This is a genomic window from Ignatzschineria sp. PL_is040, from assembly GCF_055813795.1.
On sequence record NZ_JBVPGU010000001.1, the window covers coordinates 403700 to 461370 of the forward strand.

The window sequence follows — 57671 nt, forward strand, 5'->3', positions numbered from 1 at the left end:
ATTAAAACTTTCGAAAGTGCAACACGTGAAGAGATTGTTTCGGCAATCGGCGTTGCGGATCAAGCGTTTCAAAACTGGAAAAAACTTCCGGTCTCTGAGCGCGTTGTCTATCTTCAAAAAGCGGCTGATCTTCTTCGTAAAAATGCAGATGAGTATGCGAAAGTGATCACTCTTGAGATGGGTAAAATCTTTGCTGAAGCAAAAGGTGAAGTGGAACTTTCTGCACAAATTTTAGAGTACTATGTGCGTCACGCAGAAGAGCAACTTCAACCAAGAAAACTTCCTGTTATGGACCCTGCAGAAGGTGATGCAGAATTAGTATATGAGCCATTAGGTGTTCTTCTTGCTATCGAGCCTTGGAACTTCCCTTTCTATCAAGTTGCGCGTATTCTTGCACCGCAACTCTCTGCGGGTAATACGCTTATCCTCAAACATGCATCGAATATTCCACAATGTGCTTTAGCATTTGAACAATTGATGAAAGATGCTGGTCTTCCTGAAGGTGTTTTCCAAAATCTCTTTATCGAGCATGATGACGTTGAGCTTGTATTAGCAGATCCTCGCGTTTGTGGTGTTGCTTTAACCGGTTCTGAATTTGCAGGTTCTGCAGTGGCTCAAGTTGCCGGCAAACATCTTAAAAAAGCGATTATGGAATTAGGTGGCGCTGATGCATTTGTAGTATTAGATGATGCGGATATCGATAAAACAGTTGCTTGGGGTGTATTTGGTCGTCACTGGAATGCAGGCCAAGTTTGTGTCTCTTCAAAACGTATGATTCTTGATGCAAAAATCTATGATGAGTATTTAGAGAAATATACTGCCGGCGTTGCAGCATTAAAAGCTGGTGATCCGATGGATCCTGAAACTCAACTTGCACCACTCTCTTCACAACGCGCGAAAGATGGTCTTTTAAAACAGATCGAAGAAGCTGTAAAACATGGCGCAATTGCAACAGAAGTGGGTCCAAAAGTACCTGAACAAGGCTGTTTCGTTCAACCTACAATCTTGACAAATGTAACACCTGATAACCCTGCATACTACCAAGAGTTCTTTGGCCCTGTATCGATGATCATCAAAGCAGAAGATGAAGCTGATGCAATCCGCATCGCGAATGACTCACCATTTGGTTTAGGTGGATCAGTCTTCACTTCAGATAATGAGCGTGGCCGTCGTGTTGCAAATCAAATTTCAACAGGAATGGTTTTCGTCAACCATCCAACAATGGTTAAAGCAGACCTCCCATTCGGTGGTATTCGCCGTTCAGGTTATGGCCGCGAATTGATCGACTTAGGTCTTAAAGAGTTTGTTAATATCAAACTCGTTGACGTTGTCGATATCGACGCTCCATTCTAATCAAGCATTAATCATTTTAATTACTAATTAAGACTTGATCTCTGATAAAAAATATCAGATTAAACCTAAAGAGAAGGCCGTTATATTAGCGGCCTTTTTCTATCTGCCCTAACCTGTTTTTAGGTAACAATTTAAAAGATAATTCCCCACTGTTTTTTAAAGTTGTAAAGGGAATTCATGATTTCTAAGCTGCCTATACGGCGGTTAACATAGTAAAGAACTCAAATAAGTGATCGGTCAATTTCTAAGCCGCCTGTGCGGCGGTTAACGAATTAATTACATTTAACCATAAAGTGCTAACTTTCTAAGTCGCCTGTGCGGCGGTTAACAGAGCGTGAAACGCCAATTTTGGGTCCTTGAATTTCTAAGCCGCCTATACGGCGGTTAACTTATGAATTATGCAAACGCTGGGGCAATTGATTTTCTAAGCCGCCTATGCGGCGGTTAACGGTGGAAGTTGTACCCCCTATTAGAATACGGGTTTCTAAGCCGCCTATGCGGCGGTTAACGAGCTAAATTCATTGATTCCATTATTGCTGAATTTCTAAGCCGCCTATGCGGCGGTTAACCAATCGTAATGATGATGTTAACGGGGATCGCATTTCTAAGCCGCCTATGCGGCGGTTAACCACCCCCTCAGGGGGTGCGTTAGCGGGGTTTTCTAAGCCGCCTGTGCGGCGGTTAACGCCTTTAATATCATATATTTACGCCATGATAATTTCTAAGCCGCCTGTGCGGCGGTTAACCGATCCACTGACTTAAGAACTGAATTATGAAATTTCTAAGCCGCCTGTGCGGCGGTTAACTATTGATCTCAACAAACTTCTTGGCCGTGGATTTTCTAAGCCGCCTGTGCGGCGGTTAACAGAGGTAACGGCTTCAACATACTGGACTATTCTTTCTAAGCCGCCTGTGCGGCGGTTAACGAAGTGCAACCGCTTCATCTGCTTATCGTTCATTTCTAAGCCGCCTATGCGGCGGTTAACAGGTAGATAGGCTTAGATTTATGTCAACTGGATTTCTAAGCCGCCTATGCGGCGGTTAACCTTGTCTCATAACAAAAAACTCCTGCAAAAAATTTCTAAGCCGCCTATGCGGCGGTTAACTTATTGATGTTAGTGAGTCTGATGTTGCTGAATTTCTAAGCCGCCTATGCGGCGGTTAACATGCCTCACTATATTGCTCTTCTTGACCTTCATTTCTAAGCCGCCTATGCGGCGGTTAACAAGAGCTGAAAGTAAGTACAAAAGATGTTGCCTTTCTAAGCCGCCTATGCGGCGGTTAACTTGTCTTTTGGGAAGTGCCTTATCATTTGAAATTTCTAAGCCGCCTATGCGGCGGTTAACATGTGGTCGAGATCCAAGCGCGTAATTCAAGATTTCTAAGCCGCCTATGCGGCGGTTAACATGTGGTCGAGATCCAAGCGCGTAATTCAAGATTTCTAAGCCGCCTATGCGGCGGTTAACTTTTGGTCTGCGGATCTCTCAGCGCAACATACTTTCTAAGCCGCCTATGCGGCGGTTAACAGTATTTATCTTCACTCTCAGTCCACGACAATTTTCTAAGCCGCCTATGCGGCGGTTAACAAGATGCACCATTGCCCCAAATTTTCGCCTCTTTTCTAAGCCGCCTATGCGGCGGTTAACACGCGCATACTCATTTTGTTGAAGCCACCATTTTTCTAAGCCGCCTATGCGGCGGTTAACGTTTTAGTTGATAATGATTATGTTTCTTATGATTTCTAAGCCGCCTATGCGGCGGTTAACTTCTTTTAAGAAGATCTGCCCACGTTTCACCATTTCTAAGCCGCCTATGCGGCGGTTAACCTTGGATACCCGCAAGCGATGTTTACCCCAAATTTCTAAGCCGCCTATGCGGCGGTTAACAGAGGCTGGTCCACGACAATTTTGGTCTGCTTTCTAAGCCGCCTATGCGGCGGTTAACCGGATTAATCAGTTTTAGCTTAGAGAGTGGGATTTCTAAGCCGCCTGTCCGGCGGTTAACTTTTTGCTTTGATCGTGAGAGCAATTTCAGGATTTCTAAGCCGCCTGTCCGGCGGTTAACTACAGAAGCAATCGTGGCTAGATAAAAATCTATTTCTAAGCCGCCTGTCCGGCGGTTAACTTTTCTTTCATAATCCTCCCTTTTTGAAAGTATTTCTAAGCCGCCTGTCCGGCGGTTAACCTTTTAAAGGGAGATCTGCTTTATGAAAGTAATTTCTAAGCCGCCTGTCCGGCGGTTAACAAATCTACTGATGAACTGGCTAAGCTATGGAATTTCTAAGCCGCCTGTCCGGCGGTTAACGCAGCAAGATGGCATCTTTCTTCCATTCAATTTTTCTAAGCCGCCTGTCCGGCGGTTAACAATGGTGTCAAAGGTTTTATAAAATGGATACATTTCTAAGCCGCCTGTCCGGCGGTTAACATCTTGCGATGTATTTGAATACAAAGCAAGGATTTCTAAGCCGCCTGTCCGGCGGTTAACGTGTAACCACATAAGGTTACACGGAGAGTTAATTTCTAAGCCGCCTGTCCGGCGGTTAACGGGAATCCCTAAAACAAAAGTATAAAAAAATAGTTTCTAAGCCGCCTGTCCGGCGGTTAACAAAGAATCAGATCAATTTTAACAATCACACAATTTCTAAGCCGCCTGTCCGGCGGTTAACGGCTTAAAAATCGAATTTAAGCCTTTTTTTATTTTCTAAGCCGCCTGTCCGGCGGTTAACGGGTTCGATCAATTTATGGTTGAAAAAATAGATTTCTAAGCCGCCTGTCCGGCGGTTAACGTATGATCTCTTCTAAAGACCACGCCGGGAATTTTCTAAGCCGCCTGTCCGGCGGTTAACGGAAAACGCTTGCAACCGTATTACCACCAAGCTTTCTAAGCCGCCTGTCCGGCGGTTAACTTATTGCTTACATTGCGCCGAAAAGACAGAACTTTCTAAGCCGCCTGTCCGGCGGTTAACACAATCTGGCGAAATGCAGACTAAAACAGAGTTTTCTAAGCCGCCTGTCCGGCGGTTAACTTTGAGGCTAAAAACTACTATGAGCACCTAAATTTCTAAGCCGCCTGTCCGGCGGTTAACTCAACCACTGGTTAAGAGATAATCTTTGGAAATTTCTAAGCCGCCTGTCCGGCGGTTAACACACGAAGCAGAAAGAAGAAGTGAAGTATCTCTTTCTAAGCCGCCTGTCCGGCGGTTAACAAGAGCTGATTAGAGGCGAATTTGCTGATCTTTTTCTAAGCCGCCTGTCCGGCGGTTAACAAAGATGGTTCATAGGGTTGTAATGGCTGAATTTTCTAAGCCGCCTGTCCGGCGGTTAACAGGGGGCTTTTTGTCAGGTCATCTTTTGATTGTTTCTAAGCCGCCTGTCCGGCGGTTAACTGAAATTCCCGTCTGTTGCAAGGTGGAGAAAATTTCTAAGCCGCCTGTCCGGCGGTTAACTGTCTTCAAAAGAAATACCAGAATAATTACTGTTTCTAAGCCGCCTGTCCGGCGGTTAACGCAGGGGGGCATAAGGAACGTTGCCCCCCTCTTTTCTAAGCCGCCTGTCCGGCGGTTAACACACCGATACCGTTAGTCGGGGTAAGGTTACATTTCTAAGCCGCCTGTCCGGCGGTTAACCAATCAATTAGCAGCACAAGAAGCAGCACAAATTTCTAAGCCGCCTGTCCGGCGGTTAACGGCGGTTTCTCTGGAAGCAGAAGAATACCACATTTCTAAGCCGCCTGTCCGGCGGTTAACTAGCAGAAGATCCTGTAGATTGAGATACTGCGTTTCTAAGCCGCCTGTCCGGCGGTTAACACACGGCATCGACAGGCTTAATCTACGGTAAATTTCTAAGCCGCCTGTCCGGCGGTTAACTTCGCTATCAACTCTATATTGACGTTCCTGAATTTCTAAGCCGCCTGTCCGGCGGTTAACGGCGCTAGCGCCACTAATTTTTTAATTTAAAATTTCTAAGCCGCCTGTCCGGCGGTTAACTTAAAGCGCTTTTTTAAAATCAAACGGTAAAATTTCTAAGCCGCCTGTCCGGCGGTTAACGGTTTTAGCCATGCCCTCTGCCACCCGGCGAGTTTCTAAGCCGCCTGTCCGGCGGTTAACTAGAGATAAATCTTCTAGAACGCTCATTATATCCAAATTGTTAAAGAACGGGGATAAAAAACCCTAATTTTTCTAGAGCACTTTTCATGATTAAAAATCAATAAGTTACATCTTAACGAAAAATTAGGGTTATTATCTAATCAAAAAGGGTATTCTTTTTATTAAAAAATAGGGACTGCAGCTGTTTTACTTAAACCGTAACTATCAAATAGACCGTAACGTTGATTGTGCTTATCCCATGAATGACGTTTCACCCAGATTGTAAAAGTCTGCCCTGTACTTCCACTTTTCACTTTAAAGTGCGGAATGCCAAAAGGTAAAGAACGCTCAGTTAAAACATATTCACAAACAGCATCACTCCACTTTTCAGGATGACGCTTTTGATAACGTCTCACTTGGCTTTTACTAATTGTTTGGGGGCGCCATCTTGAAAAGATGACATAATCATCCACCTCATCTGGAACTCTTTTTATGGAAGTTACCAAAGCATAATCACGAATAAGATGATTTTGACGGATATATTGATCAAATTGCTGAAGCACTTCTGTACTTGCAAAAAGACGTATAATCCCACCTAATCGCTTATTCAAATTATAGTTAGGAAACCCTACTCCAACCTTTCCTTTTAGACCACTTGAGATTAACAAGTTATGAATCGCCATCATCAATTCACTAATAATGAGATCTTCCGTCATCTCTTCTTGTGGTATTGCCTTTAAATCTAAGTAATCTGTAATAATCATACGACCTCCTTAAGATTTACCACCAAAAACTCCACCACGAATTAAGTTAGCTATCACAAAATGCTTCTCATCGAGGGAAATCTCTTTATCTTTTACAATCCACTCTTCAAAGTATTTATAAAAATGATTCTTTGATCTAAAAGCCTCTCCCATCGTAGAAACTGTACCAAAAGGCTCTACAGCAATGGGAAATTGTGCATCATCCATATACCAAGTATCAATTGTACGGATTGCATTACCTACTTTTTGTGAATGCATCCCCGCCGTATTGTTGGTGCTATAAAGGACTTTGCTCTTTGCCCCTTTAGCAGAACTGGCATCTTGTACAAATTCCTGTGATGGGTAGACTTCATGTCCCTCACCAATATATGCGGTTGCAACCACTTTTAGATTTACAAATTGTTCACCTTTTAAGCCTTCGGCAATCACTTTAGATAAACGTTCGACATTCTCATCTTTTGAAAACTGTAGTAATGGATAAATCTTTACATCTTCAACAGTGATAAATGGATCTGATTCTCCATCCCGATAGATTTCGAGCTGGATATTTCGAGCCGAAACTCGATTTCTCCAGAGCCAACGACCATTGATAATGTTATATGCATAACGATCAGTGAGTGCGGTCAGATTCGCTTCATCTGCTAAATAAACTTCTACCAATGTCATTAATTTCTTCTGAAACTCAGGCTCATTGCAACTCCAAGGCTTACCATTAAAAGGGAGAACCTTGAAATTCCACTCCGCCACTAAACTATCTTTATCATTATCAAGCTTTGCGACATCAACTCGCTGAATATTGGCAGATCGCTTATCATTCTCTTTTGCGCTTTTGTGAGAGATTGTTCCCAAAATGGTCTTTTCAGTAAGCGATATAGGAGTGGGGTCCTCACTGCTTCCTGCACGCTTTTGGAAGAAATAGAGATCAGAACAATCAAATTTACGTTCAAAAGCTAATACGCTTGGATAAGTTACTTTCGTCATTTTTATCTCCTATGGTAAAAATTAACCATCTAACAATATGATTTATTAAATAATTACATCGATACACTGTTGTAGACTTTATTCTTGAGGTGAAGCTAATAGATATTGCCCAGCTTCCCTCTCGTTAAACCAAAAATAGTGGGAAAGTGGTAACTTCGCTCTATCCGATACTATTCGATAAGTTAATATCCATTGTCCAAGAGAATAGAGAGGTTCCACAAATTCAGTGGGATATTCCGGCATTCTTACCGCTTTTAATGCATGAGGCTCAAATACTTTAGAGACTGATTGATATCCCACCATTAAAGGCACAATCCAACCATTTCCTTGTTGTAAAGTTTTAAGTTGCCAGCGGCTATCAATATCTTGAGGCGGTTCATACTGAAGTTTTGCGGTATCGAGCAGAATATCTAAAGCATCTTTTGTCGGATTCTCATCTAATAATCTTCCCATTAGATCTTCTCTTGAGCAAAGAACATAACCAAAACCAACCTGCTTGATAATCTCCCTTTTCATCTGCTCATCATCCGCTTTTAATTCAAGCCAATGGATGTCTTCATAACTCTCAACAACACCGCCAGCTAGCCGAGATTGTGACAACCAGCGTTTGACGATTGACTTTCCTTGCTGTAACTCTGTTTCACTTAAACTCTCTAATACATTAATTTCGATCACTAAAGAGAGTGTTAAGTCAATACGTCCTTCCTCAATAATCGGCGGATTAGCGCCCGTGCGGGTTAAAGGGGCCTTTCTTTGTAAAAAGGTATAATCTCGTCCTGAATGCTCGCGATAAACTTTAGCTTCATACTCGTGCGCTACCAACATCCAACTCTGATATCGAGCCTTTAGTAGAGGATGATTATCGGTCGCTCCAGCATCAATCTCACCTGAATCGACCACTCTATCTTCTATCTCTTGAATTAAAGCTCTATTTAAAGCATGAACAAATCCTTCAATAGCTGTTAATGCCGGAAATCCATAAATTAAATTCCCTGAGATTGTATTTGCGTCTCGAACCGTGAGATGATTGAGAACAAGATAATAGGTCATATCTTCAGATTTAGAACTAAACATGGCTCACCTCCTCACTTGGCACGTCATCAAGATGATTCAATGAGCTAAAAAGGGTCATCTTCAACATCTTTAACCACTCCTGATATTCCGTATCCGCAATATGTTGCGAACTCAATAATGATGAGAGTTTTGGGTTCTTTTGAAGAATATTGACAATCCATCCCTGAATTCGGCTTGAAAGCTGTTCAATCTCCATTCTACTTAAAGGTTTCCCTTCAAAACGCACATTATCAGGGTCTAGCCAATGTTTTTCGACAAGTACTAATTGATAATTATCACTCCAGCCGGCTGGTTTACGTTGATATTGCTCAATTACCTGAATAATTCGATAAAAAATCGTATCAAGCGCATCTCGAATCTGTAATTTAATATCAATATTGATCTTGTCATGATATTGCACGCGTCTTAGAGCGATCTCTAGTCCTGTAAAAGCATTGCGACAATGGTATGAGAGTCGACCATCAAAGATAGAGTCACTATCAGGATGGAGATAGTATTCATCTCTTAACTGCCCTGTTGGTGGAAATGAGGGAAGTAGATGATTGCGCCCAAAAAGATTATGGGTATGCAACCCCACATTACGGGGATGAGCACCTCCTAAATGTATACGCGCTAAGTTTTGAACATTGAAATAAGGTTTTAATTCCGCAAGCTTCTCTGCCCGCAGCTCCTTTTTCTCAGGATCGATTTTCTGCCAATCTTGCCGGGCTTTTCTCGCAGCTTTCATCTCATCGCTATAGCGCTGATTAATTCTCTGATTTGCTTCATAGAGTAAGGCGGATGCATGTAGTGGAATTAGATTATGATATTGCTCATCATCAATGGAATCACACCCATTAACAGGCCAAACAAGCATCTTGCTCCAATCTCCATCTACTACTACCTCTTCATCATTGATAAAGATCTCTTTAAGCGCTTTTTGCATCGCTTTTGAGCGTTCTTTATCTTTAGAGAAGAGACCATCAAGGGCCTCATCATCTGTCATCAAAAGATCATATAATGATTGATCTTTCGTAATGGGAGCGGTAACTACGCGCATTAATGTGATTGAAGCACCATTACCCGTTACATCCAATAATGGTTTCTCAATTGAATGTGTACCAATATAGTGATCAAGCTCATGCCCACTTGGTTTAAAGGTAAAGTTACTCCCCTTTGAACTCGAATGAACTCCTTTCGAAATGTGAGTTCCCGCTTGTAAACCCGCAGCACGCTCGATATTTTTCTCGAACCACTCTTCCATTGTATCCGGCGAAATTTTGAGCTCTTTTTCAAAAAAGAGTGCCAGTCGTTCTTTCACAATAGAAGATGTTAATGTTTCCATATAACCTCCTCTCAATCAAACAGATCAAAATAAATTAAAATGTAAACATATATCAAAATTATCCATATAAAAATTAATTCAATCAATTTATATACTAGAATAACTATATGCTTTTACTCTCTTATTATTATAATAATCCAGCAAAAAATAATATCAAACAAAAAAACTAGTAAATGGATAAATTATTTCGAGTTATAAAAAAACCCAATGCTATGAGGCACTGGGTTACCGCCTGTTCGGCGGATAATAAACAAAATAACTACTAAATTTTCTTAGCTGCTTATTCAGCAGTTGGGAATTATTATACTCTACCTCTATGATAAAACCCTAGCCAAGGATGGAAATCAAATTGTTTTGTCTGGTCTAACTCGATCGTTAAAAAATTAATCGCCGAGGATCGATATGATCTACCTTTGATTTGTCGGCAGATTTTACTAAATTCCTGTTTCACATCTAATTCTAACCACCTAGAAACTTGTGGATTCTCCCGGGTAATCTCTAAAGAGATCTTTGATGCGACTAAATGCTCATGGCTATCTAAATCTCGATTTCCTCCCTCTTGATAAAACTGTTGTAAGCTCTCATAAGCAATAAATTTAAAATCGGCATCTTTAATATCACTGATCTTCTTGATCTCAGAAAAAGGGAAATAGATATAACGCCGGTCACTGCCATAACTGCATCTAAAAGGGGTTTTAGCTTGTAGATCGGCTCGTAGATGCACCGCATATTGTCTATTCCAAAAGATATTCATCAGATTCTCGGTGGGTTTTCCATCTTTTTTGGGAAAGTAACAAGCTTCTAGTACCCGATGTTCTAAATCAGATAGATATCTACATTTAATAATATTATCCTGATTCCGAGCACTTCGCCTACGCCGTCTTGAGGAAGCTTTTTCAGCCTCCATCGATTCGCTGTCGATTTCCATTTTCATAATTCGTGGAATTGAATCTATCACAGAGAGTTCCACTTCTCTAAAGAGAGATTGATAACTATTATCTCCTTGATGTTCTGTTAACCGATATTGAGCATTTTCATAGCCTGGTTTTTCATAAGCAATCTCCGTATTTGAAAAACAGCTACGCAAATTACGATCTAATACACCAATATTCGCCGGTAAATTATCAATCTTTTCAATTGAATTTTCCCCCTTCCCTTTCTTAGATGAAGTAAAGTGAATATCAGATTGATAAAGTTGCCCTAGTTCTCGGTGACGCATAACTCTTCCGGCAAGTTGAATTAAGGAGCTCATAGCCGAGGGCTCACTCATCGCCCAATTAAGATCGATATCTCTTCCAACTTCAATAACAGGTGAAGCGATGATCATAAAAATATGATGCTTCGCCGGATATTTTATAAGTGCCTCTTTAATCTCTGGTTGTGAAAATAGTTTTTCCGGCACTTTTCGATTAAAGAGCCGATCAAGTACTTTCTCTAATTGAGAACGGAGCAAGAGCAATTGCCGAGCATGGTACGGTACGATATGAAGATGAATATCTTCCGGCAGTGATAATTCAAAGAATGCACGAGTTAATGGCAGGATATGACGAATATTGGCAATTCTTAAAACCCCACAGCTTAAATCTACTGGTGCCAATAGTCTCTTCTCTTGATCCGATAATTCTACTGTGCGTTGAGCCTTAATAACTTGTGCCTGTAACCACTCTGGAATAGTCTCGCTATTACTGTGGTGCATCTCTATAATTGCAGGTAATAATGAATCTGCTAATTGTTGATAATCTTCACTATTTGCGCTACGAGACTTCGGGGAAAACTCAAATGGAATAAGCTTTCCTCGGCGCATAGGCTTCTCTAATCGCATAGCCTCAAGCGCCCTTACCCGAGATGAGACAAAATCATTATGGTGCGCCATAAACTGCACGCGCGTATGATCAATATTGAACGTTTTCGACTTCTCTAGATTTAATTCGTTCTCTTTTAGCTTATCCTCTAAATCACTCTCAATTAACGCTACATCAATAGTGGTTGATTCACACTTAAACTCATCAAACCATGCTACAAGTACTTTGCCATTCTCATCATCTATTTCTGCTAAATTTTGTTTCTGCCACAGCCGATATCCTTGGCTATAAGCTTCAAATAATCCCGCAATCAGATCCGGCGTTAATGTTGCAGAAGAGAGCATAATCCGACTTCCGAGTACACCCGCAAGATAGATTAAACGTGTCACTGCACAGAGATCATCAGGACTAAAATCATCTACTTCATCTAAAATAAGATCAGATGTTAAGAGGCGTAAAATAGGGACAATCTGCTTACCACCTCGCATTGTTTCAGTTGCAGGAATTAAATGGTCGATTGTCGTAGCGACAATTGGGGAATAGAGTAGTTTCTGCGCCTTTTGATCAGACACCGCAACACCGAGATCCTCTTCAGTTAATGCAGTATCATAGCCACCTAATACATCTCCTTCGACAAGTGCCATCAAAGATTCACTTCCCTGGCTGGCATATTGTGCTTCAATACGGGACATTTGAGAGTCATCTTCATCAATCTGTGTGGTTGAGTTCCCTTGGTTTGAAGCCATTTGCTGATTCTCTTTCGCTTTTAAAGCATAGAGTTCCGAAATACCTACACCACCGACTAAGGTTGCAATTTCATAATCTGAAAGGGATAGATCCTCTTTAAGCTTCTCCCCTGTTTGCAGTGTTAACACTCGAAGCCCTAAAGCAATCGTCAATCTCGATCTTCGCTCCTCACTTTGAAGAGCATTCATAATTTTGACATTACCAAGGGTCTTACCATGTCCGGTTGATGCCATATTAATGCCAAAGAATCCTTGCGTCTCTGATAGTAAATTGAGTCCTCTTGCCAGTTGTGTTGACTGATCTTGCCAGACAAATTTAACAAGATGTTTGGGCGTACGGCTTTTCATTAAGAGAGGCTTCTCTTTCAGAAAAGGTAGTTCTTGCCGTAAAAAAGGAAGTTTACGAGCAAAATTAGAAGCTTGTCCGGCAACACCAGTTAAATGGCGAGCGAGTGTCTGATTAGGCTCTTTATTTTCCCGACTAAATGTATTGGCGATCAATGGTAATGCGCGATAGAGATATCGATCCTCGACCTGCTCCAAAAAGCGCAAGCCCTGCGTTGACTTTACAGATGAGTAGGTATGATCCGCTAATACTAATGTTGTGCGGCTTAAATAGAGTATAAATGGTGAAAGAAGCGCTTCGCCACGCTCCTGTAGAGAGAGTAATAATGCTTGTGAAGCCCAATATTGTAGAGCGTTACTCCACCCTTTAAACTGTTTTGTTAACTCAGGTGTAATCCGCTCTGGGTCGGTTAAAATAGACCAAAATTTCAGATCATTCTCAACACTATTTCTCACCCATCCTTTCATCGCTCGTAATTGCGCAAAGAATTGCTTTCGAGTTAGCCAGTTATTTTGTTCATTTTGTCGATCTTCAAAAGAAGATAAAGGAAGTTTATGATGGGAGACAATCAACCAAGAAAGAAGCTGTATCAAAGGTTGATCAGGGATTTCTACTTGATCAAAATTTTTCTTTTCTAATTCCCGAAATATTTCATTCTTCCACTCAAAATGGGCTAAACGTTCTAATGCCTCAAAATCTGTCTGACAATCCTTAATGATCAATAAAAACATCTGTAAAGAGAGCCATTCATGTCGATAAGGATCAACAGTATGACTATTAGGTCGTAGCTTCTCCTGAAACCCAATGGTTGCTTTGCCAAGATCATGCAGTAATGCCGCTAAAGTCGCAATAATCTCAATAGTTCGACCATCTCTCCACTGGATCTCATCTTGAGGATTAACATGACGTTTAGTTCGATTAGTAGGTACTCTCCCTCGCTCATTAAATGCATAGGGTCGTCCTACAGTCCATAATAATTCTGTCCGATTTTTACCTCGAATCCAAAAACATGCTATAGCACTATTTTTACGAGCTGTTTTACGAAGCAGGCGATGCACTGTTTTTAAGCCTTCCATCGTCATCGCTGTTTGCCAAGTTCGACGCCCTGTTCTCTCTGCAAATTGATCTAAAATTCGTCGAGTCTCTTTAAGTGCTTTATCACTACATTCAGATACAAATAGTAAATTCATATTTTATCCTCATATTGATAGTTTGCGATCTCTTTGAGCACCTCAAAAATATGATCCAAAGCATCATATCGTCGCAATACTTCAATAATATTCTCTCTAAATTCTCGTTCATTATCTCCTGATAGAGCTGAAATAAAGGCTAAAGGTAAAATAATTCCATCCTTGATGATATCTGCGGCATCAAAAACGAGACCTCCTCGCCGAGTCTTTCCATGCAAAATTGATAACCCATGAGGTAACCCTAAAACCCAACAAGCTGTCGCTCCAAGACCATAGGCTAAATAATTGCCATGATCCAAAAAACGGTTGGTGGGATCTTTTTTTCGATAATCACTCTCTGTTGAATCTCTTCGAAAATTGGCGACATTTAAGGTCGCTTGATTTGCAAAATGGTAGAGTTTCTTCGTTAAGCGCCCTTCTGTTAAAAGTAATTCTTGGGTATTTGAGCACGCCTCTATTTCATGCTCATAATTTTCTACGGTTTCTTTTAGCAGATTAATATTAAATTTCCAGGGATGTTTCTGCCACATTTTAAGCGTAAACTGTAATCTCGCTTTTTGCAGTAATTTAGCCGCTTGTAACCGTTTATCATCATCAAACCAAAATTGACACCATGCTTGAAGGTATTCTGTAGGGCGATATTCTGATTGAGGAGAAAAGAAATGGCACGCAATTTCAGGCTCTGTGCCAGCCAACAGTGGTGTTCCTCCATTCCCTGAGAATCCAATCATTACCCCTGCTTTTACTAAATCCCGAACTGCGGCTTGGGTAATTGATGTTCCAATCCCCAATAATAGACAACTGGTATTTGCAATGGGGATATTATAATAGAGCGCTTCTTTACCTCGATCAGTCACATACTCTACGCGCCCACCATTGACCAAAACCCGGCAATATTCCAAGTAATAGATATTCGCACGTTTTGAGTGAAGAATCGAAGTCAGATCAGAGCCATGAAGATAATCCATAATCTATCCTTAATATTCCATCTTTATAAAGAGCCATTGTTGGTTTTATAAAAAGTCTAAGAAATAATGCCTCAGAAATAGAATCTGAGAAGTGAAATCTAAGAAGTAAAGCCTAAAATATTCAAAATACTCAAAGTATCTAATAAAGGAGAGCGAGTGGATCTCACTATTACTTCACGATAACAGATTAAAGGGAATATAAAAATATACAAAATAAACACAAATCAACAAATCATTATTTAATATACATTTTAATTAAATATAATTTTCAAATAGTGGAATAGTGGAATAGTGAAATAGTGAAATAGTGGAATAGTGGAATAGATATTATTAGGGGTTGAGTTTTAGGATTAGATATTAATATTGACATTAAGTAATAAAATTAAAAGATGAAATAAAAATCGAAATAAAGAATAAAACTCAAGGATAAAACAAAAAAAGTGACTTCGAATTATCGAAGCCACTCTTATGATCTCAAGAGATTACTTGAGCATTTAAAATAGGTGCTATAAAAGGGGTACTACTTTATCAAAACGATCTGCTTTAATCTGTAATTACCCCTTGTTGTTCGATGACATCATTAGAGAAGAAGATCGGCGATAAAAGCTGAACCTAAGAAGGTGCCGGTAAAGGTTAAGAGCGCTACGATTGCGATCTTGATCCCTGACTTTTTAAAGAGCTCCACTTCCCGCTTTGAGATAGCGATCCCTGCATAGGCTAATGCCGGCGTAATTAGGGGTAATAGTCCTAATTTTTCAGTAGTCGCAACTAGATAATCTGCTGTCGGCATAAAGGGGAGACCAAAGAAGATCGCAAGAAGGGAGATCCAAGCAATAGCCGGAATTTTAATGGGAATAACCTTTCCTAACAAAACGCCGCCAACACTTAAAGCGTAGATCACGACCATGCCGGGCAATGCCACTAATGGAGAGATTCCTGTGCCGGCCCAGTTAGAGATCAGAAGAATAAGGGACATCACCGCCAATGCGATAAGTACCTGAATCGTTGAAAGACGAAGCTCTTCACTATCTTCTACCACTTTTGCCTCTACTGCTGAATCTTGCTCTAATGCTTCTTCCATCGCACTATTGAGTGCTGCCGGTTGACGCATTTTGCTCAAGAATTTATAGCAATACTCCGCTAGAGGTAACGCGACAAAGACACTCACAAAGAGCCCTGTTCCATAAGTTAAGAGATTTGATGTTGCCGCAAAAGCAACAATATCTTCTGCTCTACTAGGAACAACCTCGGCAAGTGATGCGGAACATGCCCCCATCATACTGCCACTCCCGACACCACACGCCATCGCTAAAGCACGAACGTCAAAGTAGTCCCAAGAGGCCATAAAACCGGCAAGAAGAGAGAAATAGATCGCGCCGAAGAGTGTCCCCATCACGTAGACCCCCATCACACCAATCCCTTCTGGACTCTTAATGCCAAAACGGTCTGCCACCAATGCAATATTGGGCTCACGCGCAATTGAGTGAGTTGCCCCAACCGATTCACGCCCCATTCTAAAGAGAAGAACCGCAACCGGCATTGCGACTAAAACGGTAGCTACATTTCCAAGCTCTTGCAAAATCAGTGCCGGACCTGCAGCGATAATATCATTAATTTTAGGACCAATACCGATAGAGAACTTGGCGATAAAAGGCATCACACAGATCAAAACCCAATGGCTAGCCGTCTGTGCGCTTGGGCCAATAATTCTTCCAGTCCCGGGAATAATATTACCGTTAAAGAGGACAGAGAAGAGAAATGCGTAAAGAAGCGGAAGAAGGATAACAATTCCGATTCCGATATCAAATTTCATAATGCCAATTATCTCTGCAAGAACGGTAACGATAATAACCACCAGATGCAGACGCCAATCTAATAGCTTCGAATAATGCTCATGCTTACTCATACTCTAATCCTCCATGATCACTAAAGTGATCTTTATCTTATTTATTCTCATTATTATCTATCTACTACTGCTTCTACTGCTTTATCTACTTCTTCATCTACATCTTATATTAATGACATATCTCGAGGCATATCTCGAGACATATCTCGAACATCTCATATATCTCGAAAATATGATATCGACTGTTGTCATCAACAACGCCTATCTATGATGACTTCTCCTGAGCGCCATATCCAAAGTTTACAAGCGGTTCGACCGCCCTTTCAACCCAGATACTTTTAACCTGACTATAAGCCCTTAAAGCCTCTAATCCAGATGAGCGCCCATAACCACTCGCGCCATAACCGCCAAAAGGGGAGCTCACATGAATCGTCTTATAACCATTGATCCAAAATGTTCCCGCCCTTACCTGATCGGCAACACGATGCGCTTTTGCAACATCACGACACCAAACAGCTCCGGCAAGCCCAAAGGCACTCTCATTGGCGATAGCAATCGCTTCTGCTTCACTGTCGAAAGGTATTGCCACAACAACAGGACCGAAGATCTCTTCTTGAGCACACTGCATCCGATTATCACCGATCAAAACAGTAGGATAAACATAATATCCGCTACTTGAAGGGAGAGATTCTACATTATTGTTAGGAATTTTTGCGCCTTCCGCCAAAGCTTGCGCAATCATTTTGCAGACATGAGTGTACTGTTTTCGGTTCTGAATAGGGCCGATCTGTGTCGCTTCATCAAGCGGATTCCCTACTTGGAACTGATTCGTAGTTGCGGCAAGATCGTTGACAAATTGCTCAAAAATAGTTCGCTCGACTAATAGACGTGAACCGGAGACGCAACTCTGCCCCGCAGAACCAAAAATGGCATTTTGCGCCCCTCTCAATGCTTTCTCATAATCGGCATCAGCGAAGACAATATTGGCGGACTTCCCCCCTAACTCTAAAATGGCAGGAATCCCCTTTCTTGCAGCAGCAACAGCGATCTGCTCACCGGTATTAGGAGAACCGACAAAAACAACCTTCTCAATATGGCAACGTTGAATCATCATCTGCCCAATGGTATGACCATAGCCGGCAACAACATTGACTAAACCTTTCGGGATGCCAACCGCTTCGATCAATTTCGCTAAGATTAAGGAGGTGACCGGCGTTAATTCTGAAGGTTTTAAGATCACGGCATTTCCTGCGGTAATTGCCGGCGCAATCTGCCATCCTGCCGTAAAGAGAGGGGCATTCCAGGGCGTGATCTGTAACACGGTTCCTAAAGGTTCGTAGAGAACATAGTTGAGATGAGTCGTAGGTACCGGAATCACCTCACCATGCAGCTTATCGCTCCAGCCGGCATAATACTCAAACATCTCTGCAACTTTCGCGACCTCCCCACGCGCATCACGAATCGGTTTATTGCCGACTATCGCCTCTAACTCCGAAAGCTCTGCACTCACAGCTCTAATCTTAGCACCGACCTGAAAAATCAAGCGTCCACGATCAGCAGCACTCATCGCGCGCCACTTTGCTTGTGCTATTTTTGTGACCTCATTGAGCTTTGGAATGATCTCTAAAGATGCATCCCGATAAGCATAGAAGAGCTCTCCATTATCGGCATTGTAGAGCTCAATATCGCTTCCATCTCCAATCAGCCACTCTCCGCCGATATAACTGCCGATACTCTCGGCGCCGGGGAAAAATTGATTTAACAACTCCCAAAATCGACTCTCTCTCTGTTGCTCTGACCTACAATTTATCATCCTCTTCTCCTCTCGAGCCATCTTGCTCTCCTCACTCTTTCGTTATCTAACTCGCGATCTACTCTCTGCGCTTAACGATCAACTCAAGAGCCTCACATTCACCATAAAGTTAAAGATCACTCTGTTTTATAATTTTTTACAATCTCATTAAAATCGGCATCATCTGCCAAAAATGAACGACTCTGCTCCCAAAGAGCGATAATCTCTTGACTAAGAGGGAGCTCCATCCCCATCTCCGCCATTAATGATTGTGCTAATCCCACATCTTTACGCATCAATCCCATCGTAAAGCCGGAGTTGAAAGCACCATTAAGAATCCAGAGTGGAAAATTGACCTCGCTCGCCGCACTTCTTCCCGACCCTCTATTGATGCCGGCAAAAAAGGCCTCCGGCTCAACGCCTGCTTTAGTTGCTAACGAAAGTGCTTCTGCAGTTGTGATTAGATGAGCCGCAATCAATAGGTTATTACAGATCTTTACTATATTGCCGGCACCAGCCTTCCCAACATGAACCTGCGTTGAGCTCATCGCCTCTAAGAGCGGCTTTAATGCCTCAAATAACCATCTGTCTGCGCCAACGACCATTGTCATCGTGCCGGTAAGCGCACCTTTAGGCCCACCAGAAACAGGAGCATCCACAAAGAGCATCTCTTTCTCAATAAAGCGTTGATAGATCATTCGCGTAACATCAGGAGTTGAGGTGCTCGTATCGATCACAACTAAACCTTTCTCTCCCCACCTCTCAATCTCATAACTGCAAGCAAGAACATGTTCCGCTTTTGGTAGAGAGAGCAGTAGAATTCTCGTCCCTGCGACCAACTCCTCTACGGGTAAAATCTTAACGCCGGCATCCATAGCACTATTTCGTGCCGCTTCACTTAAATCAAAACCACTGACACGGTATCCCTTCGACAAGAGATTCTTTGCCATCCCTAGCCCCATATTACCTAAGCCGATAATTGCGACATCCTTCAATATTTCCTGATCCATATTCCACTCCCTTCTCTCTTTTATCTCAATAATTCTGATCAATTTCAGTATAGAGAAAGTCAAAATGTGCAACAATAAAACGAATTAAGAATTTTGTTCGTTTTAACGCAACACTCATCTAAAGAAGAGATCTCAAGAAAGATCTAAAATAAGAGCGAGGAGTTACTCTATGATTAAGAAGCATCGCGTCTACTATCTCTATCAAGCTGTCAAATATGGTGGAATTCGTAATGCGGCAGATATCCTCAATGTCGCACCCTCCTCTATTAGCCGGCAAATCACACTGCTTGAAGAGGAGCTAAAAACATCGCTCTTAGAGAAGAATTTAAGAGGTGCGCATCCTACAGAATCGGGAGAGTTAGTTTTAAAATATTTTGCTCACTCCCTAGAACAGGAGGAGGATCTGCTCGCCTCTTTAGCAGCGCTACAAGGGTTAGAGCGAGGAAAGGTAACGATCGCAACAGGTGAAGGATATCTACGCCACTTAGCAACAATTATCTCCCAATTTTCTAAAGATCATCCACAGATTGAGGTACAACTCTCTGCTGGAAGTAGCAATCATGTTGTCCGAAAAGTAAGTGATAATGAAGCCCATATCGGAATCGCTTTTAATCCTATCTTAGAGCCCAATTTACGGGTCCATTTTAAGCGGCAACATACCGTAAAAGCCTTTCTTCCCCCGACACATCCCCTTCTAAATGAGAAAGCCCCTTTAACTCTTGCGCAAATCAGAGATTATCCCTTAGCGATGGGCGATATCTCTCAAGGGATTCGACAAATTATTCAGCGAGTAGAAGATGAGGAGGAGATCACGCTCCATCCCACCTTAAAATGTAGCCAGCTCCATATGTTAAAACAGTATGCGATTGGTGGTGGCGTCACGCTACTGCCTGAATTTATGCTCTATGAGGAAGATCGAGATCGATTAGCACTCCACCACTTAAGTCACCCCTATTTTAATCGGACAGAGACCTATATGATGACTCGACGCGGTCGTCAACTGCCTCCCGCGGCACAAAAATTATTAGTGATGATTTTAAAGATGTTTCCATAGATCCATAGAGACGTAGGGTCGTAGAGCCGTAGAACCATAGAACCATAGAACCATAGAACCATAGAACCATAGAACCATAGAGGCTATCGCGATCACTATTACTTAAGATATTACTCAAGATATTACTCAAGATGATCGGAAAAGAGCTGTTGGTGATCCGCTCGCTGCCACAATGCGACGAGTGTCTCACCGGCAGCGCGCTTCTGCTCTTCATAAGTGGCCCCTTTCCGCTCCATTCTGCCGGCAACATAGAGCGCTCTTAGGTAAGGGTTTCGATGATTGAGGAGTCGTTTTGCATCTTCTATACCGATTCCACTACTTCGTAAAACTTGGTAGACACCTTGATTAAAATCGTTGATTCGATCGCTATTCATCCAAGATGGGAGTGTGCCTTGTGCCTGATATTGTGAGACTTTCTGCTTCACTTCCCAAGCTCGCTCTTTTTGGTAGAGGCTCTCTTTCTCTCGCTGTTTTTGCGATTCTTCTGAGATAAAGGAGTAGATAGCCGCAATCAGGAGCATCAATCCACGTAAAAGAAGACGCCCCACCTTGTAGAGTAGGTAGATCATCAATATTACAAAAATTAATCGCACCATTACTCTTCCCCTCCTCTCCCGCGCTCCGCTTCTATTCTGATCTCTCTCTTCATGCGCCTTTGATCTAAAAACCACTCAATTGTGATAAAGATCAGACGCACTAAGAGAAAGAGTAGAAGCAGTAAACCTGTACCGATCGCCCCAACGGTCACTAATCCCCAGATTGTTGCCGGCATAATCAATAGATAGGCCACATAATAGGCTAAAAGCACTAATAGCAGCAGTAAAATCACCATGAGTATTACAAATATCATCATCTCTTGAATTCCTTATGGACGACACTCAATCATCATTAACTGATCCACTAATGAACTGGTTAACTGGTCAGCAAGCCAACTGATTGCATTCTGATTACTCAATCAATTACTCGATCGATCGGGAAAAGTGGTTAAATTATAGCCCATCTTTCACAATGGCTCTCAATAATAGCGGTTTATTCCCCACTCTTTTCACAAAATGGGCAAATAGCAGTATAATGCGCCCTCACTTTTAAGATCTAGTACTAGATCAATTTCACTCCTCAAGGGAATCAAGAGTTATATTATGCGCCCAGGTTTTAATAAGTCGATCGAAAAAGTTATTAAAAAGAGTTTTAAGAAACGTAATCCTAAACAGTGGATTTTAGGAATTGTTGCGCTTGCGGCAATTGGTCTATTCCAATACTTCTATGGTGATGGGCTGATCACCGATAAGAGTAGCAATATCACTAGTTTTAAACAGGCAAAGAGAGAGCTTGTTAAGATCTACAAAGCCTATCCTGATCAAGAAGAATTCTATTGTGGCTGTGATTTTACCTTCAACAATCAGAGCGGCGTTGTTGATCTTGCGAGCTGCGGTTACGTGATTCGTAATAATCCAGAGCGTGCTAACCGTATTGAGTGGGAACATGTAGTTCCGGCACATGCTTTTGGTAAAAATATGCAGTGTTGGAAAGATGGCGGACGGAGCGGCTGTAAAGTGGGTGATGTGGATGAAAATACCCTCTTTAAGATGATGGAGGGAGATATGCATAATTTGCAACCTGCCGTAGGCGAGATCAATGCCGATCGCTCTAACTTTAGCTTCGCTGAGCTAACCCCCCAATTTAATCAATATGGCGCTTGCCAATTTAGAACTGATTTTAAGAAGCGACAAGTACTCCCGCGTGATGAGGTTAAAGGGATGATTGCACGCACCTATCTCTATATGAATGATCGTTACAATGTTCCTTTTACCAGTCGTGAGATGAATCTTATGCAGAAATGGCATCTGACCTTCCCACCCACTTCCTGGGAATGTGAGCGAAATGAGATTATTCTTGATATTCAGGGCAATGATAATCCCTTTATCACGGAGAGTTGTCATGCAAATGGAATTCAATGGAGCAGCCATCAGAGTCGCTCCTTCTTCCAGACGCTACTACAAAACTTCTTAAAGATATTTGAGTAATTGAAGCTCTCTATTTCAATATTACGCTTCAATATTCTCTTTCTTTTAGCTAAAGAGATAGACTGAAGCAATAAACTGAGGCAATAAAAAAACCAGCGATCTTGTCGCTGGTTTTCACCTCTATTTAACATCTGCTTAGCATCTTGATTAAGAAATCACCTCTGCGGCAAAACCGATATCATCAATAATCTCAATGATCGCACCTTCTGAGATAATCTCTGAGGCAAATTCTACTGTTGTCTGCTTCTTCTCAACGCTCGATTCAACCGCTTGAATACCATCTAATTCCCGTAAAGCAGCATCAATACTGCTTGTGCAATGGGAACAGCTAATTTCCGGAATGGAGAGTGTAATCTTTTTAATCATAAAAATAGCTCCTAAATAGCTTAAAGGAAGAGAAATTATTAATAGTGCATCACCTTAACAAAATGATGCATATTCTGCTATAGCTCAAGCGCAATCAGTCTCTCAATTTCTACAGTTAAATAATCATTATCTGCTAAAAGATAGGCCACCAGAAGTGAGCCCATAGCGCTATAAAAAGTGCAGCGGCAATGGGTCACACGTTGTAATCGCTCATTCCAAAGAGGAATCCAGGAGAGCAAGCCCTCTTGAAGAAAGGTTTGCTGTGCAATATATTCGCTCTTTAAGAGAGAATAATCTTCCCGCTTCTCTTCTAGATCTCTCGCTAATTGCTCGCACCATTTCTGGAGAAGCGCAAGATAGATGGCAAGATGATCAGAGGGCTCTTTGAAAGAATCTAAAATCGCTAACCCACTCTTTGAGAGAAGCTCACGCATCTTTCGCTCAGCTTCAGCATACATCATATCGCCATCCCCTAAGTAGAGAGAAGCATAAGGAATCGCGCCACTCTTATCATCGAGCAGAAAACAACTTGCAAAATCAGCCCGTAGTTCAACACTAATATGCTCAATCTCAGAAAAACGCTCAATAGCCGCTTTAACCTGATCTACCTCAATTGCTAAGCCGATCTCGGTAAAGAGCTCTAATAGAGTATTGAGCGCCCCTTCCTGATAGAGCGTAACATCACTCTCGGTTAATTCATTCGCAAAGATTCGGGCAAACCATTGATAGGTCTCCCCTCTCATTTTCGCAACGACCGCCGCTTCATTAATGATGGCTCTTATTTCACTCATAGCTAATCCTATCTGTTATCTATCTCAACTCAATAATCAAGATGCGCTGTAGCAGACTCACTACAACGCATCTCTTTGCTATACGCTAATTACTATATGCTAATCACTATACACTAACTATCAATACTCTATGTTACGCTCTCAAGCCGATTTAGACTATACCTCAACCGTCTCATTCCCTTCAATATCGACGACTGTAGGACCATGGAATCCTGTCGGTGCCGGTGCAGCACCTACAAACTTCTCGATCTCCACAAGACAGGTATTCGCACTCGGCGCTTGAGAGAGACTTGAAGTCCCCACATCCATCGTCAATGTATTGGGATCACCATAGGTATCGATCGAACCGATCGTCTCATCGAGGGGAGAGTACCACGCACCTTCAAAGATCCTAACAACCCCTTCAGGGAAGTTATTATTAACATTCGCCCCGGCAAGTAGCTGACCACGATCATTAAAGACCCGAACCAAATCCCCATGCTTAATGCCGCGTTTCTCGGCATCAATCGGGCTAATAAAGACAGGTTCACGGCCGGCAATCGCGTAACTCTCGCGCATTTTTGTCGCTTCACACCCTTGTGAATGGAGACGATTATCGGGATGCGCCGATTGTAACCAGAGTGGGTAGCGATCAGATTTTGGTCCACCATGTGAACGCTCCGCCTTCTCCATCCAGATCGGATGCCCTTTACAATCTTCATAACCATAACTTGCGATCGTTCGGCTATAGATCTCAATAAAGCCTGAAGGTGTTCCTAGTGCATTAACCTCCGGGTCTTCTCTAAAGTCTGCATGGCGAACCCACGGCTTACCTTCTGGAAAGAGAACATATCCACGTTCCCAGAATTCTCTAAATGAGGGCATGTAGAAGCCTTTCGGATAGTTTTCGTTATAACAATCCATATAGATCTTTTCGATCCACTGCATCTCATTACGATTTTGCGTATACTCTTTTTCACGGTTGAGTCGCTTACTAAATTCACGCCAGATATCAAAATCGCTCTTCGAATAGTAGAGTGGATCGATCAACTTATGCATCGCGATAATACCGCGATTACTGTAGGTACCGTAGACATCGAGGTCATTACGCTCATAAGGGGTACATGCCGGCAGAACAATATCAGCAAAACGACACGTTGCCGTCCAAGCATAATCGACCGCAATAACGGTCTCTAAGTTGCGATAGGCCCGCTTCATCTTGTTACGATCTTGCTGACGATGCCACTGATTGGCACCAGAGAAAATGGCCATCTTATAAGGTGCTAACTTAATCTTATTACCATTGTAATTGATCTCTTTTCCTGGCTCTAAGAGTGCATCGACAACACGCGAAACCGGAATAAAATTGGAGTATCCTTTATAGTCGGTACTCTTATATTTTGGCTCCCGGCCAAAGTCGAGATTAAGAGGAAATGCACCCGGCATCGATGCCCCTGAGGAAGAGACTCCCACAGAGCTATAGTGATGCGAGTAACTAATACCACCACCGGGAAGACCGATCTGCCCTAACATCGCAGCAACAATAGCCGCCATCCAGTAAGGTTGTTCACCATGTTGCTGACGCTGTAATGCCCAACCGATCATCAGTTGCGTACGATTTTTCGCCATAGCACGCGCAAGCTCACGAATGGTATCCGCCGGTACGCCAGAGATCTCTGCCGCCCACTCAGGCGTCTTCTCCACCATATCTTCTGTCTCCCCTTTTAGGTAGGGGAGAAACTCATTAAAGCCTAAGGTATAAGTCTCTAGGAACTCCTTATCATAGAGATCCTCTTTCCAGAGCGTGTGGGCAATTCCCATCATCACCGCAAGGTCTGTCATGGGGTTAACATAGAGATGTTCTGCATTGAGATAGTTTGCCGTCATACTCTTAACAGGATCGATACAGATCACCCGAATCTCTCCATCTGCGACCTTCTCTTTGAGTTGCTCAAGGTAGCCATAAGCTTCATGTGTCTCTGTATTCCAGCCAACCTGTAGATTCTTCACCAGATCAGAACCCCAAATCACAATCACATCACTCTCTTCGAGAATAATATCCCATGATGTTCCTTGCGAATAGACTTCCGTGGAGCCGAGAATATAGGGCATAATCACCTGCCCCGCACCGGTTGAGTAATCCCCTGCCGTCCCGACGCTATTCCCATGCATCGCAATCGCACGAAGCATATGATTTCCACAACTATGAACCTGTCCGACAGAGCGCCAACCTACATTCCCGGTATGAAGCGCCCATGGGCCAAATTGGGTCTGAATTCGCTCTAATGACTCATAGATGAGATCAAGTGCTTCATCCCAACTGACCCGAATAAAGCGGTTATCGCCACGCTGACTCGTATCACTATTGTGACGGTGCTTATACCAATCGAGGCGCACTAACGGATAGCGAACACGCGCCGGGCTATAGATAATCCCCGGAACGGCATCCAAAATTCTAGTGGGATAACGGTCAAACTCAAAAGGCTCTACCTCCACAAGGCGATTTGCCACCACCTTTGCACGGAAAGCGCCCCAATGAGCGCCCGAAATACGCCATTCGGTTAATGTCTCTATATCGACATCAGTCGGCGCTTTAGTATGAAGAAGAGATTCTGCCATCAATGCCGGTGCAACCAATGATCCACCTGCGATCAGTGATGCCATCTTTAAAAATCCCCGGCGAGATCTATCTGTTTGATAACTCATATTTCAATCCTTTTTTAGATCGATGAAGGCTCTATTGATCTTAAGAGAATAGATCGTGATAACGCTTCACCGCTCTCTTTTCTTTAACTTTAATGTTCCTGAATAATCTTCCTAAGTGGAGCTCAATACTCTCTGCGTATTAACGCGCACTCTGATTATTTTTAAAATCCATCGAATGGAGCTGGAGATACTTTAAGACCACTTTGGAGGTATCTTCATCCATATTGGTAAAGCCCACCATTCCGGCAAATAAGCCTGGCCAGGTATTGGTATCGTAATGCTCAGTATCGGGTTGAATATGGCAAGTACTACAACTTTTGGTATAACTTGCATTGGCGACTTCCCAGATCGGCGTAATATCCGCCATTAAGCCACCTTTTTTGATCCAAGCTGTACCCTTCACCCGTTGCCACTCAAGCCCTGTTAAAGGATCTTCTTTTGTTTCAACAATATTAAACTCACTATTTTGCGCAACTTCTTTATCTAAAATGGCACTCACCATATTGAGACTATAAGCACCATAGAGAACACGTCCATAACCCTTATTTTTGCGCCATAATTCATACTCGATCTGCTCGGCATCCCCTTTCTTATCGATAATACGGACTTCCGTTGCCACCTCTAAGGTACCAATCGGCTCACTTAAGGATTCATCGAGATAGAGCGTTTGTGGTAGAACGTTATAATATTCATGATTAACTGCCGTTGACTCTTTATTGGCTGAGGTTAAGAGTTTATCGAGATCTTCATTGCGGATACTCTCAACAACAGGGAGTTGATGTGCAATCCCTTTATGACACTCGATACAACTCGTGTTACGACTTGCCGCACCACGCATCTCCATCTCCGCCATAATATCCATCTTCTCAAAAGCCATATGTTCATAATCATGACAAGCACGACACTCTTTTGAACCATTGGCATTAAAACGATCCCACTCTCTTTGTGCAAGGACTAAACGCTTATCTAAGAATTTCTCTCTTGTGCCAATGTCACCCGTTAAGTGTGCCCAGACCTCACGGCTTGCTTGAACCTTACGGGCAATTTTATCGGTGAAGTTATGAGGAACGTGGCAATCGGAGCAGTATGCGCGTACCCCTGTACGATTCCGAAAATGGACTGTCTGCTGAAGTTCTGGATAGACATTATCCGCCATTGTGTGACAGCTAATACAGAATGCTTCCGAGTTTGTCGCCTTCAACCCCGCATCAAAAGCATTCCAGAAGATAATGCCGGCAATAAATCCGCCGGTTACTAATACACCAAGCCCAATACGCATACTCGGCTTTAAAAAGAGATTGTAGAGCATCTCTTTTATTCGTCTTAATATTCCCATGATTAATATCCCTTAATCTAATTATCTGTACTAATTATTTGTACTAATTATTTGTACTAATTATCTGTAGGATCTGATCTCTCTCTTCACCGGCTAGCTATCGAACCAATTAAAGTCTTTAAGCGGATGATAATGCAATCGTAATACAATCAATAATACAAATAGTTGATTAAACCGTAACTAATGTGATGTCTAATGCGGCGACTAATGCAGTAACCAATACAACAATACAACAATATAGATGTAGTGATTAGTGTCTAATGATGAATAGTTGATGGTGATGAGTTGAGATAAGATCGTTAACTAGCTGACTGTTCTATAAAATCTATCTGTAGCACCTGCTTATGCAGGAGGCCCCCAGAAGAGTAGCTGCATAATCCAAACGCCTAACCCATAAGCACCAATAAGACAGAATGCAAGAAGCGGTAAGATAACAATCATCAATAGTAGAAAACGGCGCCAATCACTGCCGGCATTTCCCTCTTTATTATGTAATAAATTACTGTTTTTCATTATGAACCCCCTTAAAATTCATCAATGACTTTAAAATGACGGCACGCTAATCGCACCACAATCTTGTAGATCATTCAAGGGGAGTAGAGTGACGCTCAATATAAAATTGAGTAGCGAAATAAAATTACTGAACTACTCATCACTTGTAGCAGAATTGCAATCATCTAATTGCCCATTAATAGTAGAACCTCAAAGCAGGACCCTATACCGCCACCTCGAGATGATCAATATCCCTTAACTGATCTATTCGATTATCTCTATTGACCTAAATCGCTTACACTAACAGAAGAAATCAATAGAGATAATTCAATAGATTCTCAGATTCTCAAGCATCGGGATCTTTAAGCTTCTGAAACGCCATCTCCTCTTGAACTACTCTCTCCTTTTGACTATAGCAGAGATCATCTTTCTCTTCACTCTTTGCTCTATGTCAATTGATATAGATTAATTTTAGATGCAATTGTAAGGAAAATAGATGAATAATCGTTTAAATAATCAACAGATTCTCATTATTGGTGCCGGTTGGGCAGGACTACCATTAGCTCAATTATTAACATTTTATGGGGCGGATGTGATAGCAACAAAACGAGAGATTTCATCACAATTAGAACGGAAGATTAACATTGAAATTAGCGGCTATTCAGGAAATTTACAATTAAAATCTCTCTCTGAAAGAGAGCTCTTTCAAGAAGAGACTCAATCACAAATGGAGTCCTATTTTCAGAACCGAACCATTATCATTACGATCCCGCCCTCCCCCTTCGTAGGTAATAAAAAAGAAAAGTGGGAAAACAAAAAAACGATAGATCAAGAGGCTTCCCAGCAAACAATAACACCCACCTATGGTGAGATGATCGGGAGAATTGTTGAGTTAGCAGAGATTTACCAAGCACGTGAGCTGCTCTTTTTAAGTTCTACCTCGCTCTATGGCACAACCAGTGGGTTAATCCATGAAGAGATCCCTGCACTTCCCCAAACTCAAAATGCAAAAGCAATTCTAACTGCCGAGATAGTGATCCGCAGCAGCAAGATTCCGAGTACCATTCTTCGTTTAGGGGGGCTTATCGGCAATGGTCGCCATCCTATCTTCTCTCTTGCCGGGCGCGAAGAGATTAAATCTCCCTATGATGCGATCAACTTACTCCACATTGAAGATCTCTTAAGCGCTATTGCGACACTTATCACGCAACAAGAGAGAAAAAATAATAAGAACCCCAAAGAGATTGAGATAATCGATAGAATCTACAATCTTGTTACCCCACTTCATCTCGAACGTAAGAGCTATTATCAAGCGATGGCTAAAAAGCTTGATCTCCCCTTACCGCAATTTGAGACGCCTAAGCCGCTCTTAAAGCGTATTATCGATGGTGGGAAGATCACCCATGAGACTGATTTTATCTATCAACAACTTGATCTCATCAACGCACCACTAACACCTTTGATACCATTAAACCCAAACCGTATTGAATCGATTAAGATTTTTTCTATAGATCAGTGATACACTAATGTGCGGAATTTAACTCTATGGCGAGATCAATATTGCCGGCTTATTCCGATTAGATAAAGCAGTTTCCTGGAGCTTATAAATATGTCACAATTCCCTTCCAATCTGCCCAAAAAAATCTCTTTTCGAGACAGCTTCGTCTTTGTCTTTAGCATGGCTATCAGCGCACTGATTGCCGCACAATTTATTGGTCTACATGCGGCAATCGCCTGGACCTCATTTTCGGTGCTCTGTACCTATGCGCTCTACAATGCTAAACCTGATCGGAGCAATCTTCTCTATGTGGCATTGTGGATCATATTGATCTTCAGCAGTAGCTATATTGGTCAACTATTTCATCTCACTTGGAAGTTCTATCTCTTTCTCTTTATTATTAGCTACTTCTACTACTACCTTTTTGGAAGAGATCCTGTCTTTGATCGAGCAATTCGCTTTGTCATTATTTTTGCAACAATCGGTACTGCTCTACCGATAGCAGATAGTCAACTCGCAATTGGTGGTGGGATCGGTACGCTCTCGGCACTGCTTATCTCCCACTATCTTCTACGAAAAGAGATCGATCTTGAAGCCTTTAAACAGGGGATCTTTACCCATGACCTCTTCCGGCTCGATACGAATCTTATCCCGCGAGCTTTTATCTATAGTTCAGGATTATTTTTAAGCCTGATTATTCCTCAAATGTTAGGAATCGAAAAAAATTATTGGGCAACAATCACATTCTTAATGGTGATGCCACCCAAAGCAATGACCGTTATTCACAATACTTGGTTACGCTTCTGGGGAAGTGTGATTGCCGTAATCGCACTCTTTATTCTCTTTCAGATATCCCTCCATATCCCGATCAATAGACTCTATATCATGGTCGCTCTTCTCTTCTTTTTCGCTTTTCTTCTCCCCATCTGCTTTAAACAGAGTTATCTTATCGTCACGCTCGGTGTTACCTGTTATAGCTTGGTACTTGTTGAATTAGGCATGTATTGGGATCATCCTCCAAAGGTTGAACTATTGATAGATCGCATTATTGAGACCTTTATCGGTGGTATTATCGCTATCATTATCAGTTTAATTCTTAAAGTATTGCGAGAAGATAGGTAATCCCCCTATAACAAACACATGCAGTAGTGATCTCCGGCAACTCAACAAATCTCTTCGCTTCAATTAATCTCAATTAATCTCGATTAATCATTCTTAAGATGATTCGTTGAGGGCGGGAGCCGACCATCTCGCTCTTTTCATCACCGCATGCCCGCAGTTCGGCATCGATAATACCTATTGCCGGCGCGGAGTTTCCGGAAGTACGCGATAATGAGATCCGGCAATGTTCAGCCTCTGTTGTATCTGTTTCAATCAATCATTCTTAAGAGGATTCGTTGAAAGGCGGGAGCTAACCATCTCGCTCTTTTCATCACCGCATGCCCGCAGTTCGGCATCGATGATATCTATTCCGGCGCGGAGTTTCCGGAAGTACGCGATAGTGAGATCCGGCAGCGTTCAACCTCTGTTGTATCTGTTTCAATCAATCATTCTTAAGAGGATTCATTGAAAGGCGAGAGCCAACGATCTCGCTCTTTTCACCACCGCATGCCCGCAGTTTGACATCGATGATACCTATTACCGGCGCGGAGTTTCCGGAAGTACGCGATAGTAAGATCCGGCAGCGTTCAGCCTCTGTTGTTTCTGTTTCAATCACCGCTAGTTGATAAAAAAGAGTTAAAAAAAGAGCGTAACTTTAATAAGCTACGCTCCTTATCATGCTTTAGAGTATCGATTATGATTCGTTAGGGTTTGAACCTACATCATAATCTGAAGGGACTTCAAAGTTCTGTATGAAGTAGTGATGACTTGTATATTGGTCAACAATATCATTCATAATATTCTCTTTGGTATATCCCATAATGTCATATCCCTTACTTCCATCATCAAGATAGACTTCCGCACGGAAATATTTCTGATTCTCTTGATCTGATTCCTCATCAAGCAATGTAAAGCTTGGTTTGAGATAATGTTTCGCTTTAACACGATAGATAAAGTTTGCATTATCACCATGATCGATCTCAAGAGAGATATCCCCTTCCTCTTCTAAATGGAGGTTAACAGGCAAGCCTTGCTTGATAAATTCTAATTTAACCTCTTCAAAGGCAGGAACAACAACCAACTCCATAAAGCGTAAGACATTATCACGACGCGGATAGACCGTCACGTTGCGTAGACGTTTCTGCCAACCACCAGAATCTCGAGTACTCGGTTGAACATACATATTCGCTTTATTACGAATATCGATCTTACCAAAGTCCATACGAAGTGCTTTAAAGAGCCCATAGATTGAGATTAAAATCACAATACTAAAGGGGAAAGCACTCATAGTCGAGACTGCTTGTAGTGATCCTAAACCACCATTAAGAAGCAGAACAATAGCAATTAAACCAGTAATTGAGCCCCAGAAGATACGTTGCCAAAGTGGCGTAATAACCACATCTTTCTTACTTGCTAACATATCCATCACTAAAGCACCCGAGTCAGCACTGGTCACAAAGAAGACCGCAACCATCATGACGGCGATAAAGGAGATCGTTCCGCGAATCCACTCTGCCGGAATAATTGTCTGAACGGCTTCTGCTACAGGGAAATGGCTAATAAAGGCAAAGAGCGATTTAGAGCTACCATCGGGACCTAAAAGTGTCTCTTTAAGTTCGGTAACACCATCTGATGCAATCATGTCGATCGCGGAGTTACCAAATGTTGTCATCCAGAAGAAGGTAAATCCTGCAGGAATTAAGAGAACGCCACCTACAAAGTTACGAATGGTACGACCACGTGAGATCTTCGCAATAAACATCCCCACAAATGGTGACCAAGCAATCCACCAACCCCAATAGGAGATTGTCCAGCCGCCTAACCAACCTTCGATCTGCTCCTTCATCGCAGGTGATGAAGCCGCTTCATAGCTATACATATTGAATGTGCTATTGAAGATTGATGAGAAATATTGGCCAATATTTTGCATGAATACTTCTAAAAGGAAGAGTATTTTACCCCCAAAGAGGAAGATAAAGAGTACTAAAGCAAAGGCTAAAATAAGATTGATCTCCGAAAGGATCTTGATTCCCTTATCTAATCCCATTGAGACTGAAAGCGTCGCACAAGCAGTTGTGATAATAATTAAGATCACTTGTGTTGGCGATGCAACAGGAATTGAGGGAAATAGGTAGTTTAGACCTGTATTGATCTGCATTACCCCGAAACCGAGCGTTGTTGCAACCCCAAAGACTGTACCGATCACCGCAAAAGTATCGATAGCATCTCCCCAGCGACCATAGATACGATCACCGATCATCGGATAGAGTGCTGAACGCACTGCCAATGGAAGATTCATTCTAAAGCTAAAGTAAGCCAAGATAAGGCCGACGATACCATAGATCGCCCATGCATGAATACCCCAATGGAAGAAGGTGATATTCATTGCTGATTTTGCAGCTTCAATCGTTTCAGGTGTACCGACAGGAGGATTGAGATAATGGAGTAACGGCTCTGCAACCCCGAAGAACATGATTCCGATCCCCATCCCCGTTGAGAAGAGCATCGCGAACCAACTACGATCGCTATAGGCCGGCTCAGAATGGTCAGGCCCTAACTTAATGGTCCCGTAACGGCTCAATGCGACAAAGATAAATGCGATTAATATGATTCCTACTGCAAGTAGGTAGTACCAACCAAGATTTTCGGTAATCCAACCGAGCGCCCCACTAAAGAATGCCGGAGCATCTGGCAGAAAAAGTGCTAATGCAATAATGGCAAAAATGATAATATTTGCGCTAATAAAGACGGGGAGATGAAGCGATGAAAATAGACCACCATTTTCACCGGGTTGATCGCCCTCTTTATCTGGCAATTTTCCTCTAATATTTGTTGCTACCATCTGTTTTTAACATCCTTTCTCTCCCTCTAGTGGAGAGTCTTTCCTAAGAGCCCTATGCCCTTAGTTTTAATCAAGATTTTTTAATTTAACGTCGAAATAGTAACACAAAATCAATGATTTCTCATGGTTTTGCACTTTTTAATCTTAAAAGTTGCGCAAATTTCGTACAACAAAATAGGCGATTAAATCTCCTTAAAAAATATCTTTTTCATAAGTAATATTGATCCATCCATCCCTTTAACTTCGTTTCTTGACAACCTAAAATTGATGAAGAGAGGCTTTTCATGCGCAATTTGCAAGACTAGCCTCTAAAAAGCTGAGAATTCATACCCTTTAAGAAAGTTAAAAAGATTGATATAGCTCACCTATTTAGAAGAGATAAAATTATCTTCATAATATTTATACAATAACTTGACACAAAAATCGCCAACTTTTGCTTCTTTTTTACACAAAAAAAGCCTCTCCCGAAGAAGAGGCTCATTAACTGATATCGCTACAACAGCTCTACACTATCTCCACAATATCTCTACAATATTGATCGATATTGGGACTATTGGCGATTAAACTGCTTATGCCCAATATCGGAACGATAGAAAGTATGGGGAACTTCTAATGCTTTCATATTGCGATATGCTTTCTCATAGGCGCTTTTAAAGTCATCTGCAATAGCAACATTGAGAAGGATACGACCGCCATCACTCAACAACGCTCCATTCTCTTCCCTAACGCCGGCATAAAAAATCAATTCATCTTCACCATTGAGATTCAATTTTTTCAATGGATGGCCAATATTGGGATGATCGGGATAACCTTCAGAAGCAAGCACAACGCCGATCGCATATTGTGGACGCCACTTAATTTCCGGCAAAGGCTTCTCCGTTAAAAGATGATGGATAATCTCAATCAGATCACTCTCTAAAAGTGGGAGAATAATTTGCGCCTCTGGATCGCCAAAGCGAGCATTAAATTCAATTACTTTAAAACCTTCTGCTGTGCGGAAGAGCCCACCATAGAGAAATCCGGTATATGGCATTCCCTCACTGCTCAAACCATCGACAATCGGTTGCATAATTTTAGCAACAGCTTCCGAAACTTCAGGGCTATCTGCTCCGAAAGTAGGTGCATAAGCACCCATTCCCCCGGTATTAGGACCTTCATCATTATCATAAGCACGTTTATGATCTTGCGCCATCACCATCGGAATCACCGTTCCATTATGGACAAAGCACATTAAGGAGAATTCTTCTCCCACTAACATCTCTTCAATTAAGATGCAGCTACCCGCCTCACCAAACTTATTGCCTTCGAGCATATCGTCGATAGTTGCTAATGCCTCTTCCATCGTTTCCGGGATCACTACCCCTTTACCTGCTGCTAAACCATCAGCTTTAATTACAATGGGAAGACCGATCTCTCCTACATAAGCTTTCGCCATTTCGCTATCGGTAAAGCTCTCAGAATGTGCTGTTGGCGCACCATATTTCACCATCATCTTTTTGGAGAAATCTTTACTGCCTTCAATCTGAGCAGCCGCTTTATCAGGGCCCCAAACAAGTAGATCTCGGCGCTTAAACTCATCCGCAACACCGGCAACAAGACTCGCTTCAGGACCAATAATCGTCAGATCAATCCCCTCTTTTTCTGCAAAATCAGCAAGTGCGATAGGATCAGTTTCTGAAAGTGCAACTAATGTTGCATCCTCTTTCATTCCGGCATTGCCGGGAGCGACAAAAACTTCAGAGACTAATGGGCTCTTCTTACTCTTCCACGCAAGCGCATGCTCACGGCCACCTTTACCTACAATTAATACTTTCATCTATCAAGTTATCCTAAATGAATGTTAAATGAATCGATTTCAACGATGATCTAGGTTCACAAAATAATTCTTAAATTGTGATCCTTCCTCTCCCAATAATTTCCGAAAGTATAGCATAGATGCCCTTAGGTTAAAGGTGGAAACTGATTGGCAGACTCCCCTAAAATTTATAGAAAAAGCTGTATAGTGGCGCTATAGAGTATATAATCTAAGGATATATTCATTTTCATATCATTTTCATGATGTTTATTAGAAGAGAGAGTACGATTATGCGTCTATTAATTGCCATCTTTATCCCATTTTTAGTCTTCTTTACGATCGGTCGTCCGCTAGCGGGAATTGTATGTCTTATTCTTCAGATCACTCTGATTGGCTGGATTCCGGCAGCACTTTGGGCTGTTTACGCACTATCGCAATATGATACCAATAAAAAGATCGAAGCTTTTCGCGATGGCCGCCCATACTAAGTAGATCTAGCATCCTTTTAAATCGGTTTTTAAAAATTTAAAACCTAAAAGCTGAAAAGTTTAAACTTTTAAAAAATAGTCCCTAACTCACTAAGCGCTACTATTGAGATCACTCGATAGTAGCTTTTTTCTATTTTCCATTCTGACTTTACACCCCCTCTACTTAATTTCCCTTTACTTAATTCCTTTTTGCTTAATTATTTGACATTGGGATAAGAATTGGGGTAGTACTATTAGGCAATCATCAATTAATAATTAAAAATATATAAACGATATATAAATAGACATTAATTAACTCACAAATTTAAAATGTAGTTAAAACGAAAATCAACAAACAACATAATAATAAAAACAGAATAATAACTATAAATACAATAACTACAATAATAAGAAAAAATAAGAAGAAGAGAAAGATTACAGAGTAGATCGCGATATCCATAACCACTAGGAGGAATAAAGTATGGATCAGATGATAGATCTACAAAAAGAACCCTTAACAAGGGACGACTATAACACCATCGAATCGATGGAGAGCTTTCACCAATTTGTTCGGCAGAAGAACCGTTTTCTCTTTACGATTACGGGCATCTTTCTATTTATCTATATTTTACTGCCCATTTTGGCTTTTCAACCGATATTACAGACACCAGTAATTGGTGCAATTACCGGCGTTTGGATCTATTCTGCGCTCCTTTTCTTGATGACGATTATTCTCTGCACGCTCTATATCCGAAAGGCGACTCATTTCGATAAGCTCTCTGCACGTTTAATCGCTGAGTATCAAGCAACAAGAGGAGGACATTAAGATGAATATGGTCTCTGTCTCCTTCTTTTTAGCCATTGTGGGCTTAACTTTAGTCGTTACCTACTTTGCCGCTAAGCGAACCTCTTCAGCCAGCGATTTCTATACCGCCGGTGGTGGACTTAAAGGGTGGCAAAATGGCTTTGCTATTGCCGGGGATTATCTCTCTGCTGCTGCCTTCTTAGGAGTTTCTGGTGCCATTGCCTTAACGGGATTTGATGGATTTTTCTTCTCGATCGGTTATGTTGTTGCCAATCTCGTACTACTCTACTTGATTGCTGAACCGATGCGAAACTTAGGAAAATATACCCTTGCCGATATGCTCACTGCTCGCTTCAATGAGAAACGGGTTCGAGGTGTTGCCGCTTCAGGAACCATTGTGATTGTGATTCTCTATATGATTGCGCAACTTGTGGGTGCCGGCGCACTCATCAAACTACTCTTTGGAATTGAGTATTGGATTGCGGTGATGATTGTTGGGGTAATGATGACGAGTTATGTCCTCTTTGGTGGCATGACCGCTACCTCTTGGGTTCAGATTATCAAAGCTTTCCTTCTTCTCTTTGGGACGGGACTTTTGGCGGCAATGGTCTTTATTAAATTTGACTACTCCATCACCAATATGTTCGACACAATTGCTAAAGAGCATGGAGAGAAATTTTTAGTTCCCGGCATTAAATACTCAAGCCCACTCGACTCTGTCTCAATGATGATGGCATTGGTCTTAGGTACTTCGGGACTACCCCATATCTTAATGCGCTTCTTTACCGTTCGAGATGCAAAGACGGCAAGAGCATCGATCTCCTGGACAACCTGGATTACAACGATCTTCTTCTCGCTCACTATCTTCTTGGGATTTGGCGCACTACAATTTGTGGGGCTTGAGAATATTATGGCAGAAAATAAAGCGGGTAATACCGCAGCTCCTCTGCTCGCTCACTATCTAGGTGGCGATGTCTTAATGTCCTTTATCAGTGCAGTTGCCTTTGCCACCATTTTAGCCGTTGTCTCTGGCTTAGTGTTAACAGGAGCGTCGGCGATCTCTCACGATATCTATGGGGAAATTATTAAGGGCGGTAAATTGACCGTTAGACAGCAAGTTGCTGCTGCGCGTGCAGGATCGATCGGTATTGCGGTACTCTCTATCTTTCTGGCGCTCTTTGCCCAAAATCTCAATGTCTCCTTCCTTGTCTCCTTCGCTTTCTGTATTGGCGCTTCAGGCAACTTGCCGGTTATTCTCTACACCATCTACTGGCGTAAGTTTAACTCAACAGGGGCTGTCGCAGCGATTTCAACAGGCGTCATCTCCTGTCTGATTCTCGGAATGATGGGGCCTAACATCTGGTCTGAAACACCGGGAGCGGCGATCTTTGTCGGCTCACCGCTAGTCGATCTTGCTGTACCGGCCATTATCACCATTCCATTAGGCTTTATCGCCGGCTATGTAGGATCGCTGATCGGTGCTAAAAAGTGCAATCAAGCAGAGGCGACAGCGATCTATAATGAGATTCGTGTAAAAGCGAATACCGGAATTGCCGTCAATTAGTAAATTTGATCTGCATTGAAGTAGACTGATAGGTCAGATTTGTTGATTAGACTTGTTGATTAGAGTTATAGATTAGACCGATAATTTAAACATTGTAGCTACATATATAGATGTTTAGATGTATGGATATATGGCTATATGGATATATGGATATATTGATATTTATTAATTAAATAGGGCTTAAGTAAACCTCTCAGCAAAATGAGGTTCAACTTAAGCCCTCTTATCTCCAAACGTTTATCAGAAAACTTTATAGGGTAATGATTCTTTAAGGAATTATCTCTGCACCACGCTCTTCCGCTTCAACAAGTGGAATACGGCGAACTAGACGATCTAATGAGGTATAACCCGATGCTAAACGACGAATATCCCCACCATCGATCCAGAGAAATGTGGGGAAAAGTGTCGCATCATGTTCAGCACACCAATTAAATTCTCTTAAGGTCTCCTCTTTTATCTCATCGGAGAGAAAAAGGGCGGTAAATTGCTCAAAATCGATTTTAAACTGCTCACAGATCGAACGATAAAAATCGACTTCTTTGGGATCTTCTCCTCTAAGATAAAACTTCTTCTGTAACTCATGGAGAAATTGCACTAAACTTCGCCCATTATCTGCCGGCAATAATGTTTTAGCGACAACAATCGCCCGGCAGCTCGGCGTTGTATCATAATCAAAATATTCAAGATCTAAAATCTTAAAGTTAAAAGATTGCTCCGTCACTCTGGTGATTCTACTCCAGACCTCTCGTAGATATTGTCGTTGCGCAGCGCTCCAATTTTCAGGACCGCCAGAGCGAAGTCCGCCCACCATCATCTCAAAGCCTATCCCCTTCTTATCACAATAAGCTTGGAGTCCCGTCACGATCTCTGAGATTCCATAACACCATGAACACATCGGATCATTCACATAGATGATATGCCGGCCTCTCTCTGCAAGCGCTCTAGGAACGCCCTCTTGCTTCTGATGTGGCGTTGCCTTACACATTCCATCTTTACAATTTAACATTCTCTCTCCTAATCTACTTTGATGAATCATATCCTCATAAGATCAACAATTTTATAACCCCAACTTATAAACTCAACTGATAAACTCAACTGATAAGCTCTATTTATAAACCCGCCAATCGACAAAATCTATCGCGTCTAATCGAGGGTATAAAACGATTCTATGAAATTATATATTAATGATACCTCTATCGAGTATAGCACCCTTTCTCATCCCCCTGAAAATGGCAAGATTGAAACATTCTATTAAACAGTTACTATCTAGATAAATTGTTTTGTGTTATGTTCAAAGTATTGAACTTTTTTTGAGTGATCTCCTATAGTTAGAATCTTCAAGTGCTCATGATTTCAATAGATGATTTAACGGAAATATGCGAAGAATGGGAAGAATGGGAGAGATGAGAAGTTCTATCAAAATCTTAAAAGTATCAGGATAAAAGTATCAAGATAGAATAGTTAAAAAATAATATTTAACGAATACGATTAATGATCAATGACTGGTAACTAAGTTACTAGTGATAGTAGTGATTAGTTACTAGTGACTAATTAGTAATTGGTAATTAATAATTGATAATTAGCAATCAAAAATTAACGATTAACAATCAGAGAAAATGAGGATATTGAAATAATGAATAGAAGAAAAATGTTACAAATGCTCTCTTTAGTATTACCGCTCTCGATCGGTACATTCGCCATTGCTGAGAAGCCCAAACATGTGGCAATTACCGCAATTGTAGAGCATCCGGCGCTTGATCAGGCTCGCCAAGGAATTATTGATGAGCTTAAAGATGCGGGCTATGAAGAGGGGAAAAATCTTAAAATCCAATTCCAAAGCGCACAAGGTAATAGTGCAACAGCGGCGCAAATTGCTAAAAAATATGCCGGCGATCATCCCGATGTGGCTGTCGGAATTGGAACCCCTAGTGCGCAAGCGCTTCTTGCTTCAACGAGAACGGTTCCAATTGTCTATACCGCAGTGACTGATCCTGTCGCCGCAAATCTTGTTCGTAGTTGGGAAGCTACGGGAGGCAATGTCACAGGTGTCTCCGACCATCTTCCATTAGAACCACAAGTAGAGCTTATCAAAACCATTATTCCAGAAGTTAAAAGTATCGGTTTTGTCTATAGCCCCGGCGAGGTTAACTCCACAATCGTCTTAGAGCAACTCCAAGAGATCTTAACGCCGCAAAATATTCGTGTTGTGCCGGCGCCTGCCCAAAGAACAACGGATATCTCTACCGCAGTGAAGAGCTTACAAGATCGGGTTGATGTGATCTATACCAGTACCGATAACAATGTTGTCTCCGCATATGAATCGATGTATCAAGCTGCTGTTCAGACAAAAATCCCCCTCATCGCATCCGATACATCATCTGCTGAAAGAGGAGCGGTTGCAGCTTTAGGTGGGGATTACTATGGTATGGGTCGTCAAACAGGAAAGATGGTTGTTCGTATCTTAAATGGTGAAAAGCCCGGTGATATTCCTTCAGAAAAGCCACAAAATACCGAGCTCTATGTTAACTTAAAAGCAGCTGCACAACAGGGTGTTACCCTTCCCCCTGAAGTGATCGATGCTGCCGTTAAGGTAATTGAGTAACTTAAATAGCGCTTTAAGAGAGATGCGAATATCTCATCAGCTCTCTCTTATGAGCGCTCTCTTTCTTATACCGATCTTTTTAATATGGAGTTTTAATGTCGATTATCTCGCTTTTCGGCGCCTTAGAGGTGGGCTTAATCTACGGATTAGTCGCTTTAGGCGTTCTGATCTCATTTAGAATACTCAACTTTCCTGATCTAACCGCAGATGGAAGCTTTCCTTTAGGAGGCGCTGTCTGTGCCGTCTCTATTATTGCCGGCGTTAACCCCTGGCTTGCGACACTCTTTGGAACCCTTGCCGGTGCTGCTGCAGGTTTTGTAACTGCTTGGTTACATGTCTCTTTAAAGATTATGCAGCTTTTGGCAAGTATCTTAGTAATGATTGCGCTCTACTCTGTCAACTTAAGAATTATGGGCGCACCGAATCTACCCTTAATTTGGGAGCCTACCGTTATCACCCCATTTATCAATGAGGATTATAGTAATCAATTTTGGGTAAAACCGCTGATTATTCTTCTCTTTGTTATTGCCGGTAAACTCTTACTTGATCTCTTCTTTAGAAGCCGTACAGGACTTGCAACAAGAGCAACCGGTGCAAATATCAAGATGTCGCAAGCACAGGGAATCAACACCAATTTAACCACCTATCTCGGCATGATGATCTCCAACGCACTCATTGCTTTAGGAGGCTCTCTCTATGTACAGACACAAGGGGGCGCTGATATCTCTATTGGTGTGGGAACAATCGTTATCGGTTTAGCGGCAGTTATTATTGGCGAAACCTTTATCACTTCAAAAAAGATGTTTTGGATCACCACAGCGGTTATTTTAGGTGCTCTGCTCTATCGTCTCTTTATCGCACTAGCACTTCATAGCGAACCATTACAAAAAATTGGAGTTGGCGCACAAGATCTAAACTTTATTACCTCAACATTAGTGGTTATTGCACTAGTCCTACCCCAAATAAAAGGCAAATTTAAGAAATTGAGAGGGAGACGATAATTATGATGCGTTTAGAAGATGTTCAAGTGATCTTTAATGAACATACACCGTTAGAGAATATTGCCCTTAAGAAGGTCAATCTCACCATTCGTGAAGGGGAGTTTGTCACCGTTATCGGTACAAATGGTGCCGGGAAATCGACCCTCTTAAATGTTATCAGTGGTAATGCTGCAACAACTGCCGGTAAAGTCTTTATCAATGATGAAGATGTCACTAAAAAAACGGTATCAGAGCGGGCGCGGTTAGTTGCCCGCGTCTTCCAAGATCCAATGACCGGCACCTGTGAAAGTCTGACAATCGAAGAGAATTTAGCGCTCGCCTATGATCGTGGTGCACCCTCTTTTCGGCTCTCCCCGGCAATTAATCAAGAACGAAGAGAGATTTTCCGGCAACATCTCTCTACCCTAAAACTCGGCCTTGAGAATCGTCTTGAAGATAGTATGGGGCTTCTTTCTGGGGGGCAACGACAAGCGATTAGCCTTCTTATGGCTTCTCTACAACCATCGAAGATCTTACTACTTGATGAGCATACTGCCGCCCTCGACCCTAAAACCGCAGCTTTTGTCTTAAAGCTCACGGAAGAGATTGTTAGTAAAAATCGCCTCACGACATTGATGGTAACGCACTCAATGCAACAGGCTCTCTCCCTTGGCAATCGCACCGTGATGCTTCACCAAGGCGAAATCGTTCTCGATGTCTCCGGCGAAATGCGCAAAGAGCTCACCATCTCCGATCTATTAATGCTCTTTGAACAGACAAGAGGCGATAAAGTAGAAGATGACTCGCTCTTATTAGGCTAATAAGAGCAGAACAATACGATCTTTATCTTTACCATAATCATTCGCCCATTCAATGGGATATAAAATTCATGTAAAAATAATGCAAAAATGATGCAAACAAAAGGCTCTGATATAGAGCCTTTTTCTAATGAGTAAAAAACTTAGCATAAAAAACTTAACATTTATCTAGCGTTATATCACAATACAATATTGAACCATCTTCTTAACGATCTATCTTCTTATCGATCTATTTTCTAATCTGCGCCTTATCTAAGAGCATCTCCGCAACGTTATGGGCATGATCACCGATACGTTCAAGATTAGAGAGAAGATCGGTATAAGTTAAGCCCGATTTAGGCGTACAATCTCCATGATTGAGGCGATGGATATGTTGCTTACGAAGATAACGCTCCATCTCATCGATCTGATCTTCTAATTCATATACACGGCGAGCCTTTGTCAGATCCCCCTTCTCTAACGCTTCAATTGAGAGTGCTACAGAGTTGATTGTCAATTCAAACATCTCATAGACCTCATTTCTTGCATCATCACTGAGAACGATATTGCGCTCATTCATATAGTTGATCTGCTCAATGATATTTTCAGAGTGATCGCCGATACGCTCAATATCACAAACTAAATTGAGAAGCGCTTGTAGCTCATTTGAGTCACGAGGAGAAATTGAGTGCGGGAATATCTTTACTAAATATTTAGTGATCTCCTCATTGAGTTGATTGATATGCTTCTCCAGCATATTGGCAAAAACAGCTTCATCAGGATTATTGTTTTTAAGATAGGAGTAAGAGGAACGGAGCCCATCAAGACTAAGATTCCCCATATGAATGACCTCTTTTTTCGCCTGCCCGATCGCGATAGAGGGAGATTTCTCAATTAATGTCTCATCAAGATAGAGCGCGATCTTCTCTTTCTGCTTCTCACGCTCCGGCAATAACTTCGTGACAAGATAAGCCCAAGCACCAATGAAGGGGAGCTGAATCAAAGTATTGACAATGTTGAACGTTCCATGAGCAAATGCAATCTGCATCTTGGCCTCAAGATGAAGAGCATCTGTTACCCAAACAATAAAATGGGTAAAGAGTCCTAAAAAGAGCAGGAAGATAATAGCACCCGAAACGTTAAAGAGAACATGAATTGCAGCCGCTCGTTTTGCCACAATATTAGCACCAATCGCTGCAAGAACAGCCGTAATCGTTGTTCCGATATTATCTCCAAATAGAACCGGTAATGCCGCCTCTAACGAGATTAAATTCTCTGCATATAAGCCTTGCAAGATCCCTATCGTCGCACTTGATGATTGAACAATTAAAGTAAACACTGTTCCCACAAAGACACTTAAGATCGGACTATGACTCATCTCTAAGATCAGATCGGTAAAGAGTGGAAGATGACGTAGTGGGGAGAGACCGTTACTCATCAGATCGAGCCCGATAAAAAGGCCACCAAAGCCGAAGAAGATTTGCCCTAAATTTTGGATCTTTGCCGATTTAAAGAAGAAGAGCATGACTGCACCGGTCAGAAGAATGGGATAGGCGTATTCTCCGATATCGATCCCGATAATAAAGGCGGTCACCGTTGTTCCAATATTAGCCCCCATAATCACGCCGATTGCTTGGCGCAATGTCATCAGGCCGGCACTGACTAATCCAACAGTAATCACCGTTGTTCCGGAGCTTGACTGGATCAAAACGGTTACAAAGATACCCGCTAAGATCCCCATAAAAGGATTTGTTGTAAAACGGTCTAGAATGGAGCGTAGTCGATTGCCAGCTGACTTTTGTAGCCCATCCCCCATATACTTAATAGAAAAAAGAAATAGACCCAAACCACCTAAAAACTGGAAGATAACCTGCTGCCAATCCATGCACTACCTCGAATGAGTACAATATAAATATTGAGTATCAATAGAATAAAGGCTCTTATTTTAATCTATTCTGCATAAAAGTTTTTGACTAAATCTCATTTGAACAGATAATCAACACAAAAAGTGGCAAAAAGATCAAAATTGGGGTGATTATATTAATCCCAATACATAAATGCCGGAGAACTTGCGTCCTCCGGCACTTTAACTTCCTCCAAACAGAACCGTTCATCTTTGATCGCTCTTAAAGCACCACACAATAAAATTACGACTTGAGGTGGACGATTCTGTTTTTTGGCTTTTTTCTCCCTCTAAGGAGATTAACTCTCAATCTTACGATTGATTAGTGTTTAAAATGGCGTGTTCCTGTAAAGACCATGGCAATACCATAACGGTTTGCGACATCGATCGAGTCTTGATCTTTAATTGAACCACCCGGTTGAATGACGGCTTTGATGCCGGCTTTCGCTGCATTTTCTAAAGTATCTGGCATTGGGAAGAAAGCATCTGATGCTAAGACATTCCCTTCAGCTTCCGCGCCTGCTTGATCGAGTGCAATTTTTGCAGCGCCTACACGGTTCATCTGCCCTGCACCGACACCTAAAGTCTGCCCCTCTTTCGCAACAACAATGGCATTCGATTTCACATGTTTAACCACTTTCCAAGCAAAGAGTAGCGCATCCATCTCTTCTTGAGTCGGTTTACGCTCTGTCACTACCGTGAAGGCTTCGGGATCGATCTCTGCTCTATCGAGCGTCTGCACTAGAAGACCACCATTGACAGCTGTCGTTGTTAAAGTCTCTTTCATCTGCTCTTCTTGCGCGTTATTTTCTAAAAGACGAATATTTTTCTTCGCCATTAAGATCGCTTTCGCCTCTTCGGTAAAGCTTGGCGCAATGATGATCTCAAGGAAGATTTCGCTCATCTTTTCGGCTGTTTTCGCATCCACTTCCCGATTGGTCGCAATAATGCCACCAAAGATAGAGGTGGGATCTGCTTCGTACGCTTTTGTCCACGCTTCAAAAAGATCTTTGCCTAAACCAACACCACAAGGGTTCATATGTTTGACTGCCACAACTACCGGCTCTTTAAATTCCAACATAATATTGACTGCCGCATTGGCATCTTGAATATTGTTGTAAGAGAGCTCTTTACCATGAATCTGCGTTGCATGTGCAAGCGAGTTATTTTGGGGTAATGGCGTTCTGTAGAAGGCTGCTTCTTGATGAGGATTTTCACCATAACGAAGACCTTGTTGCTTCTCATAAGTTAAAGTGAGCTTCTCAGGGAATTGGTCACCGATCTCATTGGCAAAATATTGTGCAATCAATGCATCATAAGCCGCAGTTGTTTGGTAGACTTTAAGCGCTAATTTTTGACGTGTTGTAAAGGTTGTATCGCCATTTGCTTTTAGCTCTTCCAAAACAACCGCATAATCTGCCGGATCTGTGATCACAGTAACGGACTCATGATTTTTTGCCGCACTGCGTAACATTGAAGGGCCGCCAATATCGATATTCTCAATCGCATCATTATATTGAACGCCAGGTTTACTGATCGTCTCTTTAAAAGGATAGAGATTCACCACAACCATATCGATATACTCAATACCATTATCGGTCATCGCTTTGGTATGATTTTCATTACCGCGAACGGAGAGTAAACCACCATGAACCATAGGATGTAACGTTTTAACGCGACCATCCATAATCTCTGGAAAGCCGGTGATATCAGAGATATCTTTCACTGCAATGCCGGCATCGCTAATCGCTTTCTTAGTTCCCCCTGTGGAGATAAGCTCAAAACCTAAATTTACGAGTTCAGCTGCAAATTCGGTAATTCCTGTTTTATCACTGACACTTAAAAGTGCGCGTCGTTTAGTCATGATTAGATCTATCCTTTCTAAAATAACAACGATGAAATGATCGCAATACTTCTGAATACTACAGCGATTCTCTACCTAAGTTATTCGCTCAATAAAGTAGGTTTCAGAAGTAGCGCGGAAAATTGTGATCAATATCTATTACTCTATTATTCTCAATTTGAGTCAAAATCGAAGTCGAAGTCGAAGAGTACTCCAAGCATCTATAGAATAGATATCGATATAAAATTGTAGTGTGAACGACTCTAGCTAGCTGACGCTGCAAAGAGCTTTGCCAATGTTTTAGGATAGAGCTGATGTTCAACATGGTGAACCATCTCCATCACCTCTTCCTTATTCTCTCGTCCTGTGAGATTGATCGACTCTTGGGCGATCAACTCTCCTGTATCCATACCGGCATCGACATAATGGATCGATACACCCACCACTCTCTCGCCGGCCGCTAGCGCTTGCCCTACGGCATCTTTCCCTTTATAAGCGGGAAGTAACGAAGGGTGAATATTAATAATCCGATTGGGGTAGGCATCGAGTAATGTTTCACCTAAAAGCCGCATATATCCAGCAAGAATCACCCACTCTACTTGATGCTGCTGCAAAGCTTCAACAATCATCGCTTCATACTCTGCTTTAGAAGCATACTCTTTTCCTGAAAAGAGAAGTGTAGGAATCCCCTTTGCTTTCGCTTTCTCTAAAACTTTTGCAGAGCGACGATCACAAACGAGTAGCTCTACTGAGGCAGAGAGCTCTCCTCGTTCAATAGCAGCAACTAATGCATCAAAATTTGATCCTGTTCCTGAGGCAAAAATAGCGATCTTTTTCATCTATACAATCTCTACTTCACCAGACTCAGTAATTTCACCAATTAAAGAGGCTGTAGGAAGCAATGCAAGTGTCTTCTCAACATCACAAGGATCAACCACAATCATATAGCCAATTCCCATATTGAAGACAGTAAACATCTCTTTATCGGAAATCCCTGCTGCTTTCTGTAAAAAGGGGAAGATCGCCGGCGGATTCCATGCTTGATGATCAAATCGAGCTCCTAACTGACCAGAGAGCATCCGCGGAACATTTTCATAGAAACCGCCCCCTGTAATGTGCGCCATTGTATTGACTTTAACCTCTTTTAAGAGATTGAGAATCGGTTTTACATAGATCTCTGTCGGCGTTAAAAGCACTTCACCTAAGGGTTTATCAAAGCCTTCATAAGTGGTATGAAAATCGAGCCCTTTCTCCTTAATAATATGGCGAACTAAGGAGAATCCATTACTATGCACGCCACTTGAAGGTAAGCCGATAATCTTATCGCCTACTTTTACATTTGCTTTTGTAATGCGCTCATCTTTTTCAACAACGCCGACAGCAAAGCCCGCAATATCATACTCACCATCTTGATAGAAGCCCGGCATCTCTGCTGTTTCACCACCTAAGAGCGCGGCTCCTGAAAGTTTAGAACCTTCAGCAACGCCTTTTACAATCGCTTCAATCTGTGCGGGATTATTTTTCCCACAGGCAATGTAATCTAAGAAGAAGAGCGGCTCTGCACCTTGCGTTAAGATATCATTTACACACATAGCAACCGCATCGATTCCGATGGTGTCATGGATATCCATCTCAAAAGCGAGTTTTAACTTTGTGCCAACACCATCGGTGCCGGAGACTAATACAGGTTTTTGATAGTTGAGCTCTGAAAGATCGAATGAGCCACCAAAATCGCCAAAAATATCCATCGCACCAATGCGCATGGTACTGGCAACATGCTTTTTAATTCGTTCAACTGACTCATAGCCAGCCTCAAGATTGACACCTGCTTCTCTATATGCATCGCTCATGCTTATTCCTTTCTACTCTTCTTATACCAGAATCTGATGATTGCGGATCGACACCCATTAAGGCGCTTAATTGAGTGTCGATCCTACTTATAATTAACTACGTATGAGTATAACTGCGTTATACGTTGATCTCTCTTAATTGATCTCTCTACTGTTCTCTCTATTGCTCTCTCTTTAAGATATCAGTGGGGTACTCGCCTGTAAAACAGGCCATACAGACACCACAATTAGGACCTAAACTCTCTGAACGCTGAAGGGCGCGGACCGTTCCCTCTCGACTTAAAAACGCCAAGGAATCTGCTTTGATATGGCGACGCATCTCTTCCGTATCGAGTTGATGCGCTAAAAGATCCTCTCTTCTTGAGGTATCAACCCCATAAAAACAGGGATACATAATCGGCGGTGAGGAAACGCGCATATGGATCTCTTTGGCTCCCGCTTCCCGCAACATCTGCACAATACGGCGACTTGTTGTTCCACGGACAATAGAATCATCAATCACAATCACACGTTTTCCTTTAACAACAGAAGGAATTGGCGCTAACTTCATTCTGACACCCTGCTCACGCAATGCTTGTGTCGGGCGAATAAAGGTTCTACCAACGTAACGATTTTTGATCAATCCCATCTCATTAGGAAGTCCTGCCGCTTCTGCATAACCATTAGCTGCCGAGATCGATGAGTCGGGAACACCGATCACCATATCTGCATCTACATGGGTCTCTTTACAGAGTTCAATACCACTCTGCTTACGAAAGCTATGGACATTTCTCTCCTCAAGATCACTATCAGGGCGTGCAAAATAGACATATTCCATCAAGCAGATTGCATGCATGCGCTCTTCAGTAAAGAAGGTTGACATCACTCTACCATCTTCAATATAGACGATCTCACCGGGTAGCACATCGCGGATATAGGTTGCACCCACAATCCCTAATGCACAGGTTTCAGAAGCAAAAACATAGCCACCATCTGATAATTTACCGATACAGAGCGGGCGAATTCCCTTACTATCACGAATGGCATAGACACCACTATCATGAAGAATAAAGTAGTTGAAAGCCCCTTCAAGCTCTAAGAGTGATGCCTTGAGGCGATCTAAAAATGAGCCCTCTTTACGGCGGATAAGATGAACTAAGATCTCCGCATCACCTGAAGCATGAAACACACTCCCTTGACGCTCTAACTCCCGACGAAGCTCTGTCGTATTAGTAATATTGCCGTTATAGGCGATGGCAAACTTCTCATCGCTCATCTTCATCAAAAGCGGTTGGACATTATCGTAGCCCTTCTCCCCATTTGATGGATAACGAATATGACCGATACTATATGCGCCCGGCAGATCGACTAACATTGCAGGGTTGGTAAAGACATCTGTTAAGAGCCCTTCCCCTTTAATGGTATTGATCTCTCCATCGTCATTCATCACAGAGATACCGGAACCTTCTTGACCACGGTGCTGCAAACTATGCAGCCCGTAGTACGTTAAGGAAGCAGCATTTGGATTACCAATAACTGCAAACACTTATTTCTCCTTGCGTGCTAAAAGACGCTTATGAATTTCACGGTAGGCATCGATCACATTACCTAGATCTTGACGGAAGCGATCCTTATCGAGCTTGCTATGAGTTTCAACATCCCAAAGGCGGCAGGTATCTGGGCTAATCTCATCAGCAAGAACAATCTCCCCTTGAGGATTACGACCAAACTCCACCTTAAAGTCCACAAGCTCAATGCCAATCTCTGCAAAGAGTTTGATCAGAAGTTGATTGATTTTACGAGCCTCTGTCGAGATTGTTTCAATCTCCTCGATAGTTGCTAAACCGAGCGCTAGAGCATGGTCGGTATTGATCAATGGATCATTAAATTCATCTTTTTTATAGCAAAACTCAAGAATTGGCGGGTTCAGCTTTGTTCCCTCTTTAATCCCTAAGCGACTTGTGAGTGATCCGGTTGCGATATTACGCATAATCACCTCAAGAAGAACAATATCGATCTTCTCACAGAGAACATCACGATCATTGATCTGCTTGATCAGATGAGTTTTAATACCATTTTCAATTAGATATTCAAAGATCATTGTGGAGATCGCAGCATTTAAGACCCCTTTATCTTCAAATTGAGCCTTCTTAGCGCCATTTCCTGCAGTCGCATCATCCTTATAATGGATGAGAACCTCTTCAGGATTCTCTGTACTGTAGATCTGTTTCGCTTTACCTTCATAGAGTAACTGTGACATATTTAATACCTTCTGCTCATGCTAGATTTTAGGAGTAGTGACCGCTGCCACTGCATTTTCAAATATCGTTTGTGCTTTATTGCCGGGGATATTGAGGAAAAGCCCCTCTTCATATCGCTCACTATGGGCCATCTTACCGAGAATCTGTCCATTAGGACTTGTGATCGCTTCAACCGCATAGTCAGAGAGTGCTGGGTTGAAGGTCGGATCAAGTGTTGCACGCCCTTTATGATCCACATATTGTGTGGCGATCTGTCCACGCTCTGCTAATTTCTCATAGAGCTCAGGCGTTAAGACAACGCGCCCTTCTAATGCAGCAAAGGGAAGTAGATGTTGCTCACCAATATTGTTAGTCGCAAACCATAATGAGTGATTATTAACAACTTCTGTTGTCACCATCTGCGCTTTAAACTCGCCGACCTGATTTGTCGTTAAGAGGAATTCACTCTCTTGACGATATTCACCGTAAGGGAGAAGACCTGTTTTCACTAAAGCATGGAAACCGGCATTAATACCGAGGAGTAATCCCCCTTTCTCTAAGAAGTTCTCAACGGCTTTTTGAATCTCAGGGCGTTTTAAGAAGAGCGCCATTGTTGACCCTGTTCCTGCCGGCTCCTCTGTACTTGCAAAGCCAGATGCTAGGACAAAGATCTCAGAGAGCTTCAATGCCTCTTTAAACTTCGCAATGGAAGCTAAGTAATCTGCTTCTGTTAGCATCACAATTGGAAGAAGATTTGTTGTCGCGCCTGCCTTCTCAAAAGCTTTCGCCGTATCATATTCACTATGCGTTCCCTCAAAGACAGGAATTAAGACCTGTGGCTTTTCAACTGCAAGATGATTCTTCACGGCACTTAAGGGGCGCGCTTCTACTTTAGGAACAAAACCTTCGCTCTTCTGATAGATCGGGTAGATCTTCTCAAAACGATCTTCTGCTGCAGCCTGTAGCGTGGAACCTAAAATAGTGATCTGACCATAATCGAAGCGATATTCGCTCAATGTAGTTCCAATCGCAATATAATCTTCCGACTCCGGTAACGCTTGACGCGTTGTGATCACAAATGCGCCATATTGTGGGCGGAAAAGATCATGCTCAGAGATATTTTCGATATTAGCACCGATACGATTACCAAAACTCATCATTGCTAAACTCTCTGCTACGCCACCTTGACGAACGGAGCTTGCCGCATAGATCTTATATTGGCGATGAATCTTCTCAAAAACTTCAAAGTTACGTTTAATCTCTTCATAAGGGATGCGATCTGTCACATCCTCCTTCACAGGAAGAAGATAGATATAGTGACCACTATCTTTAAATTCTGGCGAGATAACATCTTCAGTCTTCACCGGAACAACCGCAAAAGAGACTAAAGTAGGCGGAACATTAATCTCCTCATAGGTTCCGCTCATACTATCTTTACCGCCGATACTCGGAACATTGAAAGCTTTCTGTGCCGCAATAGAACCTAAAAGTGCCGCAACCGGCTTGCCAAAACGCTCAGGTACACCATCTAAACGCTCAAAGTACTCTTGGAAAGAGAGTCGTGCGCGCTTAGGATCTCCTCCTGATGCCACTAAACGGGAGAGTGATTCAATCACAGCATACGCCGCTCCATGGAAGGGAGACCACTCACCAATATAGGGATTATAACCATGTGCTAGGATTGCCGCTGTCTGCGTCTCCCCTTCTGCAACTTGAATCTTCTGAATCGACGTTTCTGCCGGCGTTGCTTGACACTTACCGCCATAAGGTAGAAGAACCGTTGAGCGCCCTAAGGTGGAATCAAAACTCTGATTCATCCCTTTTTGACTCGCAATATTGACGTCAGAAAGGATATTCTGCCAAGTCTTCTCAATATCATCTAGGTTTTGGCGCTGAAGAAGTGGTGATGGTAAATTGCTATCAACTACTTTGGCAGTCGCCGTTTTACGAATACCGTTGGTATCTAAGAATGAGCGGGCAATATCAACAATTTTATGCCCTTTCCACTCAAGGATAAGGCGAGGATCTTCTGTTACTTTTGCCACAATAACGGCATCAACAGACTCTTCCGCCGCAAGCTCAATAAAGCGCTCAGCATTCTCTTTTGCCACAACAACTGCCATACGCTCTTGTGATTCTGAGATTGCAAGATCTGTCCCATTTAAACCCGGATACTTTGTCGGAACCTTATCAAGATCGACATAGACACCATCTGCTAACTCACCAATCGCAACAGAGACGCCGCCCGCACCAAAGTCATTTGACTTCTTAATCAGCGTTGTCACCTCTTTCTTGCGGAAGAGACGAAGAATTTTACGCTCTTCACTTGCACAGCCCTTTTGGACATCTGTACCTGCAGTTTCAACTGTCTCAACGGTTTGTACTTGCGATGAGCCTGTTGCTGCACCGACGCCATCACGGCCTGTTTTTGCCCCTAAGAGAATAATAAGATCGCCGGCAATCGGTTTTTCACGCACAACATAATCTTCACGCACCGCACCGACAACTGCGCCGAGCTCCATTCGTTTTGCCACAAATCCAGGATGGATATACTCCTTAGCAAAAGCCGTTGTACCCCCAATCTGATTAGCATAAGCACTATTTCCTTGGGTTGCGACTTTACTAATTCTTCTTTGAGGAATCTTGTTAGGAAGTGTCTCTTCTACCGGCTCAAGCACATTACCTGCACCCGTGATACGCATTCCTTGATAGACATAAGCACGCCCTGAGAGCGGGTCACGAATAGCCCCCCCTACACAAGTGTTAGCACCACCGAAAGGCTCAATCTCTGTGGGGTGATTATGGGTCTCATTTTTAAACATCAATAACCATGGCTCATCGACACCATTAACATCAACATTGATGCGAACAGAGCAGGCATTGACCTCATCAGATACTTCCATATCAGCCAGCTCACCTGTTTTACGCTGATAACGACCAAAAATTGTCGCCATATCCATCAATGTTTCAGGGCGCTCTGTAATTCCCGTCTCACGACGAAGCGCAAGATAATCTTCATACGCTTGCTGAATCTGCTCTTTAAATTGACTCTCGGTAAAATCGATCGTTTGAAGCGCAGTCTCAAAAGTGGTGTGACGGCAATGATCCGACCAATAGGTATCGAGAACTAAGAGTTCTGTCTCGGTAGGGTTACGATTCTCTTCATTTTTAAAGTAGTCTTGAATATGTTTAAGATCTTCAAACTCCATTGCCAATCCCATCTGCAGCTTGAATTCTGTCAGTTTCGAATCGGTCATATGGATAAAGTCTTTAATTTTCTCCACCTTCTTCGGCTCACGTCTATCGATAAAGCGAGATTCATTAATAGGAAGGGTTAGATCTTTCAGGCGGGAATTGATGGGGTTAAAGAGATAATCTTGAATTTTTTGGAGGTCTTCTGCTGAGAGATCGTGATTAAAACCGTAAAGAAGTGCCGTTGCAACTTGTGTTTTAGGAGAGATCCCGACAACTTTAAATGCAAGTTCTGCACTATATGCTCTTTGGTCATATTGTCCAGGAAGCCATTCAATCGTGAAGTGAGGCATTTTTGCTAATTCAGCCATCATGATACTCTCATCAATCTCTTGATCTCGGACTGGTTGAATTAATGCCGTACGCACTCTATCAAGGTCTTTCTCTGCCAAATCAAAGAGGTCATATACTTGAATGAGTCGCACTTTTGATAACGTCTGAATATTAAGTGCTTTTTTGAGCTCGCTTAATAAGGCAGCAGCCTCAGTTGAATAGCGCGGGGTACTTTCAATATAAAATCTACGTTTCATTAGAGTCCTTGAGTATCAGTTTATTCAAAACTATCTGTCAGCATTTTCTCAAAAGAAGTTAATCCTTTTGAGCCCGTAAAGGTGACATGGCCCATTTTACGGTTATTTTTAAATTCCTTTTTCCCATAGAGATGAAGGTGCGCATCGCTCGAAAGATGGGGGAGATAATTGAAGAGAAACTCTCGATTTTGCCCAAGAATATTGAACATCACTGTCTTCTGCTTGAGTGTAGTCTCTCCAAGAGGGAGGCCACAGATCGCCCGAATATGCTGTTCAAATTGACTTGTTGCACACCCTTCAATGGTAAAATGCCCGGAGTTATGGGGTCTTGGCGCAAGCTCATTGACATAGATAAGATCCCCTACAACAAAAGCTTCCATCGCTAATGTTCCCACAATATTGTGAGTCACCATAAAGCTTTTAAGCATCTCGTTGAGCGCATCTTCTAATTCAGCCGTCACCTTTTCACTGCCGGCAACGGTCTTAAAAAGAATATTATTGTGATGAAGGTTTTCCGCTATCGGGAAGTGTCGATATTCACCATTAATTGAGCGCGTTCCGATAATCGAACATTCCCAATCATATGGGATAAATTTTTCCGCAACACAGGGGATATTGTAGAGCGTTGCAACTTTAGGAAGATCAGCCTCACTCCGAACAACCACTTGCCCTTTACCATCATAGCCCCCCTCTTGTGTCTTTACGACAAAAGGGTAACCTAATGTGTCAATCGCATTAGAGAGCTCTTTTTCTGGATCTTCCAATACCACATAGGGCGCAACAGGTAAGCCCGCTTCCGTTAATGCTGCTTTTTCACGTGCTCTATTTTGGGCTAAATAGAGGGGAAGCTCACCTTGAGGAATATTGCAATACTCCTCATTGAGACGTTTTACCAAGCTGGCGCTAATATTTTCAAACTCATAAGTCACCACATCACAACGAGAGATCAATGTTTCATAACCCTCTTCATTGGAGAAACCAGAGACAATATGTCCATGAGATGCGGAGACTGCCGGCGCATCTGAGGCAGGATCGAGCGTGATAACGTAATATCCCATCCTGTTCGCCGCTTCTGCTAGCATTTTACCTAGTTGACCACCACCTATAATTCCAATAGTTTTTCCGGGTAAAATGTGCATTTTAGTTATTTCTCCTCAATTGTGCTGTCTGCTAATACAGTTGCGGTTTGCTTTTCGCGAAAATGTTCAATCTGTTGATGAAGTGTGTCGTTACTCAATGCGAGAATTTGAGCTGCTAAAAGTGCGGCATTTTTGGCGCCAGCATCACCGATTGCCATTGTGGCAACAGGCACGCCACCAGGCATCTGCACAATAGAGTAGAGAGAATCAACACCACTTAAGGTACTTGTTTTAATTGGAACACCAATGACGGGGAGTGTCGTTAAAGAAGCAACCATTCCCGGAAGATGCGCAGCACCTCCTGCTCCGGCAATAATCAGATCATAACCTGCCTCTTTTGCAGAGAGCGCAAAGGAGACCATATGCTCTGGCGTACGATGTGCCGAGACGATTTTCATGTCGTATGAGATGGAAAATTGGTTGAGTATGTCAGCTGCATTCTGCATTGTTGGCAGATCGCTTCTACTCCCCATAATGATGGCGACTTTCTGTTTTTTCATTGAGAAATTCAACCCATAAATAAGATCAATAGGAATCGAAAGAGATGATCGATTTCTGAGTCACTGATTCTATCCTTATGCCCCACCTTAGTCAATAGAATTAGAGCGCTATTTTTTATCTTTAGATAAAGATTTTATGGGGCATTTCAGAGATTTTTATCTTTCCCTAAAGAGAATTTTTCACCCTCTTTTTACCCCGAAAAAAGGTATGGATGGCTCCTAAAAAAATGGCAATCTAAGAGTAGAAAAACTGGAAACCGAGAATGAGGAATGTGAAATGTGAAATATGAAATGTGAAGTGGAAAATGGAAAATGAAGAGGAGGCATGAGAAATCTCAAAGAGTACCCATCGAAATACTCATCGAAATATTGATCGATAATCTCTATTCGATAATCTCTATTTAATAGATCACCGACCCACCAACCTAGGTTAATAGATCAATATATCTCTCCATTTATTTTTATTCCGAATATAATAGGAAAAATGATAGAGAATAGCGCGGTGGCTAACAACGCGCCACTTTGTAGATAGAACTCTCATCGGCTAAGGAACCTTGAGCTTATATGAAAACCACTATATTAACGATCGTTATTACGATTCTTCTCTCTGCCACTATTTTAGTGCTGTTCCTCCACCATTACCGAAAATTACGTGCTCAGCGATTGCTCTGTGAAACGGCATTTTCAGATGTTCTACGGCTTCAGAGTGAATTAATCGACCACTCTCGCCCTATTATTGTTATCACACAGAAGGTACTACGCGACGAGCGTAAACTCTATGAAGAGATTATGCCGCTCTACGATGATAAGCTCTGCAAACAGTCACAAGAGGAGGAGATCTTCAATATCTTACTACTTCGTGATCGCCTCAATTATCTTCATAAACGCGCCAATCACCATCCTGAGCTGAAAGATCTCGATCAATTAAAGGAGCTCTGGAGTAGAGTTGAGATCACTAATCGAAATATCGATGAATCTGCCTCTTTTTATAATGATACAGCTCACGATTATCGGGAGATTACCAATGAGTTCCCCTACTCGATGCTAGCAGAAATCTTGCAATATCCTCGCTTTAATCTAATTGCGTAAATTTGATCGAATCAATCTGATGATACAAATCTGATGATACAAACCTGATGCACCAGTCTCACCTCATCAACTGATCCTCCGATAATTGATCATTGGGTCACTTCATTTAATCATTTAATCACTTAATTACTTAATCATTTAAGAAAGCATCATGCCCACTAAACTCGCTAAAACGCCAAAACCGATATCCGCCTCTTCTGATCAATCACTTGAGCAATCGGCTCCTCATGGAGAGAGAGGGCATGACAATAAGACGACATTTAATCAGCTGAGTCGAAAGTTTAAACGCAATATCTACCAAACATTTAAAGGAAGATTGCGTCTTGCTATTTTAGAGCGAGATTTTGATGCGTTAAATCTTCATCAAACACCTCTCTCTATCCTCGATATAGGTGCTGGACAGGGTCAATATGCGCTAATGCTTGCCCAAAAGGGCCATCACCTCACCTTAGTTGAGCCGGCGATAGAGATGTTAAATTTAGCGCAAGAGCGCTTTCAGAATGAAGGGATAGATGCCACCTTTTATCATGAATCGCTGGAAACAATTCTCCATCTATCGCTTCCTCAATTTGATCTAATCACCTGTCATGCAATGATCGAATGGTTACCTGATCCCGATCTCTTCTTCCAGATCGCACTTCCCTACTTGAAGAAAGGGGGCAAACTCTCTCTTCTCTTCTACAACCAAGAAGGATTGATCTACCACAATCTCATTCGAGGGAATTACTACTATGTTGATAAGGGGCAATTTCAGGGCGATAAGGGCAGTCTAACGCCGATCTCCCCCATCTCCCCACAATGGCTAGCAAAGCAGATAGAGAATCATGGTTTAATGCTCCTTAAAGAGAGTGGAATACGCACCTATTA

General features: G+C 42.2%; 43 protein-coding genes and 1 CRISPR repeat array (2 of these 44 running past the window's edge). Of the genes, 13 read left to right on the forward strand and 30 right to left on the reverse strand.

Translation table 11 applies throughout. From position 1 onward, the window contains the following. A protein-coding gene (locus AC0SAP_RS01630; protein WP_109235528.1) for an NAD-dependent succinate-semialdehyde dehydrogenase crosses the window boundary here: on the forward strand, positions 1-1353 show its 3' portion. The gene continues 39 nt to the left of window position 1, outside the view; 1353 of the gene's 1392 nt are visible here — the last part of the coding sequence; its start codon lies beyond the left edge, outside the window; the stop codon is at positions 1351-1353. A 181-nt stretch (positions 1354-1534) separates the two neighbouring features. Then, positions 1535-5458: direct repeats of the CRISPR family, unit length 28 nt; unit sequence TTTCTAAGCCGCCTGTCCGGCGGTTAAC. A gap of 161 nt (positions 5459-5619) precedes the next feature. Here AC0SAP_RS01630 and cas6f read toward each other — a convergent pair. The 9 genes from cas6f to AC0SAP_RS01675 all read right to left on the reverse strand — a co-directional run bounded on the left by cas6f (position 5620) and on the right by AC0SAP_RS01675 (position 19268). Beyond that, on the reverse strand, positions 5620-6201 hold the full coding sequence (cas6f, locus tag AC0SAP_RS01635) for a type I-F CRISPR-associated endoribonuclease Cas6/Csy4 (RefSeq protein ID WP_473382575.1): 582 nt from the start codon (positions 6199-6201) through the stop codon (positions 5620-5622). A 9-nt stretch (positions 6202-6210) separates the two neighbouring features. Further along, positions 6211-7182 (reverse strand): type I-F CRISPR-associated protein Csy3, encoded by a 972-nt coding sequence (gene csy3, locus AC0SAP_RS01640; protein ID WP_473382576.1) that lies wholly within the window; start codon positions 7180-7182, stop codon positions 6211-6213. 78 nt (positions 7183-7260) lie between these two features. Continuing rightward, positions 7261-8256, reverse strand: a complete 996-nt coding sequence (gene csy2 / locus AC0SAP_RS01645) for a type I-F CRISPR-associated protein Csy2 (protein WP_473382578.1) — start codon at positions 8254-8256, stop codon at positions 7261-7263. Next, positions 8249-9580, reverse strand: a complete 1332-nt coding sequence (gene csy1, locus AC0SAP_RS01650) for a type I-F CRISPR-associated protein Csy1 (RefSeq protein WP_473382580.1) — start codon at positions 9578-9580, stop codon at positions 8249-8251. The genes csy2 and csy1 overlap by 8 nt, the downstream gene beginning before the upstream one ends. Before the next feature lie 301 nt (positions 9581-9881). Next, positions 9882-13664 (reverse strand): type I-F CRISPR-associated helicase Cas3f, encoded by a 3783-nt coding sequence (gene cas3f, locus AC0SAP_RS01655; protein WP_473382582.1) that lies wholly within the window; start codon positions 13662-13664, stop codon positions 9882-9884. After that, the gene (gene cas1f / locus AC0SAP_RS01660; protein WP_473382584.1) at positions 13661-14632 is read right to left on the reverse strand and encodes a type I-F CRISPR-associated endonuclease Cas1f; all 972 of its coding nucleotides are present in this window, start codon (positions 14630-14632) and stop codon (positions 13661-13663) included. Before cas1f ends, cas3f begins: the two co-directional genes overlap by 4 nt. Positions 14633-15212: 580 nt before the next feature. Next, on the reverse strand, positions 15213-16538 hold the full coding sequence (locus tag AC0SAP_RS01665) for a DUF3100 domain-containing protein (protein WP_473382585.1): 1326 nt from the start codon (positions 16536-16538) through the stop codon (positions 15213-15215). Between the two features lie 205 nt (positions 16539-16743). Further along, on the reverse strand, positions 16744-18291 hold the full coding sequence (locus AC0SAP_RS01670) for an aldehyde dehydrogenase family protein (RefSeq protein ID WP_286479475.1): 1548 nt from the start codon (positions 18289-18291) through the stop codon (positions 16744-16746). Positions 18292-18407: 116 nt separating this feature from the next. Beyond that, positions 18408-19268 carry an NAD(P)-dependent oxidoreductase gene (locus AC0SAP_RS01675; RefSeq protein ID WP_473382981.1) on the reverse strand — a complete coding sequence of 287 codons (861 nt, stop codon included), beginning with the start codon at positions 19266-19268 and terminating at the stop codon, positions 18408-18410. 181 nt (positions 19269-19449) lie between these two features. Between AC0SAP_RS01675 and AC0SAP_RS01680 the strand changes: the two genes are divergently transcribed. Next, positions 19450-20334, forward strand: a complete 885-nt coding sequence (locus tag AC0SAP_RS01680) for a LysR family transcriptional regulator (RefSeq protein ID WP_473382587.1) — start codon at positions 19450-19452, stop codon at positions 20332-20334. A gap of 122 nt (positions 20335-20456) precedes the next feature. Here the strand turns inward: AC0SAP_RS01680 and AC0SAP_RS01685 are convergent, their stop codons facing one another. Further along, on the reverse strand, positions 20457-20930 hold the full coding sequence (locus AC0SAP_RS01685; protein ID WP_286479484.1) for a hypothetical protein: 474 nt from the start codon (positions 20928-20930) through the stop codon (positions 20457-20459). Next, positions 20930-21187 carry a hypothetical protein gene (locus AC0SAP_RS01690; RefSeq protein WP_286479487.1) on the reverse strand — a complete coding sequence of 86 codons (258 nt, stop codon included), beginning with the start codon at positions 21185-21187 and terminating at the stop codon, positions 20930-20932. Before AC0SAP_RS01690 ends, AC0SAP_RS01685 begins: the two co-directional genes overlap by 1 nt. Before the next feature lie 286 nt (positions 21188-21473). On the opposite strand from AC0SAP_RS01690, the gene AC0SAP_RS01695 reads away from it, so the two are divergent. After that, positions 21474-22358, forward strand: a complete 885-nt coding sequence (locus tag AC0SAP_RS01695; RefSeq protein ID WP_473382589.1) for an endonuclease — start codon at positions 21474-21476, stop codon at positions 22356-22358. Positions 22359-22505: 147 nt separating this feature from the next. Here the strand turns inward: AC0SAP_RS01695 and AC0SAP_RS01700 are convergent, their stop codons facing one another. The 5 genes from AC0SAP_RS01700 to AC0SAP_RS01720 all read right to left on the reverse strand — a co-directional run bounded on the left by AC0SAP_RS01700 (position 22506) and on the right by AC0SAP_RS01720 (position 28049). Beyond that, on the reverse strand, positions 22506-22724 hold the full coding sequence (locus AC0SAP_RS01700) for a heavy-metal-associated domain-containing protein (RefSeq protein ID WP_286479493.1): 219 nt from the start codon (positions 22722-22724) through the stop codon (positions 22506-22508). A 77-nt stretch (positions 22725-22801) separates the two neighbouring features. Beyond that, entirely contained in the window at positions 22802-23515 is a 714-nt protein-coding gene (gene torD / locus AC0SAP_RS01705; protein WP_473382591.1) for a molecular chaperone TorD, read from the reverse strand. Positions 23516-23671: 156 nt separating this feature from the next. Then, a complete protein-coding gene (gene torA, locus AC0SAP_RS01710; RefSeq protein ID WP_473382592.1) occupies positions 23672-26200 on the reverse strand; it encodes a trimethylamine-N-oxide reductase TorA in 2529 nt (842 codons plus the stop codon). A 139-nt stretch (positions 26201-26339) separates the two neighbouring features. After that, complete coding sequence (torC, locus tag AC0SAP_RS01715; RefSeq protein ID WP_473382594.1) at positions 26340-27536, reverse strand: pentaheme c-type cytochrome TorC; 1197 nt, start codon at positions 27534-27536, stop codon at positions 26340-26342. A gap of 342 nt (positions 27537-27878) precedes the next feature. Then, positions 27879-28049 carry a hypothetical protein gene (locus AC0SAP_RS01720; RefSeq protein WP_094567319.1) on the reverse strand — a complete coding sequence of 57 codons (171 nt, stop codon included), beginning with the start codon at positions 28047-28049 and terminating at the stop codon, positions 27879-27881. Between the two features lie 475 nt (positions 28050-28524). Between AC0SAP_RS01720 and AC0SAP_RS01725 the strand changes: the two genes are divergently transcribed. Together AC0SAP_RS01725 and AC0SAP_RS01730 are read left to right on the forward strand one after the other, a co-directional pair. Beyond that, positions 28525-29547, forward strand: a complete 1023-nt coding sequence (locus AC0SAP_RS01725; RefSeq protein WP_473382595.1) for a Rossmann-fold NAD(P)-binding domain-containing protein — start codon at positions 28525-28527, stop codon at positions 29545-29547. 90 nt (positions 29548-29637) lie between these two features. Next, positions 29638-30648, forward strand: coding sequence for an FUSC family protein (locus AC0SAP_RS01730; RefSeq protein ID WP_473382596.1), 1011 nt, complete (start codon positions 29638-29640; stop codon positions 30646-30648). A 73-nt stretch (positions 30649-30721) separates the two neighbouring features. Here AC0SAP_RS01730 and AC0SAP_RS01735 read toward each other — a convergent pair whose 3' ends face one another. The 4 genes from AC0SAP_RS01735 to purD form a co-directional block, all read right to left on the reverse strand. Beyond that, complete coding sequence (locus AC0SAP_RS01735; RefSeq protein ID WP_473382598.1) at positions 30722-30904, reverse strand: hypothetical protein; 183 nt, start codon at positions 30902-30904, stop codon at positions 30722-30724. Positions 30905-31069: 165 nt separating this feature from the next. Further along, positions 31070-31243 (reverse strand): hypothetical protein, encoded by a 174-nt coding sequence (locus AC0SAP_RS01740; protein ID WP_473382599.1) that lies wholly within the window; start codon positions 31241-31243, stop codon positions 31070-31072. 78 nt (positions 31244-31321) lie between these two features. Then, a complete protein-coding gene (locus AC0SAP_RS01745; protein WP_286479510.1) occupies positions 31322-33469 on the reverse strand; it encodes a BCCT family transporter in 2148 nt (715 codons plus the stop codon). Between the two features lie 550 nt (positions 33470-34019). Next, positions 34020-35285: a phosphoribosylamine--glycine ligase gene (gene purD / locus AC0SAP_RS01750; protein WP_473382601.1), complete on the reverse strand. Its 1266-nt coding sequence runs from the start codon at positions 35283-35285 to the stop codon at positions 34020-34022. Between the two features lie 269 nt (positions 35286-35554). Between purD and AC0SAP_RS01755 the strand changes: the two genes are divergently transcribed. From AC0SAP_RS01755 to AC0SAP_RS01765, 3 genes are all read left to right on the forward strand, one after another. Continuing rightward, complete coding sequence (locus tag AC0SAP_RS01755; protein ID WP_286479514.1) at positions 35555-35752, forward strand: YqaE/Pmp3 family membrane protein; 198 nt, start codon at positions 35555-35557, stop codon at positions 35750-35752. Positions 35753-36212: 460 nt separating this feature from the next. Next, positions 36213-36557, forward strand: coding sequence for a DUF485 domain-containing protein (locus AC0SAP_RS01760; protein WP_286479516.1), 345 nt, complete (start codon positions 36213-36215; stop codon positions 36555-36557). A gap of 1 nt (position 36558) precedes the next feature. Then, positions 36559-38100: a solute symporter family protein gene (locus AC0SAP_RS01765; protein ID WP_286479519.1), complete on the forward strand. Its 1542-nt coding sequence runs from the start codon at positions 36559-36561 to the stop codon at positions 38098-38100. A gap of 268 nt (positions 38101-38368) precedes the next feature. Here AC0SAP_RS01765 and AC0SAP_RS01770 read toward each other — a convergent pair whose 3' ends face one another. Continuing rightward, complete coding sequence (locus AC0SAP_RS01770) at positions 38369-39106, reverse strand: DsbA family protein (protein ID WP_473382604.1); 738 nt, start codon at positions 39104-39106, stop codon at positions 38369-38371. Positions 39107-39757: 651 nt separating this feature from the next. Between AC0SAP_RS01770 and AC0SAP_RS01775 the strand changes: the two genes are divergently transcribed. From AC0SAP_RS01775 to AC0SAP_RS01785, 3 genes are all read left to right on the forward strand, one after another. Further along, positions 39758-40702, forward strand: a complete 945-nt coding sequence (locus AC0SAP_RS01775; RefSeq protein ID WP_473382982.1) for an ABC transporter substrate-binding protein — start codon at positions 39758-39760, stop codon at positions 40700-40702. A 95-nt stretch (positions 40703-40797) separates the two neighbouring features. Continuing rightward, complete coding sequence (locus tag AC0SAP_RS01780; RefSeq protein ID WP_109201507.1) at positions 40798-41703, forward strand: ABC transporter permease; 906 nt, start codon at positions 40798-40800, stop codon at positions 41701-41703. A 2-nt stretch (positions 41704-41705) separates the two neighbouring features. Continuing rightward, the gene (locus AC0SAP_RS01785; protein WP_109201506.1) at positions 41706-42503 is read left to right on the forward strand and encodes an ABC transporter ATP-binding protein; all 798 of its coding nucleotides are present in this window, start codon (positions 41706-41708) and stop codon (positions 42501-42503) included. A gap of 226 nt (positions 42504-42729) precedes the next feature. Here the strand turns inward: AC0SAP_RS01785 and AC0SAP_RS01790 are convergent, their stop codons facing one another. The 9 genes from AC0SAP_RS01790 to purE form a co-directional block, all read right to left on the reverse strand. Further along, positions 42730-44364, reverse strand: coding sequence for a Na/Pi cotransporter family protein (locus AC0SAP_RS01790; RefSeq protein ID WP_473382606.1), 1635 nt, complete (start codon positions 44362-44364; stop codon positions 42730-42732). A 340-nt stretch (positions 44365-44704) separates the two neighbouring features. Then, positions 44705-46246 (reverse strand): bifunctional phosphoribosylaminoimidazolecarboxamide formyltransferase/IMP cyclohydrolase, encoded by a 1542-nt coding sequence (purH, locus tag AC0SAP_RS01795; protein WP_286479532.1) that lies wholly within the window; start codon positions 46244-46246, stop codon positions 44705-44707. Between the two features lie 242 nt (positions 46247-46488). Continuing rightward, positions 46489-47064 carry a phosphoribosylglycinamide formyltransferase gene (gene purN, locus AC0SAP_RS01800; RefSeq protein ID WP_109201500.1) on the reverse strand — a complete coding sequence of 192 codons (576 nt, stop codon included), beginning with the start codon at positions 47062-47064 and terminating at the stop codon, positions 46489-46491. Continuing rightward, a complete protein-coding gene (purM, locus tag AC0SAP_RS01805) occupies positions 47065-48075 on the reverse strand; it encodes a phosphoribosylformylglycinamidine cyclo-ligase (RefSeq protein ID WP_473382608.1) in 1011 nt (336 codons plus the stop codon). A 160-nt stretch (positions 48076-48235) separates the two neighbouring features. Beyond that, positions 48236-49600 (reverse strand): amidophosphoribosyltransferase, encoded by a 1365-nt coding sequence (purF, locus tag AC0SAP_RS01810; RefSeq protein WP_473382609.1) that lies wholly within the window; start codon positions 49598-49600, stop codon positions 48236-48238. Further along, on the reverse strand, positions 49601-50314 hold the full coding sequence (gene purC, locus AC0SAP_RS01815) for a phosphoribosylaminoimidazolesuccinocarboxamide synthase (RefSeq protein WP_473382611.1): 714 nt from the start codon (positions 50312-50314) through the stop codon (positions 49601-49603). It lies immediately after the preceding gene. A gap of 21 nt (positions 50315-50335) precedes the next feature. Further along, the gene (locus AC0SAP_RS01820; RefSeq protein ID WP_473382613.1) at positions 50336-54076 is read right to left on the reverse strand and encodes a phosphoribosylformylglycinamidine synthase; all 3741 of its coding nucleotides are present in this window, start codon (positions 54074-54076) and stop codon (positions 50336-50338) included. 20 nt (positions 54077-54096) lie between these two features. Continuing rightward, positions 54097-55215 carry a 5-(carboxyamino)imidazole ribonucleotide synthase gene (gene purK, locus AC0SAP_RS01825; protein ID WP_286479539.1) on the reverse strand — a complete coding sequence of 373 codons (1119 nt, stop codon included), beginning with the start codon at positions 55213-55215 and terminating at the stop codon, positions 54097-54099. A 5-nt stretch (positions 55216-55220) separates the two neighbouring features. After that, positions 55221-55715, reverse strand: a complete 495-nt coding sequence (purE, locus tag AC0SAP_RS01830; protein WP_109201494.1) for a 5-(carboxyamino)imidazole ribonucleotide mutase — start codon at positions 55713-55715, stop codon at positions 55221-55223. A 564-nt stretch (positions 55716-56279) separates the two neighbouring features. Here purE and AC0SAP_RS01835 point away from each other — a divergent pair. Together AC0SAP_RS01835 and AC0SAP_RS01840 are read left to right on the forward strand one after the other, a co-directional pair. Then, the gene (locus tag AC0SAP_RS01835) at positions 56280-56804 is read left to right on the forward strand and encodes a LemA family protein (RefSeq protein WP_473382614.1); all 525 of its coding nucleotides are present in this window, start codon (positions 56280-56282) and stop codon (positions 56802-56804) included. Between the two features lie 151 nt (positions 56805-56955). After that, positions 56956-57671, forward strand: partial view of a methyltransferase domain-containing protein gene (locus tag AC0SAP_RS01840; RefSeq protein WP_473382616.1) — the 5' portion only. Its footprint extends 133 nt past the window's final position; the window shows 716 of its 849 coding nt (coding positions 1-716); it begins with the start codon at positions 56956-56958; its stop codon lies beyond the right edge, outside the window.

Excerpts from the sequence above, each read along its gene's own strand:
- cas6f (WP_473382575.1), bottom strand. The coding sequence starts at position 6,201 with ATGATTATTACAGATTACTTAGATTTAAAGGCAATACCACAAGAAGAG.
- csy3 (WP_473382576.1), bottom strand. The coding sequence starts at position 7,182 with ATGACGAAAGTAACTTATCCAAGCGTATTAGCTTTTGAACGTAAATTT.
- csy2 (WP_473382578.1), bottom strand. The coding sequence starts at position 8,256 with ATGTTTAGTTCTAAATCTGAAGATATGACCTATTATCTTGTTCTCAAT.
- csy1 (WP_473382580.1), bottom strand. The coding sequence starts at position 9,580 with ATGGAAACATTAACATCTTCTATTGTGAAAGAACGACTGGCACTCTTT.
- cas3f (WP_473382582.1), bottom strand. The coding sequence starts at position 13,664 with ATGAATTTACTATTTGTATCTGAATGTAGTGATAAAGCACTTAAAGAG.
- cas1f (WP_473382584.1), bottom strand. The coding sequence starts at position 14,632 with ATGGATTATCTTCATGGCTCTGATCTGACTTCGATTCTTCACTCAAAA.
- AC0SAP_RS01665 (WP_473382585.1), bottom strand. The coding sequence starts at position 16,538 with ATGAGTAAGCATGAGCATTATTCGAAGCTATTAGATTGGCGTCTGCAT.
- AC0SAP_RS01670 (WP_286479475.1), bottom strand. The coding sequence starts at position 18,291 with ATGATAAATTGTAGGTCAGAGCAACAGAGAGAGAGTCGATTTTGGGAG.
- AC0SAP_RS01680 (WP_473382587.1), top strand. The coding sequence starts at position 19,450 with ATGATTAAGAAGCATCGCGTCTACTATCTCTATCAAGCTGTCAAATAT.
- AC0SAP_RS01685 (WP_286479484.1), bottom strand. The coding sequence starts at position 20,930 with ATGGTGCGATTAATTTTTGTAATATTGATGATCTACCTACTCTACAAG.
- AC0SAP_RS01690 (WP_286479487.1), bottom strand. The coding sequence starts at position 21,187 with ATGATGATATTTGTAATACTCATGGTGATTTTACTGCTGCTATTAGTG.
- AC0SAP_RS01695 (WP_473382589.1), top strand. The coding sequence starts at position 21,474 with ATGCGCCCAGGTTTTAATAAGTCGATCGAAAAAGTTATTAAAAAGAGT.
- AC0SAP_RS01700 (WP_286479493.1), bottom strand. The coding sequence starts at position 22,724 with ATGATTAAAAAGATTACACTCTCCATTCCGGAAATTAGCTGTTCCCAT.
- torD (WP_473382591.1), bottom strand. The coding sequence starts at position 23,515 with ATGAGTGAAATAAGAGCCATCATTAATGAAGCGGCGGTCGTTGCGAAA.
- torA (WP_473382592.1), bottom strand. The coding sequence starts at position 26,200 with ATGAGTTATCAAACAGATAGATCTCGCCGGGGATTTTTAAAGATGGCA.
- torC (WP_473382594.1), bottom strand. The coding sequence starts at position 27,536 with ATGGGAATATTAAGACGAATAAAAGAGATGCTCTACAATCTCTTTTTA.
- AC0SAP_RS01720 (WP_094567319.1), bottom strand. The coding sequence starts at position 28,049 with ATGAAAAACAGTAATTTATTACATAATAAAGAGGGAAATGCCGGCAGT.
- AC0SAP_RS01725 (WP_473382595.1), top strand. The coding sequence starts at position 28,525 with ATGAATAATCGTTTAAATAATCAACAGATTCTCATTATTGGTGCCGGT.
- AC0SAP_RS01730 (WP_473382596.1), top strand. The coding sequence starts at position 29,638 with ATGTCACAATTCCCTTCCAATCTGCCCAAAAAAATCTCTTTTCGAGAC.
- AC0SAP_RS01745 (WP_286479510.1), bottom strand. The coding sequence starts at position 33,469 with ATGGTAGCAACAAATATTAGAGGAAAATTGCCAGATAAAGAGGGCGAT.
- purD (WP_473382601.1), bottom strand. The coding sequence starts at position 35,285 with ATGAAAGTATTAATTGTAGGTAAAGGTGGCCGTGAGCATGCGCTTGCG.
- AC0SAP_RS01755 (WP_286479514.1), top strand. The coding sequence starts at position 35,555 with ATGCGTCTATTAATTGCCATCTTTATCCCATTTTTAGTCTTCTTTACG.
- AC0SAP_RS01760 (WP_286479516.1), top strand. The coding sequence starts at position 36,213 with ATGGATCAGATGATAGATCTACAAAAAGAACCCTTAACAAGGGACGAC.
- AC0SAP_RS01765 (WP_286479519.1), top strand. The coding sequence starts at position 36,559 with ATGAATATGGTCTCTGTCTCCTTCTTTTTAGCCATTGTGGGCTTAACT.
- AC0SAP_RS01770 (WP_473382604.1), bottom strand. The coding sequence starts at position 39,106 with ATGTTAAATTGTAAAGATGGAATGTGTAAGGCAACGCCACATCAGAAG.
- AC0SAP_RS01775 (WP_473382982.1), top strand. The coding sequence starts at position 39,758 with ATGCTCTCTTTAGTATTACCGCTCTCGATCGGTACATTCGCCATTGCT.
- AC0SAP_RS01780 (WP_109201507.1), top strand. The coding sequence starts at position 40,798 with ATGTCGATTATCTCGCTTTTCGGCGCCTTAGAGGTGGGCTTAATCTAC.
- AC0SAP_RS01785 (WP_109201506.1), top strand. The coding sequence starts at position 41,706 with ATGATGCGTTTAGAAGATGTTCAAGTGATCTTTAATGAACATACACCG.
- AC0SAP_RS01790 (WP_473382606.1), bottom strand. The coding sequence starts at position 44,364 with ATGGATTGGCAGCAGGTTATCTTCCAGTTTTTAGGTGGTTTGGGTCTA.
- purH (WP_286479532.1), bottom strand. The coding sequence starts at position 46,246 with ATGACTAAACGACGCGCACTTTTAAGTGTCAGTGATAAAACAGGAATT.
- purN (WP_109201500.1), bottom strand. The coding sequence starts at position 47,064 with ATGAAAAAGATCGCTATTTTTGCCTCAGGAACAGGATCAAATTTTGAT.
- purM (WP_473382608.1), bottom strand. The coding sequence starts at position 48,075 with ATGAGCGATGCATATAGAGAAGCAGGTGTCAATCTTGAGGCTGGCTAT.
- purC (WP_473382611.1), bottom strand. The coding sequence starts at position 50,314 with ATGTCACAGTTACTCTATGAAGGTAAAGCGAAACAGATCTACAGTACA.
- AC0SAP_RS01820 (WP_473382613.1), bottom strand. The coding sequence starts at position 54,076 with ATGAAACGTAGATTTTATATTGAAAGTACCCCGCGCTATTCAACTGAG.
- purK (WP_286479539.1), bottom strand. The coding sequence starts at position 55,215 with ATGCACATTTTACCCGGAAAAACTATTGGAATTATAGGTGGTGGTCAA.
- purE (WP_109201494.1), bottom strand. The coding sequence starts at position 55,715 with ATGAAAAAACAGAAAGTCGCCATCATTATGGGGAGTAGAAGCGATCTG.
- AC0SAP_RS01835 (WP_473382614.1), top strand. The coding sequence starts at position 56,280 with ATGAAAACCACTATATTAACGATCGTTATTACGATTCTTCTCTCTGCC.